51 protein-coding genes (2 of these 51 cut by a window edge) are annotated in these 57313 nt (G+C 67.3%); 28 read left to right on the forward strand and 23 right to left on the reverse strand.

The features are described 5' to 3' along the window. The 8 genes from ACWF5H_RS07395 to ACWF5H_RS07430 form a co-directional block, all read left to right on the forward strand. Window positions 1–267 carry the 3' portion of a hypothetical protein gene (locus ACWF5H_RS07395; protein WP_452035874.1) on the forward strand. Its footprint begins 237 nt before the window's first position, so only the last 267 of its 504 coding nucleotides appear in the window; its start codon lies off the left edge, out of view; the stop codon is at window positions 265–267. A gap of 14 nt (window positions 268–281) precedes the next feature. Further along, window positions 282–722 (forward strand): peptide-methionine (R)-S-oxide reductase MsrB, encoded by a 441-nt coding sequence (gene msrB, locus ACWF5H_RS07400; RefSeq protein WP_452035876.1) that lies wholly within the window; start codon window positions 282–284, stop codon window positions 720–722. A 233-nt stretch (window positions 723–955) separates the two neighbouring features. Continuing rightward, a complete protein-coding gene (locus tag ACWF5H_RS07405) occupies window positions 956–2335 on the forward strand; it encodes a DUF6421 family protein (protein WP_452035878.1) in 1380 nt (459 codons plus the stop codon). Further along, window positions 2322–3140 carry an SDR family NAD(P)-dependent oxidoreductase gene (locus ACWF5H_RS07410; RefSeq protein ID WP_452035880.1) on the forward strand — a complete coding sequence of 273 codons (819 nt, stop codon included), beginning with the start codon at window positions 2322–2324 and terminating at the stop codon, window positions 3138–3140. Before ACWF5H_RS07405 ends, ACWF5H_RS07410 begins: the two co-directional genes overlap by 14 nt. A gap of 46 nt (window positions 3141–3186) precedes the next feature. Then, window positions 3187–4254 carry a threonine aldolase family protein gene (locus ACWF5H_RS07415; protein WP_452035881.1) on the forward strand — a complete coding sequence of 356 codons (1068 nt, stop codon included), beginning with the start codon at window positions 3187–3189 and terminating at the stop codon, window positions 4252–4254. 84 nt (window positions 4255–4338) lie between these two features. Then, window positions 4339–4968 carry a DUF3000 domain-containing protein gene (locus ACWF5H_RS07420; protein ID WP_452035883.1) on the forward strand — a complete coding sequence of 210 codons (630 nt, stop codon included), beginning with the start codon at window positions 4339–4341 and terminating at the stop codon, window positions 4966–4968. A gap of 693 nt (window positions 4969–5661) precedes the next feature. Beyond that, window positions 5662–7152, forward strand: coding sequence for a M23 family metallopeptidase (locus ACWF5H_RS07425; protein WP_452035884.1), 1491 nt, complete (start codon window positions 5662–5664; stop codon window positions 7150–7152). A 414-nt stretch (window positions 7153–7566) separates the two neighbouring features. Beyond that, entirely contained in the window at window positions 7567–9048 is a 1482-nt protein-coding gene (locus tag ACWF5H_RS07430) for an HRDC domain-containing protein (RefSeq protein WP_452035885.1), read from the forward strand. On the opposite strand, the gene ACWF5H_RS07435 is transcribed toward ACWF5H_RS07430, so the two are convergent. After that, complete coding sequence (locus ACWF5H_RS07435; RefSeq protein ID WP_452035886.1) at window positions 8959–10062, reverse strand: EamA family transporter; 1104 nt, start codon at window positions 10060–10062, stop codon at window positions 8959–8961. The genes ACWF5H_RS07430 and ACWF5H_RS07435 overlap by 90 nt on opposite strands. A gap of 69 nt (window positions 10063–10131) precedes the next feature. Between ACWF5H_RS07435 and ACWF5H_RS07440 the strand changes: the two genes are divergently transcribed. After that, the gene (locus ACWF5H_RS07440; protein ID WP_452035888.1) at window positions 10132–10992 is read left to right on the forward strand and encodes a LysR family transcriptional regulator; all 861 of its coding nucleotides are present in this window, start codon (window positions 10132–10134) and stop codon (window positions 10990–10992) included. Between the two features lie 13 nt (window positions 10993–11005). Here ACWF5H_RS07440 and ACWF5H_RS07445 read toward each other — a convergent pair whose 3' ends face one another. Continuing rightward, on the reverse strand, window positions 11006–11647 hold the full coding sequence (locus tag ACWF5H_RS07445) for an SRPBCC family protein (RefSeq protein ID WP_452035889.1): 642 nt from the start codon (window positions 11645–11647) through the stop codon (window positions 11006–11008). Then, complete coding sequence (locus ACWF5H_RS07450; protein WP_452035890.1) at window positions 11644–12018, reverse strand: ArsR/SmtB family transcription factor; 375 nt, start codon at window positions 12016–12018, stop codon at window positions 11644–11646. Before ACWF5H_RS07450 ends, ACWF5H_RS07445 begins: the two co-directional genes overlap by 4 nt. A gap of 112 nt (window positions 12019–12130) precedes the next feature. Between ACWF5H_RS07450 and ACWF5H_RS07455 the strand changes: the two genes are divergently transcribed. Both ACWF5H_RS07455 and ACWF5H_RS07460 read left to right on the forward strand, forming a co-directional pair. After that, complete coding sequence (locus tag ACWF5H_RS07455) at window positions 12131–13408, forward strand: thiolase family protein (RefSeq protein WP_452035891.1); 1278 nt, start codon at window positions 12131–12133, stop codon at window positions 13406–13408. Next, window positions 13405–15513, forward strand: coding sequence for a 3-hydroxyacyl-CoA dehydrogenase NAD-binding domain-containing protein (locus ACWF5H_RS07460; RefSeq protein ID WP_452035893.1), 2109 nt, complete (start codon window positions 13405–13407; stop codon window positions 15511–15513). The genes ACWF5H_RS07455 and ACWF5H_RS07460 overlap by 4 nt, the downstream gene beginning before the upstream one ends. A 61-nt stretch (window positions 15514–15574) precedes the next feature. On the opposite strand, the gene ACWF5H_RS07465 is transcribed toward ACWF5H_RS07460, so the two are convergent. Together ACWF5H_RS07465 and ACWF5H_RS07470 are read right to left on the reverse strand one after the other, a co-directional pair. Beyond that, entirely contained in the window at window positions 15575–16777 is a 1203-nt protein-coding gene (locus tag ACWF5H_RS07465) for an MFS transporter (RefSeq protein ID WP_452035894.1), read from the reverse strand. Window positions 16778–16876: 99 nt separating this feature from the next. After that, complete coding sequence (locus ACWF5H_RS07470) at window positions 16877–18529, reverse strand: amidohydrolase (RefSeq protein WP_452036070.1); 1653 nt, start codon at window positions 18527–18529, stop codon at window positions 16877–16879. A 358-nt stretch (window positions 18530–18887) separates the two neighbouring features. Between ACWF5H_RS07470 and ACWF5H_RS07475 the strand changes: the two genes are divergently transcribed. Continuing rightward, window positions 18888–19355 (forward strand): QcrA and Rieske domain-containing protein, encoded by a 468-nt coding sequence (locus ACWF5H_RS07475; RefSeq protein WP_452035896.1) that lies wholly within the window; start codon window positions 18888–18890, stop codon window positions 19353–19355. A 72-nt stretch (window positions 19356–19427) separates the two neighbouring features. Next, window positions 19428–19868, forward strand: a complete 441-nt coding sequence (locus ACWF5H_RS07480; protein ID WP_452035898.1) for a QcrA and Rieske domain-containing protein — start codon at window positions 19428–19430, stop codon at window positions 19866–19868. Window positions 19869–19873: 5 nt separating this feature from the next. Here the strand turns inward: ACWF5H_RS07480 and ACWF5H_RS07485 are convergent, their stop codons facing one another. From ACWF5H_RS07485 to ACWF5H_RS07495, 3 genes are all read right to left on the reverse strand, one after another. Next, the gene (locus ACWF5H_RS07485; protein WP_452035899.1) at window positions 19874–21556 is read right to left on the reverse strand and encodes a thiamine pyrophosphate-binding protein; all 1683 of its coding nucleotides are present in this window, start codon (window positions 21554–21556) and stop codon (window positions 19874–19876) included. An 89-nt stretch (window positions 21557–21645) separates the two neighbouring features. Beyond that, window positions 21646–22419 carry a cyclase family protein gene (locus ACWF5H_RS07490; RefSeq protein WP_452035901.1) on the reverse strand — a complete coding sequence of 258 codons (774 nt, stop codon included), beginning with the start codon at window positions 22417–22419 and terminating at the stop codon, window positions 21646–21648. 245 nt (window positions 22420–22664) lie between these two features. Then, entirely contained in the window at window positions 22665–23639 is a 975-nt protein-coding gene (locus ACWF5H_RS07495; RefSeq protein ID WP_452035903.1) for an aldo/keto reductase, read from the reverse strand. A 146-nt stretch (window positions 23640–23785) separates the two neighbouring features. On the opposite strand from ACWF5H_RS07495, the gene argG reads away from it, so the two are divergent. The 3 genes from argG (at window position 23786) to ACWF5H_RS07510 (ending at window position 26386) form a co-directional block, all read left to right on the forward strand. Next, window positions 23786–25213, forward strand: coding sequence for an argininosuccinate synthase (gene argG, locus ACWF5H_RS07500; RefSeq protein ID WP_452035904.1), 1428 nt, complete (start codon window positions 23786–23788; stop codon window positions 25211–25213). Window positions 25214–25311: 98 nt separating this feature from the next. Then, window positions 25312–25731 carry a GNAT family N-acetyltransferase gene (locus ACWF5H_RS07505; RefSeq protein ID WP_452035905.1) on the forward strand — a complete coding sequence of 140 codons (420 nt, stop codon included), beginning with the start codon at window positions 25312–25314 and terminating at the stop codon, window positions 25729–25731. Window positions 25732–25807: 76 nt separating this feature from the next. Then, complete coding sequence (locus tag ACWF5H_RS07510; RefSeq protein WP_452035907.1) at window positions 25808–26386, forward strand: mismatch-specific DNA-glycosylase; 579 nt, start codon at window positions 25808–25810, stop codon at window positions 26384–26386. Window positions 26387–26472: 86 nt separating this feature from the next. Here ACWF5H_RS07510 and ACWF5H_RS07515 read toward each other — a convergent pair whose 3' ends face one another. The 3 genes from ACWF5H_RS07515 to dxs are packed head-to-tail and all read right to left on the reverse strand — an operon-like array spanning window position 26473 to window position 29563. Further along, window positions 26473–27033 (reverse strand): hypothetical protein, encoded by a 561-nt coding sequence (locus ACWF5H_RS07515; protein WP_452035909.1) that lies wholly within the window; start codon window positions 27031–27033, stop codon window positions 26473–26475. Next, on the reverse strand, window positions 27030–27581 hold the full coding sequence (locus tag ACWF5H_RS07520; RefSeq protein WP_452035910.1) for a DUF402 domain-containing protein: 552 nt from the start codon (window positions 27579–27581) through the stop codon (window positions 27030–27032). The genes ACWF5H_RS07515 and ACWF5H_RS07520 overlap by 4 nt, the downstream gene beginning before the upstream one ends. Next, window positions 27578–29563, reverse strand: a complete 1986-nt coding sequence (gene dxs / locus ACWF5H_RS07525; RefSeq protein ID WP_364649850.1) for a 1-deoxy-D-xylulose-5-phosphate synthase — start codon at window positions 29561–29563, stop codon at window positions 27578–27580. Before dxs ends, ACWF5H_RS07520 begins: the two co-directional genes overlap by 4 nt. Window positions 29564–29952: 389 nt before the next feature. On the opposite strand from dxs, the gene ACWF5H_RS07530 reads away from it, so the two are divergent. Beyond that, complete coding sequence (locus ACWF5H_RS07530; RefSeq protein ID WP_452035911.1) at window positions 29953–30798, forward strand: hypothetical protein; 846 nt, start codon at window positions 29953–29955, stop codon at window positions 30796–30798. Between the two features lie 393 nt (window positions 30799–31191). On the opposite strand, the gene ACWF5H_RS07535 is transcribed toward ACWF5H_RS07530, so the two are convergent. The 3 genes from ACWF5H_RS07535 to ACWF5H_RS07545 form a co-directional block, all read right to left on the reverse strand. Then, window positions 31192–34053: an aconitate hydratase gene (locus tag ACWF5H_RS07535; RefSeq protein WP_452035913.1), complete on the reverse strand. Its 2862-nt coding sequence runs from the start codon at window positions 34051–34053 to the stop codon at window positions 31192–31194. Between the two features lie 276 nt (window positions 34054–34329). After that, window positions 34330–35646 (reverse strand): class I SAM-dependent RNA methyltransferase, encoded by a 1317-nt coding sequence (locus ACWF5H_RS07540; RefSeq protein ID WP_452035914.1) that lies wholly within the window; start codon window positions 35644–35646, stop codon window positions 34330–34332. Continuing rightward, window positions 35643–37616 carry an APC family permease gene (locus ACWF5H_RS07545; protein ID WP_452035915.1) on the reverse strand — a complete coding sequence of 658 codons (1974 nt, stop codon included), beginning with the start codon at window positions 37614–37616 and terminating at the stop codon, window positions 35643–35645. The genes ACWF5H_RS07540 and ACWF5H_RS07545 overlap by 4 nt, the downstream gene beginning before the upstream one ends. Before the next feature lie 377 nt (window positions 37617–37993). Here ACWF5H_RS07545 and ACWF5H_RS07550 point away from each other — a divergent pair, with 377 nt between their 5' ends. The 9 genes from ACWF5H_RS07550 to ACWF5H_RS07590 all read left to right on the forward strand — a co-directional run bounded on the left by ACWF5H_RS07550 (window position 37994) and on the right by ACWF5H_RS07590 (window position 47416). Next, window positions 37994–39004: an NAD(P)-dependent alcohol dehydrogenase gene (locus ACWF5H_RS07550; protein ID WP_452035916.1), complete on the forward strand. Its 1011-nt coding sequence runs from the start codon at window positions 37994–37996 to the stop codon at window positions 39002–39004. Window positions 39005–39066: 62 nt separating this feature from the next. After that, a complete protein-coding gene (locus ACWF5H_RS07555; protein ID WP_452035918.1) occupies window positions 39067–40158 on the forward strand; it encodes an ABC transporter substrate-binding protein in 1092 nt (363 codons plus the stop codon). 63 nt (window positions 40159–40221) lie between these two features. Beyond that, the gene (locus ACWF5H_RS07560; protein WP_452035919.1) at window positions 40222–41187 is read left to right on the forward strand and encodes an ATP-binding cassette domain-containing protein; all 966 of its coding nucleotides are present in this window, start codon (window positions 40222–40224) and stop codon (window positions 41185–41187) included. Then, window positions 41184–42440 (forward strand): sugar ABC transporter permease, encoded by a 1257-nt coding sequence (locus ACWF5H_RS07565; protein WP_452035920.1) that lies wholly within the window; start codon window positions 41184–41186, stop codon window positions 42438–42440. The genes ACWF5H_RS07560 and ACWF5H_RS07565 overlap by 4 nt, the downstream gene beginning before the upstream one ends. Window positions 42441–42460: 20 nt before the next feature. Beyond that, a complete protein-coding gene (locus ACWF5H_RS07570) occupies window positions 42461–43945 on the forward strand; it encodes an FGGY-family carbohydrate kinase (protein WP_452036072.1) in 1485 nt (494 codons plus the stop codon). A 14-nt stretch (window positions 43946–43959) separates the two neighbouring features. After that, window positions 43960–44682: an SDR family NAD(P)-dependent oxidoreductase gene (locus ACWF5H_RS07575; protein ID WP_452035922.1), complete on the forward strand. Its 723-nt coding sequence runs from the start codon at window positions 43960–43962 to the stop codon at window positions 44680–44682. A 134-nt stretch (window positions 44683–44816) separates the two neighbouring features. Continuing rightward, window positions 44817–45839 (forward strand): DUF808 domain-containing protein, encoded by a 1023-nt coding sequence (locus ACWF5H_RS07580; RefSeq protein ID WP_452035923.1) that lies wholly within the window; start codon window positions 44817–44819, stop codon window positions 45837–45839. Between the two features lie 231 nt (window positions 45840–46070). Continuing rightward, a complete protein-coding gene (locus tag ACWF5H_RS07585) occupies window positions 46071–46745 on the forward strand; it encodes a potassium channel family protein (protein ID WP_364649812.1) in 675 nt (224 codons plus the stop codon). Continuing rightward, window positions 46742–47416: a potassium channel family protein gene (locus ACWF5H_RS07590; RefSeq protein ID WP_452035924.1), complete on the forward strand. Its 675-nt coding sequence runs from the start codon at window positions 46742–46744 to the stop codon at window positions 47414–47416. The genes ACWF5H_RS07585 and ACWF5H_RS07590 overlap by 4 nt, the downstream gene beginning before the upstream one ends. Before the next feature lies 1 nt (window position 47417). Here ACWF5H_RS07590 and ACWF5H_RS07595 read toward each other — a convergent pair whose 3' ends face one another. From ACWF5H_RS07595 to dut, 4 genes are all read right to left on the reverse strand, one after another. Further along, the gene (locus ACWF5H_RS07595; RefSeq protein ID WP_452035926.1) at window positions 47418–48200 is read right to left on the reverse strand and encodes a DUF3159 domain-containing protein; all 783 of its coding nucleotides are present in this window, start codon (window positions 48198–48200) and stop codon (window positions 47418–47420) included. Window positions 48201–48203: 3 nt separating this feature from the next. Continuing rightward, a complete protein-coding gene (locus ACWF5H_RS07600; protein WP_452035927.1) occupies window positions 48204–48542 on the reverse strand; it encodes a hypothetical protein in 339 nt (112 codons plus the stop codon). Between the two features lies 1 nt (window position 48543). Then, on the reverse strand, window positions 48544–49269 hold the full coding sequence (locus ACWF5H_RS07605) for a DUF3710 domain-containing protein (protein ID WP_452035929.1): 726 nt from the start codon (window positions 49267–49269) through the stop codon (window positions 48544–48546). Between the two features lie 125 nt (window positions 49270–49394). Beyond that, window positions 49395–49859, reverse strand: a complete 465-nt coding sequence (dut, locus tag ACWF5H_RS07610) for a dUTP diphosphatase (RefSeq protein WP_364649797.1) — start codon at window positions 49857–49859, stop codon at window positions 49395–49397. Window positions 49860–50049: 190 nt separating this feature from the next. Between dut and ACWF5H_RS07615 the strand changes: the two genes are divergently transcribed. After that, entirely contained in the window at window positions 50050–50556 is a 507-nt protein-coding gene (locus ACWF5H_RS07615; RefSeq protein WP_364649794.1) for a DUF3093 domain-containing protein, read from the forward strand. A gap of 87 nt (window positions 50557–50643) precedes the next feature. On the opposite strand, the gene ACWF5H_RS07620 is transcribed toward ACWF5H_RS07615, so the two are convergent. Beyond that, window positions 50644–50946, reverse strand: a complete 303-nt coding sequence (locus tag ACWF5H_RS07620) for a DUF4193 domain-containing protein (protein ID WP_127515375.1) — start codon at window positions 50944–50946, stop codon at window positions 50644–50646. 324 nt (window positions 50947–51270) lie between these two features. Here ACWF5H_RS07620 and sepH point away from each other — a divergent pair, with 324 nt between their 5' ends. Continuing rightward, on the forward strand, window positions 51271–52722 hold the full coding sequence (gene sepH / locus ACWF5H_RS07625; protein ID WP_452035932.1) for a septation protein SepH: 1452 nt from the start codon (window positions 51271–51273) through the stop codon (window positions 52720–52722). Window positions 52723–52821: 99 nt separating this feature from the next. Here sepH and ACWF5H_RS07630 read toward each other — a convergent pair whose 3' ends face one another. The 4 genes from ACWF5H_RS07630 to ACWF5H_RS07645 form a co-directional block, all read right to left on the reverse strand. Further along, a complete protein-coding gene (locus tag ACWF5H_RS07630; RefSeq protein ID WP_452035933.1) occupies window positions 52822–54753 on the reverse strand; it encodes a DUF222 domain-containing protein in 1932 nt (643 codons plus the stop codon). A gap of 405 nt (window positions 54754–55158) precedes the next feature. Continuing rightward, window positions 55159–56325 carry an alkaline phosphatase family protein gene (locus tag ACWF5H_RS07635; protein ID WP_452035935.1) on the reverse strand — a complete coding sequence of 389 codons (1167 nt, stop codon included), beginning with the start codon at window positions 56323–56325 and terminating at the stop codon, window positions 55159–55161. A 19-nt stretch (window positions 56326–56344) separates the two neighbouring features. Further along, window positions 56345–57010 carry a DUF5998 family protein gene (locus ACWF5H_RS07640; RefSeq protein WP_452035937.1) on the reverse strand — a complete coding sequence of 222 codons (666 nt, stop codon included), beginning with the start codon at window positions 57008–57010 and terminating at the stop codon, window positions 56345–56347. Between the two features lie 46 nt (window positions 57011–57056). After that, window positions 57057–57313: the end of a bifunctional acetate--CoA ligase family protein/GNAT family N-acetyltransferase gene (locus tag ACWF5H_RS07645; RefSeq protein ID WP_452035938.1), read on the reverse strand. 2470 nt of this gene lie beyond the right edge of the window; 257 of the gene's 2727 nt are visible here — the last part of the coding sequence; the start codon falls outside the window, past its right edge; it ends in the stop codon at window positions 57057–57059.

Below are 57313 nucleotides of genomic sequence, written 5' to 3' on the forward strand. Positions count from 1 at the left end.
CTTGAGGCGGCCGAGGCCAAGCGTCTCTCGGTGAAGCTGCTGGAGGATGCCGGTTTCAAGGCCACGGTGGACATTGTTGAGGACGACGGCGTGTCCGCCTTGGTGGCTTACGTCGCCGAGCATCCGGCGGACCGGGCGGTGGTCATCACCCGGCCGCACGCCATTTCCGATACCTTCCACACCGACTGGGCCAACCGTGCGCAGGAGAAGCTGGGCATTCCCGTACTCCATCTGTACACGGGCTCGGGATACATTGGCGACTCGTGAGCGTTGGAGAGAATATGAGCAACACTGAAACCGGCCAGTTCCCCGTGACCAAGAGCGACGACGAGTGGCGGCGCGAACTGAGTCCGGAGGAATACCATGTGCTCCGCGAGGCTGGCACCGAACGTCCCTACACCGGAAAGTACTGGGACAGCCACACCGAAGGCACCTACAGCTGCCGCGCCTGCGGAGCGGAACTGTTCACCAGCAAGGAAAAGTTCGACTCGCATTGCGGCTGGCCGTCCTTCTGGGCACCGCTGGCCGAGGGAACCGTCCGCTATCTGCGGGACGGGACGCTGGGCATGGAGCGGATTGAGGTCCGCTGCGCCAACTGCGATTCGCACCTGGGCCATGTGTTCGAGGGCGAAGGCTACGAGACTCCTACGGACCAGCGCTACTGCATCAATTCGGTCTCCCTGACCCTGAAGGACACCGAAGAGCCGAAGGGCGCCGAATAGCACCTGACCGCCCGCCCCTCCTGCAGCCCGGACCCGACTCGTGGTCCCGGACGTGACCAAGCCCGGCCAGCGCGAGCCGGGCTTCGTCATTCCCGGCGTTCCGTGGCACCGAGCATTACAGTTGCTTACCTGTCGGCCGTTTTGAAATAAGATCGGCTGTTGCGTTGCTACGCTCGCTACATACTTCAGCAGATTGCCGGGACCTGCCCGGCCGACGGAAAGGCGAGGCAACGATGACCATCACCCCCACGCGCTCCAATTCCCGCAGCACGCTGCACGGCAACCCGGCACAGCACCCCGCCTGGCTCCGGCTCAAGGCAGCTGCCACCGAACTGCGCGGCCTCCAAATCCACGACGGCTCCGTTCCGGAGGACGCCAACAAGCCGGCGGCGGCCCGGCACACCGACGCCATCATCGAAGCCATCGGCCAGCTGGCGCCGCTGTTTGAACACGACGCCAACTATCTGGACAAGCTGGCCGCCGACTTCCGCACTTGGCGCGACGGCGGGTTCGGCGTTCCCGACTTCCTGGACTCGCTGTTGGCGTTCCAGCCGCAGCTGCACCGGGTCAACGGGCTGCAGCACCTGGTGGTATTCCCGATGTACACCCAGAACGGCAGCAGCGACCGTCTGGTCGAGGCAGTGCTGATCGAAGTCATCTGGCCCGACTTCATCGGCGAACTGGAGGCCGGCGCATACTCGAACAAGCTGTTTGTGCCCATCCGCTTCCTGGACTTCACCGCCGGCTATGACACGAACTCAGCCGTGCTCTTCCCGGAGACCGTTGCAGTGCGCGAGACTCCGGCCTTCACCTGGGGGGCCATTTTCGCCGACCGCGAGGCGGCCCGTTTCCGCACCGTGGTACGCGCCGCCGCCGAGATCACCTCGCTGCAGCTGCCGGACGAGGCCGCGGCGCTGCTGGATGACCAGCAGCTGACGCAGGAAACTTTCGTGATGTGGGACCTGATCCACGACCGCACGCATATGCGCGGCGACCTGCCCTTCGACCCGTTCATGATCAAGCAGCGGATGCCGTACTTCCTGTACTCACTGGAGGAACTGCGCTGCGACCTGACGGCGTTCCGGGAATCCGTGCGGTTGTCCCACGACGTCAAAGCCTCCGACGAGGTCCGCAAGCACGCCCAGCTGGTGCAGTACGCGGTGATCTTTGACCGGATCTTCCGCTTCGCCATCACCGGCAACCGGGTGCGCAACTACGACGGTCTGGGCGGTCAGCTGCTGTTCGCCTGGCTCCACCAGCACCGGGTGCTGCACTGGACAGATGGCAAGCTCTCCATCGACTGGGACAACGTGGCGGACGCCGTGGTGGCCCTGGGCCACGAGATCGAGGAACTCTACTGGCGCTCCATCGACCGGCCGAAGGTGGCCCACTGGCTGGCTGCATACGAGATGCTGACCAAAACGCTGACCCCGCATCCTGCCTCGGTATGGGCCAAGGGTCCTGACGCGCTGCCGCTGACCGGGCTGCCGCGCGAAATGACCGACCAGGTGATGGACGACGAGTTCCCGCTGTCCATGTTCTACGAAGCGCTGTCCCGGAAGATGAAGCCGGTGATCGAGTCCACCTCAGGAATTACCGGTGAGGCGGCCTGAGATGGCCGGCGGCCCGCGCTCCGGCACCGGAGAGGCGCCGGTCAGCTCCGACCAACTGCTGGGCGCCGCGCCCGGCCCCGGCGGGCTTGTCGGCCTGAAAGTGGTGGTGGCCGGTGCCTCCGGCACCTCCGGCCAGGCCGTCACCGCCGCCCTGACCGGCGCGGGTGCCACGGTGCTGGCGGTGGGCAGTAACAGCGACCGGCTTGCCGCCGCCTACGGGAGGAACGACGCCGTTGCCTCCTTCGAATGTGACCTCGCCGACCGCTCAGCGGTCGAAGGGCTGGCCGGCTCGATTGCCGCTCAGCACGGCGGCGCCGACGGCCTGGTCCATCTGGTCGGCGGCTGGCGCGGCGGCAAAGGCCTGACCGGCCAGTCGGACGAGGACTGGGACTTCCTGCACCGGCAGCTGATCACCACGCTGCGCAACACCACCCGTGCCTTTTACTCACAGCTGGAAGCGTCCGGGACCGGCCGGGTGGCGATTGTCTCGGCCACCGCAACCGAATCCCCCACCGCCTCCGGCGCCAATTACGCCGCAGCCAAGGCGGCCGCGGAGAGCTGGATGCTCTCGGTGGCCGATGGCTTCCGCCGGAGCCAAGCCGGGCGTAAGGAGGATCCGGCGCCGCAGCGCTCCGCCGCCGTCGTACTGGCTGTCAAAGCGTTGGTGGATGATTCGATGCGCCGCGCGGACCCGGCGAAGTCGTTCCCCGGCTTCACCGACGTGGCGGACCTGGGCCAGGCGGCCGCCGCGCTGTTCGTCCTGGACGCGCCCCAACTCAATGGAGCACACATCCGGCTGGCCTGATGCGCCCGCTGTGACGGCAACCACTGATTAAGGAATACTGAAACACGTGACTGATTCCCCCTTGCTTTCCGGCTCCCTGCACGACACCGACCTGCGCGGCTTTGCCTCCGACAACTACTCCGGCGTCCACCCGGAGATCCTGACGGCACTGGCCCATGCCAACACCGGGCATCAGGTCGCCTATGGCGAGGACGCGTACACCGCCCGCCTGCAACAAGTGATTGCCGGCCACTTCGGCGAGGCCGCCCAAGCGTTCCCGGTGTTCAACGGCACCGGAGCCAACGTCTTGTCGCTCCAGTCGCTGCTGCCGCGGTGGGGGGCCGTTATCTGCGCCGCCACCGCCCACATCAACGTGGATGAGAACGGCGCGCCCGAACGCGTCGGCGGGATCAAGCTTTTGTCCGTGCCGGCCGAGGATGGCAAGCTCACCACCGAGCTGATCGACCGCGAGGCCTGGGGCTGGGGCGACGAACACCGCGCACAGCCGCTGGCCGTGTCCATCACGCAGAGCACCGAGCTCGGCACGCTGTACAGCATCGAGGAAATCCGGGCGATCGCCGACCATGTGCACGAACGCGGCATGAAGCTGCACATGGACGGGGCGCGGCTTTCCAACGCGGCCGCCGCGCTGGGCACCGACCTGCGCAGCTTTACCACCGACGCCGGGGTGGACATCCTCTCGCTCGGCGGCACCAAGAACGGCCTGCTTTACGGCGAATGCGTGGTGGTGCTGAATCCTGATGCGGCCCACGGCCTGACCTACCTGCGCAAGATGAACATGCAGCTGGCCTCAAAGATGCGGTTCATCTCTGCCCAGCTCATCGCCCTGTACGACGGCGACCTCTGGCTGCGCTCGGCCTCCCACGCCAACGCCATGGCCGCCCGGCTGCGCGCCGCCGTCGAGGGCACCACCGGGCTCTCGCTGACCCAGCCCACCCAGTCCAACGCGGTGTTTGCCGCGCTGCCGCCGGGCGTGGCCGACCGGTTGCGGCAGAAGTTCCGCTTCTACGACTGGGATGAATCCCGCGGCGAGGTCCGCTGGATGTGCTCGTTCGACACCACCGAGGCGGACATCGATGCCTTCGCGGCGGCCATCCGGAGCGAGCTCTCCTAGCCCGGTTCCGGTTGTGCCCCCGTTCCCCCGGCTTTTCCGGCGCGCCTGCCTGACGTCACGCGGCGTCAGGCCTAATCTGGCACTGTGAGTGCGATTGATCTCTCAGCAGTGCCGCCTGAGTTCCTGCGGGCACTGTCGGCCCTGCGCCAAGCGCAGTGCCGGAACGAACTGAAGCTGGAGGAAATCCCGGCTCCCTCCCGGTTGGCCCCGTTTGCGGTGGCCCTCGGCGCCGAGGTGATCGCCCAGCCCGGTCCCCGACCGCTGCACGAACCCGCGGTTACTCCCTTGCAGGCCGCCGACGCACAGGAACTGGCCACCGGGCGGTTCATCCTGCTGTACGACCCGGAGGGCTCGCCGGTCTGGGACGGCACGTTCCGGATTGTCACCTATATCCGGGCCGAGCTGGACGCGGACATGGGCAATGACACCATGCTCGGCTCGGTCGCCTGGGACTGGCTGGTGGAGGCCTTGGAGAACCACGGCGCCCCGTATCGCAACGCCGGTGGGACCGCCACCCGGATCCTGTCCGAGAGCTACGGCACGCTCAGCGGCCGGCAGGACTCGATCGACATTGAACTGCGGGCTTCCTGGACGCCGGCCTCCGCCGACATCCGTTCCCATCTGGAGGCTTGGAGCGACATGGTCTGCACCTACGCCGGCCTGCCGCCGCTGCCGGACGGAGTGACCGCCCTGCCGAACCGCCGTCGGAATTAGGGAACCGCCTGATTGCCAATGAAGCCCCGTAGCCGCCGTACCGGAGCGTGAACCCCAGTTCCTTCCACCCGGCCACGACCGGGACGCTCAAGCTCCGCAATGTCATCGGCGTGCCTACCGGCGGCAAGGGAGAGCTGCTCCCGGGCCTCGGCGGCTGCGGCGGCATTCCCGCGGGCTGCCTGGTGCTTTCCTCTACCTGGGCTTTTAATTCCTTGATGGTTTCCTGGTGGGTGTGGTTGCCGTGTCGAGGTCGGTGGCCAGCTCGTTGATTTCGCGGTCCATGTGCGCTTTTTCCTCCCGCCATGCGTTCTGAACAACGGCGTGTTCGGCGGTAGCGGTGCGGACGACTTCTTCTCAGACGGTGCCGGCGAGGCGTAAGGCTTGTTCGGGTGATGGCGGTTGGGGTGGCGGCGATCTTGGATCCGGCGCTGTCGCGTTCGGCACGCCATTCCTTCATGTACCGGCCGGAGTCCGCGTTGGACACGCCGGCCCTTTTGTACCTTCTCTTCTCTTCTCTGGGGGCCCCGCCCTCTGACTCTGGCATCCTCTCCCGGAATCTTGGGCAAGGCATGGCAGGAACCGCTCACCCGACCTACCGGGGAAGGGTCTTGGCACCCGGGGTGGTGTTACGACCTCTCCGCGCCACATGGCCAACATGGGAGCGCCGCCTCTGCACGGGAGCGGCGGCAGGAAGTGGGGATCTGGGCCTATGGCCCTCATCCGGGGCCCGCCGTAGACTTGGCCGAAGGGTTGATTCCGGTGGAAAATTGGACGGATGGCAGCGCTGTGGATCAGTTCAGGCGCGTGCGGATAATCCGCAGGCAACCAGTTCGCCAGGAGCAACGGACCATGCAAATCACACACCGAACGATTGCATTTATCGCCGTTACACTTCTACTGGCGGGCTGCACCTCCGGATCTACCACTGCTGACCAGACCGCAACAGCCGAAAAGACCGGGACCGCTGTCGCCACGACGGACGTCAGCGGTGGGCCCGGGACAGGAACTGCCGTGGCGCTGCCGCCGGACTACACGGCTGTGGCCATTGTGCAGCTCGGGGAAGCCACCATGCCCTTCAAGGGAACAGACGGCAAGTTTCACGTCGTATACGACCTGCTGCTGACGAACGCCAGCGTGGCCCCGGCAACCCTGGAGCGGATCGACGTCGTCGATGAGGCCAGCCGGGCCACCGTTATTCAGTCGTTCTCGGGAAAGCAATTGGTTGATCCGGACTGTGACTACGGGGACTGCAACAGACTGCGGACCCTGCCTTCCAGCCCGGCACCAGATACCAAGATCGCGGCGCAGGAATCCCGGGCATTGTTGGTCCACCTGTCCTTCGACAGCCTGGCCGACGCCCCGAAAATGGTCCTGCACCACGTGTACCTGCGGGCGGCCGCCAATCCAGGCACCATGGAGCCCTCGGACGTCGATTACCTGGTGACGCCCGTGAACATCTCGGCCGGAACTGCCCGGGTGATTTCCCCGCCGGTCAGGGGCACCAACTGGGTGGCTCAAAACGGTTGCTGTGACGTCGGATTCCCCCACGTCCCGTCCCTCTCGCCCCTGAACGGCAAGCTTTCCAACAGCCAACGCCTGGCCATCGACTGGATGCGGACCAACGACGACGGCGAGTTCGTCTCCGGAGACAAAACAAAGAACGAAAGCTACCTTAGCTATGGTCAGGAAATCCATGCCGTGGCAGATGGCACCATCTCATCAACGCTTGACACGCTTGAAGCCAACACACCCGGTGTCCTGCCAGCCAGTGACCCTGAATTGCGCAAGCAGATCACCGTGGAAACCGTTGATGGAAACCACATTGTGCAGGATCTTGGCGGCGGTGTCTGGGCCATGTATGCCCACCTGCAGAAAGGGTCGCTGCTGGTCAAACCCGGTGACCAAGTCAAGGCAGGGCAGGTCATCGCCAAGCTGGGCAACACAGGGAATTCCAACGCGGCCCATCTGCATTTTCAGCTCATGAACGATCCCAGCCTGATTGGGGCCGACGCCGTTCCCTACGTCCTTGACAGCTTCTCCTATGCAGGTTTTCTCAATCCGGAGTTGATGCTGGCCGCTGATGACTACATCACCGGAAAGTTCTTCGCCGACCATCTGGCTACCGTGCAACCACGCACCGACGAACTGCCCATGAGCGGAAACATCATCAACTTCGCTGAATGAGTGATTCAAGGTGCGCTGCGTGTCGTAGGGACCAGCCACTGCTGCATATAAACGCTCCGATAACAGGTCGGCAGCTGGCGGAGTCAGCTTCGAAGCCCTAACCCCCGCCCCGGACTCCTTCCGGTCCCTAGCCGAGCCGACGCCGACGACTCAATAGCCGGCAAGCTCGTGGAGTAGCCCGGACCGGCCGTCAAAGCCGCAGACCCCAGATGATCAACAAGCACCCCCTCGGCCATCTCTCCGCAGCAATAACGAGAGGAACGTCTTTCCTAGAGACCGCACCGGAGGAGCTGGATTTCGAGCACTATCCGGAACCGCCGAACCCGGCGAAACCGCCGCCGGGCGGGCAACACGAATGTTCCCGGTCTCATATATTCGGCCCTGCGCATACTGCTGGCCTAAACTGAACGGATCATGAGCTCCTTGACTTCGGACGCGTCCGGGCACAACGGCCCAGACCAGAGCACTTCCAACGACGCCGCAGAACCCCAGGAGCAGGCTCCCGAGCTGATCCACCTCGATGCGCCGCGCGAAGGCGTCCCCTTGGTCATCGCCACCGAATCAGGACTGCAACGTGCTGCCGACGCGCTGGCGGCGGGGACCGGACCGGTCGCCATCGATGCCGAGCGGGCCTCCGGCTTCCGCTATGGACAGCGGGCGTTCCTGGTCCAGTTGCGGCGCGAGGGAGCCGGCACCTGGCTGATCGACCCCGAGCCGTTCAGCGACCTCAAGCTGCTCAACGATTCGCTGCGCGGCGTCGAATGGATCCTGCACGCCGCCACCCAAGACCTGCCGTGCCTGTCCGAACTGGGCATGTGGCCGGACAAACTCTTCGACACCGAACTGGCCGCCCGGCTCGCCGGGATGCCCCGAGTGGGACTGGCCGCTGTGATCGAATCGCTGCTCGGCTTCACCCTGGCCAAGGAGCATTCCGCCGCCGACTGGTCCACGCGCCCCTTGCCCGAGCCTTGGCTTCGGTATGCGGCCCTCGACGTCGAGGTGCTGGTCGAGCTCCGCGAGGCCTTGATCGCCAAGCTGCAGGACGCCGGCAAGCTCGACTACGCGTTGGAGGAGTTTGAGGCCGTCCGCACCGCACCGCCGTCGCCGCCGCGCGTAGATCCGTGGCGGCGCACCTCCGGCCTGCACCAGATCCGCGACCGTCGGCAGCTGGCCGCCGTGCGCGAACTCTGGACCGAACGTGAAGCCCTGGCCGCCAAGCGCGACGTTGCCCCGGGAAGGCTGATTCCGGACTCCGCCGTCGTCGCCGCTGCCAAGGCCATGCCGGCCACCGTCCCGCAACTGCTGGAGACCCACGGCTTCCACGGGCGGGCGGCCCAGCGTGAAGCACCGCGCTGGCTGCGCTGCATTGCGATTGCCCGGAACCAGATGGAACTGCCTCCGCTGCACCTGCCCACCAACGCTCCCCCGCCGCCGCGCTCCTGGGCGGACAAGGACCCGGCCGCCGCGGCCCGGCTGCAAACCGTCCGGCCCCGCTTGGCCACCCTCGCCGAGCAGTTGGACATGCCGGTGGAAAACCTGCTCACCCCCGACTACCTGCGCCGCACCGCGTGGCGTCCACCGGAGCCCATCACGGAACAGACCGTGGACGCCGCCCTGGAAGAGCTCGGCGCCCGGTCCTGGCAGCGCCGGCTCACCGCCGGCCTGCTGGCCGAAGCCTACGCCAACCCGGAGCCGCTGGCGGTGAAGGAACGCGAGGAGCAGCCGAAAGACACCAGCGACGACGGTGCCCGCACCTCGGTGCGGCGGCGGTCTTCCTCCGGCGCTGTGGCCGGTGCAGCCGCGCCGTCAGCCCCCGCCGCGGCGACCGCCACGTCCGTCGGCGCCGCTTCCGGCACCATCCGCCGGCGCCGGCGCGAACGGCGCTCCCCCGCCTGACCGCTCCGCGGGCGGCACTGTCCGTGTTTTCCGGCCGTGTCCCTCCCGGCATGGTCGCTCCTGTGCTGGTCCCGCGCTGTCCTGGGGCCGGTCTGCGGACACCGCCAAACCGCGCGCGGAAGCCACCACGTTGCTGACCACGATCAGGCCGATGCCAGCCCATTCGTTCAGACGGAGCGCCTGGTGGAGCACGAGCCATCCGGCCAGGGCCGCCCAGACCGGATTGATGCTGGTGAAGGTGCCGAACAACGGCGTAGGCACCCGGCGCAGGGCGAGCAAGTCCGTGGCATAGGGCACGATCGAGGACATCAGCCCGCAAACGGCCGCGAGGGCCAGGGCTCCAGCCGTGGGGACGTGCACGGCGAACCAGAACGCGGCGATCGGCGTCCAGGCGGCGGCGGTCAACAGGCTGGCCGCCGCGGTTCCTTGGAGCCCGGGAAGCCGCTGGCCGAGCGTGCGGTTGAGCAGGATGTAGCAGCCCCAGGCCGCCGCGGCCAGCAGGGCCAGCCCCATGCCGATGAGGTCGCTGTTGCCGGAGCCGGGATCAGTCAATACCACCACGCCGACACCGGCCAGGACGGCACAGGCAATGTCGAGCACGCGCCGTGAGCTGGCGATCGCCACGGTGAGCGGGCCGAGAAACTCGAGGGTAACGGCCAGGCCAATGCCGATGCGGTCGATAGCCGCATACAGGCTAAGGTTCATCACGCTGAACACCAGCATCAGGCCGAGGAGCGGCCACCACTGTGCCTTGCCCAAGCCGCGGAATTTTGGCCGCACGATCGGCGCCAGGACCAGTGCGGTGACGATCTGGCGGACCGCAACCACGCCGACCGGGCCGATCGCCGGGAACGCCAAGGCACCCAGCGCGGCCCCCGTCTGGTTCGACGCCGAACTAGCCAGCATCATGGCGATCCCGGCGTTGCGCTGAGGTGCGGTTGCGGTCTCGGCATTGAGCTGCTGGCCCGCTCCTGCAGCGTTGCGGCCGGGGGCGGCCGTTCCGATCTTGTCCATACGCCCACAGTAGGTATCCGCGACCGCATGAGCCTAGTGCATGTTTCGGCATTGCCATACGCTTGGGTCATGGACTGGAACCTGCGGGAACTGCGGTTTTTCCTGACAGCCGCCGAGGCTGGTTCGTTCACTGAGGCAGCGGCTCAACTGCACGTCTCGCAGGCGGCTGTCTCGCGCACCATCGCGGCCTTGGAGAAGACCGCCGGAGACACGCTCTTGCGGCGAGTCCCTCGCGGGTGCGAGCTGACCAGCACCGGACAACAACTCCTACCGCAGGCACGCCGGGTACTGTCCGAGGCGGACCGGTTCACCCAGTTCCTCACCTCGCGCCACGGGATCTTGCGGCTGGGATATGCCTGGGCGGCCTTGGGGCGGCACACCACGCGCCTGCAGCGGGACTGGGCCAGGCAGCACGAATCCATCGACCTGGACCTGGTCCGGCACAACTCGCCCACCGCCGGCCTGGCCGAGGGCCTGTGCGACGTGGCGATCGTGCGGCAGCCGGTCGATGAGAAGCGCTTCGACTCCCTGGTGGTGGGACTGGAACGCCGGCTGGTGGCCTTCGCCTCAGACGACCCGCACTGGTCGCGGCGGCGGCAGCTGAGCATGGCCGAGATAGCCGACCGGACCGTGATCATCGATCCGCGGGTCGGCACTACCAGCAGCCGGCTCTGGATTGGCGCCGACCATCCGCCCCGGTTCCTCGAATCCTCCGACGTGGACAACTGGCTCGACGCCGTTGCCGCCGGGCGCGGCGTGGGAACCACCGCGGAGGCTACCGCGCACCATCACGTTCGCCCCGGCGTCTCCTACCGGCCCATCAAGGACGGTCCCCGCATCGCCGTCAGGCTCGCCTGGCGGCACAATGAGCGGCCCAACGGCCTGGACGACTTGGTGGATGCGGTCACCCGGCTGTACGCGACCGCCTAGCTGCGGAACCCGATCAGCTGCCGGTGTAGAACCGTGTGGTGCGCTCGGCGGCTGCGAGCGCGGCCTCGCGGGGTGTGCCCACGGCCATGCTGGTTTCGCCCCAAGCTGCGCTGGCGGCCTTGATGAACGCCCGGCCCTCCGCAGAGCCCGCCCACGCTTCTTCGTCCTCGATGGACCGCTGTGCCTCCGGCTTCTCCAGGTGCAAGGCCAGCCCGAGCATCCCGAGGTCCCAGCCCACGCCGGTTGCGCCCGGCCCGTAGGTGTCCCAAAACTCCGTGCTCCCCTCCGTGGCGTGTGCGGTGTGCTCAAGCGTGAATTTCGCCCCACCCTCCGCCTCATCGACGCGGACCGCGATCCAGGAGATCCCGCCGCCGAACTCCCACGTGGCGGCGAAGGAGCGCGGGGCGTCGCAGGCCGTCACCTCGCCCGAGGCGTTGCCCTCGAGCTGGTAGCGTCCACCCAGGCGCAGGTCTCCGGTCACCGGGGTGAACCAGCGGCGGATCCGCTCGGGCGTCGTCACCGCGTCCCACAGGTCCACGGTGGTGGTCGGGTAGGTGCGGGAGATGGTGGCAATGTACGCCCGCGTCCCGTCGCGGTCTTCGATGGCCAGGTGCCGGTCGGTGGCCGCGGCGGTGGTCTCGTCGATGGTGCTCATGGTGTCTCCTCGTGCTCAGTCTCTTGCTCGGTACGTCGAGCCCGCTTGCCGCGGGCAATCTCGGTGGCAAGGGCGTCAAGCCGCGGCTGCCAGGTGTGGCGGAACCTCTCCAGCCAGTCGTCCACTCCGCGCAGGGGCTCGGCGGAGACGGCGTAGATGCGGCGGGTCCCTTCGGCCCGCACGCGTGCGAACCCGCTCTCCCGCAGCACCCGCAGGTGCTGGGAGACGGCGGGCTGGCTGATGCCGAACTCGTCGGCAACCATCGCCGTCACCGCCCCGGAGGTTTGCTCCCCGTCGGCGAGCAGTTCCAGAATGCGGCGGCGGACCGGATCGCCGAGGACATCAAACGCGTGCACAGGGCGAGAATACAAGCCCCTACTTATATAAGTCAACGCTTATGAAGCAGCAGCTTCCACTTGCTGGCTAAGTTACCCGCGGGTAACATGTGGCTTGTACTGTGTCGCACTTCTCATGGAGGTTCCAGTGAGCCCTACGTCCGCGCCCCGTGCCCTGCGTGACGTCGTCTTCGTCGACGGCGTCCGCACTCCGTTCGGCAAAGCGGGTGAGAAGGGCATCCACGCCGGCACCCGGGCCGACGACCTGGTGGTCAAATGCGTCCGTGAACTGCTTCGCCGCAACCCGTCGCTGCCGCCCGAGCGCATCGATGACGTGGCCATCGCCGCCACAACGCAGACCGGCGACCAGGGCCTGACCATCGGCCGTACCGCGGCGCTGCTTGCCGGGCTGCCCCGTTCGGTGCCCGGCTTCGCGATCGACCGGATGTGCGCCGGAGCGATGACGGCGGTGACGACGACGGCCGGCGGCATCGCCTTCGGCGCCTACGACGTGGTGGTGGCCGGCGGCGTGGAACACATGGGGAACCATCCGATGGGCCAGGGCGTGGATCCGAACCCGCGGTTTGCCAGCGAGCGCTTGGTGGACCCCGCCGCGCTGAATATGGGCAACACTGCGGAAAACCTGCACGACCGCTTTCCCGCCATCACCAAGGACCGCGCCGATGCCTACGCCGCGGCCAGCCAGGCCAAGCTCGCCGCCGCCTACCAGGACGGCAAGATCCAACCCGACCTGGTGCCGGTGGCCGGCCGGAAGCCGGGCGAGGGGTGGTCGCTGCACAGCGCCGACGAGCCGCCGCGTCCGGGCACCACCCGCGAGGACCTGGCCGGGCTGCGCACCCCGTTCCGTCCGCACGGCAGGGTCACCGCCGGCAATGCCGCCGGCCTGAACGACGGCGCCACGGCCTCGCTGCTGGCCTCCGCGGAAGCCGCCGCGGAGCTGGGCCTTCCCGTGAAGATGCGGCTGGTCTCCTACGCCTTCGCCGGAGTGGAGCCCGAGGTGATGGGCATCGGGCCCGTCCCTGCCACCGAGAAGGCCCTGAAGATGGCCGGCCTGGACATCGCGGATATCGGCCTGTTCGAGATCAACGAGGCCTTCGCGGTACAGGTCCTCTCGTTCTTGGATCACTACGGCATTGCCGACGACGATCCCCGGGTCAACCGCTTCGGCGGAGCCATCGCCGTCGGGCATCCGCTGGCCGCCTCCGGAGTGCGGCTGATGACCCAGTTGGCCCGCCAGTTCCACGACGACCCGTCGGTTCGGTACGGGCTGACTACCATGTGCATCGGGCTGGGCATGGGCGGGACCGTAATCTGGGAGAACCCGCACCACGCAAACTACTCGGGCCGCAACCACCAGACCGCTGCCGCGACCGCCGCCGTTTCCGCAGGAGAGGACCTCGCATGACCGCCGCCGATTTCACCGCCTTGGCCGCCAAGTTCGCGGACGAGACAGTCACCCACTCCTATGTCCGGGACGTGGAGCTGCCAGGGGCCGGGACTTTGGCACTGCTGACCCTGGACAACGACCTGGACCACCGCAAGCCCACCACGCTGGGACCGAACACCCTGGTGGAGCTGGGCACCGCGCTCGAAGGGCTCAAGGCCCGGGCCGCTGCCGGCGGGATCTGCGCCGTCGCCGTCACCGGCAAGCCGTACTACCTCGTGGCCGGTGCAGACCTGGGCAGCGTGGGGAAGCTCGCCGACCCCGAAGACGGGCGGGCCATGGCCCGGCTAGGCCATGACGCCTACGCCACGCTCGCGTCTATGGGGGTGCCGACCTTCGCCTTCATCAACGGTGCGGCGATGGGCGGCGGGCTGGAAATCGCGTTGGCCGCCGACTACCGCACGGTCTCCGACGGCGCCAACGGCATCTCGCTGCCGGAAGCCTTCCTCGGCCTGATCCCCGGCTGGGGCGGCGTCTACCGCCTGCCGCGGCTGATCGGCCCGGCCAACGCGGTCAAGGTGATGATCGAGAACCCGCTGAGCAACAACAAGACGCTCAACGGCACAGCCGCCCACCAACTCGGCATCGCCGACGCCTTATTCGAGCCGGCGGACTTCCTGGAGCAGTCGCTGGCATGGGCCGCCCGGATCCTGAACGACGACGACGCCCGCCGGCAGGTGGCAATCCGCCGCGCCGAGCAGTCCGCCGCCACGGAAACGGACTGGGACCAGGCCATCGCCACCGGGCGCGCCTTCATTGAAGCGAAGACCGCCAACGCCGCGCCCGCACCGGCCAAGGTGCTGGACGTGATGGAAGCCGGCCGCGGCAAGAGCCAGCAGGAATCCGCCGACCTGGAAGTCGAAGCGCTCGCGGAGCTGATGCAGACCCCGCACTTCCGGGACACCGTCTACGCCTTCCTTGAGCTGGTGCAAAAGCGCTCCAAGCGCCCCGCCGGCGCGCCGGACCCGCAGCTGGCCCGGCCTGTCACCAAGGTGGGCGTGGTCGGCGCCGGCCTGATGGCCAGCCAACTGGCCCTGCTGTTCGCCCGCCAGCTGAAGGTACCGGTGGTCATGACGGACATCGACCAGGCCCGGGTGGACAAGGGCGTGGGCTACGTCCATGCCGAAGTGGACAAGCTGCTGGCCAAAAAACGCATCTCCGCCGATGCGGCCAACCGCACCAAAGCCCTGGTCACCGGCTCGGTCTCCAAGGAAGCCTTCGCGGACGCCGACTTCGTGATCGAGGCCGTCTTCGAGGAACTCTCTGTCAAGAAGCAGGTCTTCGCCGAGGTGGAAGCGGTGGTCTCCGAGGACTGCATCCTTGCCACCAACACCTCCTCGCTCTCCGTCACCGAGATGGCGGCGGACCTGCTGCACCCGGAACGCGTGGTCGGTTTCCACTTCTTCAACCCGGTGGCCGTCATGCCGCTGCTGGAAATTGTGCGCGCCCCGAAGACCAGCGACGAGGTCCTCTCCACCGCGTTCGTGCTGGGCAAGGCGCTCAAGAAGACCACCGTGCTGGTCCAGGACGCCGCAGCCTTCGTGGTGAACCGCGTGCTGCTGCGGATGATGGGCGAGGTGGCGAACGCGTTCGACGAAGGCACCCCCGCCGACGTAGCCGACAACGCGCTCAAGCCGATGGGCCTGCCGATGACGCCGTTCACCCTGTTGGCCATGGTCGGCATCCCGGTGGCCCAGCATGCCGCGTTTGGCGAACGGTTCCGGGTCTCGGCCAATCAGCAGCGGCTCATCGACAACGGCATCAAGTCCCTCTGGGTGGCGGACGAGGACGGCCGGCAGGTCATCCCGGAGGCCACCCTCGCGCTGCTGGAATTCGGCGACTCCCCCAGCAGCTCCGAGCAGCTGCTCCGCCGCACCCAGGACGCACTGGCCGAGGAAATCGGGCTCATGCTGGACGAAGGCGTAGTCGCCGCGCCCCAGGACATCGACCTGTGCATGATCATGGGCGCCGGCTGGCCGCTGCACCTGGGCGGCATCACCCCCTACTTGGACCGCGCCGGTGCCTCCGAACGGGTCAACGGCCGGAAGTTCCACGCCGACAGCTAGCGCGTGCGGAACGCCTCGCCGCCGGCAACTGCCAGCGGCGAGGTGTGCCGGCGTGTTTCGGTCAGGAGCGGGCCGGGCGCTGGATGGCCATGGCGCATCCCATCGAAACCAGCACCGCGATGACCGCCAGCAGCAGCATGCCGCCAAAGCCGCCGCCGGAGGACTCGATCAGCATGCCGCTGACCACGGGCCCGATGGCGAAGCCTGTACCGATCATCAGGTTGGTCGAGTTCATCACGTGGCTGCCGCCGATGTCAGACAGGGATGCGAGCAGATACGGCAGGATGAAGGTCCAGGCGAACTTGAAGATCAGCGCGGCAAGCGCGAACCGAATGAGTCCCGGGGCCCCGAACAGCAGCGCCACGCTGCCGCCCAGCGCGAGGTAGCCAGTCAGCAGGAACCACTTGCGCTTCGGGCTGTCGCCCAGGAAGGTTGCCACCAGCGGCGCCGCGATGCCCGGAATCGTGGCGATGGCCAGGACCAGGCTGGAGGTGGAGAGATCGATGCCCGCGCCGCCCGAAATCTGCGCCATGAAGGACCACACTCCGCTGAGGCCGATGTAGAACAGCAGCACGGCCGCCAGGCCGATCACGAACTTCAGCTTGGAGCCTGCGCGCGCGGGTTCCTTGTCCGCAGCCGCTGAATCCGCCGCCGCATGGATACTCGCTGCCGCTGCGGGACGGCGCAGCATGTCGCCGTCGATCATCCGCACCACGGGCAGGCAGCAGGCGGTGAGGGCGGCCATGGTCCAGTAGATGGCGGAGACGTTCGCGTCGGCATACAAAACCGGGAACGCGAACAGAATCACGGCCCCCGTCAACAGTTGGAACACCACAAAGACGCCGAAACCGCGGCTGGGGTTGGCAGTCTTACCGCTGAGGGTGAGGATGATGACCGTGATGGATCCGGCCGCCAGCGATGTAATCACACGAGCGACCACCAGCAGCGCGAAGCTGTCCAGGAAGCCGGACGCCAGGTTGCCCGCAATGGCGACGGCGGCGCAAACGTAGGTGACGGTCCTCAGGTTCAACCGGTTCAGCCACAGGTAGGCCGGCACCGTGGCGAGACTGAAGGCGCCCAGCTCGAGCGAGAACAGCATGCCCAGCTCAGTGGGCGTCAGACCGAACTGCGCGATCAGCTTGCCCGCGATCACCGGGGCGATCAGCAGCACCATGTACAAGACGGCGCTGAAAACGGCTATGTAGGTGTAGATTCCGCGGTCCGTGCCAGCGGCAGGGCGCGCGGAAGTCAGGGTTACGGACATGAGTGTCCTTTCGGATTGGGTGGAAGAGCTGATGGCTTCGGCCCGCAGGCCCGGCCGAAGCCATCAGGGTGGTCCATGCGGATGAGCGGAACGCAGGGGTCAGGCGTTAGCCTTTTCGGCTTCCGTCGGAGCGGAATCGGATGCAGCGGCGTCGTAGACCTTGCGTCCGGCAAACCAGGTCTGCCGTGCGCTGATGTGGCGCACCTCGTCCACGGGTACGTCGTAGGGGTTGTTCGTCAGCACAATGAAGTCGGCGGACTTACCCGGCACCAGCGAGCCGGTGACATCATCGAGGCCCATCGCTCCGGCACTGGCCGTCGTGTAGATGCGGACGGCCTCATCCAAGGTGATGGCTTGCTCTTTCCACAGCGTTCCCGGAAATTGGCCGGTGGGGTCTTGCCTGGTTACCAGACCGTAGATGCCTTCCCACGCGTTCGGCGAGACGCTGACCGGCCAGTCCGAACCGCCGGCGATCCGGGCACCTGCGTCAAGCAGGCTCCGATTCGGCTGCATCTGCGACGCGCGCTCCGCGGGCAGCACCGCGGCGATCGCCTCGGAGATCACCCCGGGGAACCACAGCGATGGTGAGATATCGGCGGTAACGTCCAGCTGCGCAAAGCGGCCAATATCGTCCGGATGCACGAACTGTCCGTGCGCGATGTGGTATTTTGGCTCGGTGTAGCCCGCGGCCCGCACCTTTTCGACGGTGTCCAGGACCAGCCGGACCGAGGCATCGCCGGTGCAGTGGATCTTGGCGGAGATTCCCCGGGCGGCCGTACTCATCAGCCATTCTTCCAACTCCGCCGGATCCATCGTGGTCCCGCCGCAGTGGCACTCCGGAAATCCGGCCACCGGCAGATAGGGCTCGATGAAGGCTGCCGTGCCTGCCGGGGGAACGCCGTCGAGGAAAATCTTGATGAAGTCCGGCCGGTGATGGCGCGAACGGGTCTCTTCGCGGTGGGCGATGATCCCCTCGCCCAATGGCTGGGTGCCGAAAATGAAGTCGTTGGCTTGCATGGAGGACACCACCCAGGCGTGCAGCTGGCCGTCCTCATCAAGCTGTTTGAGCGCACGCATCAGCGGGAGCGAGGCAGCCGCGTCCTGGAACCCCGTGACCCCGTAGGAATGCAGGATCTCTATACCGCGCGCGGCCGCCTGCGCCAACTGCTCTGTGCTCACCGGCTGCAGGCGGGCCAGCGTCTGCTCCACGATCACACCGCCGGCCTCGATCAATACCCCGGTGGCCGCCCCGGACTCATTACGGAGAATCTGCCCACCCTCGGGGTCGGGCGTGGCGGCCTCAATGCCGGCCAGCTCCAAGGCCCGCGAATTTGCCCACCGGTTGTGCTTCGAATCGTCTTTGAGCAGGGCAGGACGGCCGCCCGTTGCCGCATCCAGCCGTGCCAGCGCGTCCGCCGAGTTCATTTCGTTCATCAAGCCGGATCCCCAGCTGCCGCCGACCACCCATTCGTCCGGTTCAAGTCCGGCCGCGTAGGAGGCAATCGCTGCCAGGAAGCCGTCCAGGTCAAGCGTAGGAGGCGCGTCCAATTCAAACAGGTCCATCTGACCGGCGATCATATGGTGGTTGTGGACATCCATCAGGCCGGGCATCACGAAGGCGCCGTCTAGATCGACGATGAGGGTCTCCGGCCCGCGCAGTTCCTCGGCCCGCTCACCTATTGCCTGGATGACGCCGCCCCGGACCGCCATGGCCGTGGCGCGAGGCGTGTCCGCATCGAGGGTCTCAATCATGCCGTTGACCAGCACCACATCAGCAAACTCTGCGGCCACGTATTGCTCCTCGCTGTTGAATCGTTTAGTTGATGAGCATCAGAGTATGGGGGACCGGCGCCTTTCGACTTGACTCTCAGAGCATGAGACTTGATTTCTACGGCAGGAGAATTACGGCTCCTGGGTATCTTCGGCTGGATGACGGGCCGGGCAATGAACCTCCCGGCCGACTCACACGTCTTTATGGATGACGGCGGGGTACGCCGGGGCCGAGGCGCCTCCACACACTGCCCTGTTTTCGGGCACAGCCCGCTCTCCACGGAACATCCCGCCGTCACCAATCGGTATCCGGCACGTTGCGTTGGGGAAGGTCCAGCCCATGAGTCTCGATGTCAGTCCCACCAGGCGCTCACTGCTCGGTGTTTCCGCGGCGGCCTGCTCTGCCTGTGTCCTGGCCGCTTGCGCCCCGTCGACAGGCGGCAGCGGCCAGTCCGCGACCGGGGACAGCGGACAATCCGGCGGACCTCCGGTGCCGGAAGCTTCCGGCGGCACACCGGTACAGGTCCTGAAGCTCGCGGATGTTGCCGTCGGGGACAGCGCCAGCGGCGAGGCCAACGGACAGAAAGTGCTGGTCTACCGTCCGGCGGAGGAAACGGTGGAGGCCTTTAGCGCCATCTGCACGCACCAGGGCTGCACGGTGGCGCCAGCGGGTGCCGAGTTCCATTGTCCCTGCCATGGCTCTGTTTACAGCGCCCAGGATGGCACGGTGCTGGACGGACCCGCACCGAAACCGCTGCAACGCTTTGCCGCCGCCATCGACGGCGATTGGATCACGGTCAGTGTGTGATTGCGGCGCTGCGTCATCTGCTTCGGCGGTTCGGTTAGAAACTTCCAAGGAACATCCTGAACAATAATGGACATGACCTCCTCCCCGCCGTCACGCCGAGCCCTACTCACCGTCACTACCGCCGCGGGTACCGTGGGCGCGCTGACGGCCTGCTCTCCGTTCCAGGACTTCACCGGCGCGCAAGGCGCTCCCGCTGCGCCCGTCGCCACCGATGGAACGCCGACCCGCGTGGGTAAGCTCAGCGACGTGCCGGTAGGCGGCAGCGCCAGCGGTGAAGCCGAGGGGCAGAAGATCCTCATCTACCGTCCCGATGAAACGACGGTGCTCGCCTACAGCGCGGTGTGCACGCATCAAGGCTGCGCCGTGACCGCCACGGACAGCGATTTCTCCTGTCCGTGCCATAACTCCACCTTCGCGCTCGACGACGGCACGGTGACCGGTGGCCCCGCGCCGGCTCCGCTCCCCCGCTACGCCGCCGCCATCGACGGCGACTGGATCACCGTCACCGTCTGATTCCCTCAGTGCCCTTTGAACGCCTCGGCCAGCCACCAGGAGCCGCCGTCGGAGGCGATCTTGGCGTCGATGACCAAGGGCCGGGCGGGCGAGGACGCCAGCCACGCGGACACGCCGGCGAGGTCATCCAGTGTCCGCACGGTGATTCCGTCCGCGCCGAAGCCGCGGGCGATCGCGGCGATGTCCGTGTCCGGGAAGGTGACCGTTGACAGGTCGACGGGAGCACCGCCGTCGTTGTTGCCGAAGTGGTGCACTTCGGCACTGTAGGCGGCGTCGTTGTAGACGATCACCACCAGCGGCAGGCCGAGCCGCACGGCGGTCTCCAGCTCCGTGATCGACATCAGGAAGCCGCCGTCGCCGGTGCCAAGGACGGGCAGCCGGTCCGTCCGCGCCAGAGCGGCGCCGATCGAGGTGGCCAGTCCCAGGCCGATCGATTGGAACGCCTGGGTGAAGCAGAAGCCGAACTCGTCGGGAACCTCCAGGTACTGGCTGGGATAACCCATGAAGTTGCCGGAATCGACGGAAACGATGCGGTCGGGGGGCAGCAGTTGGTCCAGCCGGGCGGTCAGCAGCCGCGGGTCGATTCGGTCCTCAGTGGACAGGTCATCGAGGGGAACGTCCTGCCAGCGGACGCGGCCGCTGATGCGCTCCCGGACCGGCCCGGTCCGGTACTTGGCGGCTGCCGGGCCACGTCCGCGGAGGATGTCCAGCACCGCGTCGGCCGTCTGCCCGCTGTCCCCCATGATGCCGAGATCCACCGGCCGGTTGGCGCCGAGGGCGGAGTCCTCCACGTCCACCTGCGCCACCTTGGCGCCGGGGCCGATCAACGCCCCCTGGCGCATGGTCCACATGTTCAGCGTGCAGCCGAAACCAACAATCAGGTCAGCTTCCGAGATCAGTTCCGCGGCCACCGGGGAGGAGAAGCCGCCGGAGATGCCCAGCGAGAAGGGCTCGCCGTTGAAGAGCCCCTTGGCCACGGCCGACGTGGCCAGCAAGGCGCCGGCGTGGGCAGCCAGGGCCCGCAGCTGGTGGCCTGCCTCGCGCGCGCCGCGGCCGGCCACAAAGACCGGACGTTCCGCTGCGGCGATCAGGTCGGCGAGGGCTTCGGCGGCGGCAGGCGCCGGCCGGACCGGTTGCGCTGCGGAGACCGTGCCGGCCGGGCCGACCGCCGTGGACGCGGGCGCGGGCGCCGGCTGGGCCTGCACGTCCAGCGGCAGGTTCAGCACCACGGTGCGGCGTTCGTTCACGGCCGTGCGGTAAGCCCGGACGGTGTCCGCGACGGCGCTGTCCGCCGAATGCACCCGCTCGGACACTGCGCCCACGCTGCGGGCAAAACCCGGCTGGTCCATGGCGAAGTTGGAGCGGACCGCCGCACCGGCGGTTTCGGCGGCCAGCACCAGCATTGGCGTCCGGGACTTGGCCGCCTCGCCGATGCCGGTGGCGGCGTTGGTCAGTCCGCAGCCTTGGTGTACGGAGACTATGCCGAGCCTGCCGGACATCCTGGAGTACGCGTCCGCCATGGTGGCCGCCCCGCCTTCATGCCGGCTGGCGGTGAACGGCACGCCGGCGGCCTTCAGCGCGTTAGTGACCGCGAAATTGCCGCTCCCCACCACACCGAAGGCGTGTCCGGGGCCGAGCCCGGCCAAGGTCTGGCCGACTAGTTCGGCGATGCTGCGGGGCGCGTGCATGCGGGCACTCTCTTTCAGGATGCGTGAAGCTGAAGACCAAACGTGGGCTGGCCGACGCAGGGCTGGCCGGATCGGGGAACCGCCGGCCCTTACCGCTCGACCATGGCGAAGATCCGGGCGGGGCTGCCCGTGCCGCCGACGATCGGCAGCGGCGCCACCACGATCACGGCGCCGGTGGTGGGCAGCTGGGCCAGGTTCTGCAGCGAGGTGATGCCGTATTTGTTGTTGCCCATCAGGTAGTGGTGCATCGGGAAGATCGGATCCAGCGCACCCGCGTTGCCGGCATCGATCCCAACCGTCTCCACACCCACGCCGGAAATCTTCGTCTCCTCGGCCAGCCACCGCGCGCACTCAACGGTGAACCCCGGAGTGTGGGAACCGGCGTCGTCCGCGTTGAGGAACTTCTCCTGGTCCTGGGCGTAGGCATCCCAGCCGGTGCGGAAGAGCACCCACGCGTTGTCCGGAATGGGCCCGTGCTGATCCTCCCACGCCCGGACGTGGTGGACATCCAGCAGGAAGTCCGGGTCCCCGGCTGCTTCGGCGGAGAAATCAAGCACGACGGCGGGGCCCACCAGCCGCGGCAACGGCAACTGGGCGACGTCGTCGCCTTCCCGCCCGGTGGCCCAGTGGATGGGCGCATCGATGTGCGTGCCGATGTGCTCGCCGGTGTGGATGTTCTGGTGCTTCCACATGGGGCCGCGGTCGTCATACGCCGCGATTTCCTCGAGGCTGAAGTCGATCAGGTTCGCGAACGGGTCCGGCAGCCGCAGCGTGGGCGTCTGGGCGGACAGCTTGTTGGTCAAGTCGATCAGCTCGATCCGTCCGGTGGACAGGGAGGCGAGCAGGTCGGTCAGTTGGCTCATGGACTTCACTTTCGTCACGGCAGACGACCTTCGGACAACGCACAGCGCTGCTGGGTGCGCGGTTCGGCAGGTCATGCAACGGGAGATCGGCGCCCGCGACTTTGCGGCCGCCGTTGCACCCATCTTGCCCTCCCCGGGCAAGCGTTGCTTGTGTTACGCCCGCGATCCCGCGGCCGGCGTAACACAAGCAGCCATCAGAAAGCCTGGCACCCCGCCCGCTCAGGCGGCTCAAGCCACCGCGCCGTTTAGAACAGCGCGGCCTTGGGCACGGTGGGGAAGATCCCGTCCAGCTCGGCGAGGTCTTCGTCCGTGGGCTGCCAGCCTGCCGATTCGGCGTTCTGGCGGATCTGCTCCGGTTTGGTGGCACCGGCGATCACCGACGCCACGGAGGGCCGGGAGGCCAGCCAGGAGAACGCCACCTCGATCTCCTTCAGCCCGCGGTCGGCGGCAAAGCGGGAGAACGCGCCCAGTTGCTCCCAGTCGGCGTCCTTGAGCAGGTTGGTGCGCGAGTGAGTCAGCCGGCTGCCCTCCGGCGCCTTCCCATCCTTGTATTTGCCCGTCAGCAGTCCGTTGGCCAGCGGGAAGTACGGCAGCACCCCTAGCCCATATGCTTCGGCGGGGGGCGTGACTTCGAGTTCCGCCCGACGGTCCAGCAGGTTGTAGTGGTTCTGGCTGGAGATGAACGGCGTGTAGCCGCCCATGCGCGCCGCGAACTCGGCTTCGGCGATCTGCCAGCCGGCCCGGTTGGAATGGCCGATGTAGCGTACCTTGCCGGCCCGGACCAGATCATCCAGCGCAGCGAGCGTTTCTTCGATCGGCGTCATCGGGTCAGGAGTGTGGAACTGATAGAGGTCGATCCAGTCCGTTCCCAGCCGGCGCAGGGACGCCTCTGCGGCCCTGACGATGTAGCGCCGTGAGCCGCGTGCGCCGAAGTCCTCGCCATTGGCGCCGTGCATGTCCATGCCGAACTTGGTGGCCACCACTACGTCGTCGCGGCGGGCGCCGAGCGCCTTGCCTAGGAACTCCTCGCTCAGGCCGGGGGTCTTCCCGTAGGTGTCGGCGACATCGAAAAGGGTCACACCGGCGTCGAGCGCGGCCTGCACCACGGTGTTCGTGCCCTCTTGGGTCTCCGTGGGAGTATTCGAGCGGCCCAGGTTGTTGCAGCCGAGCCCCACGGCGGAGACAGTCAGTCCGGACTTGCCCAGGCGGCGGTATTCCATCGATACATCCTTCTTCCTTGAGGTGTGTGGCCCGCCTCAAATCCTACCCGGGGAGGCTGTGGGCCAGTGATTTTCGGCACGTCACGCAGTCGCTGTCGGCGTTGCCGCTTCTGCCTTTAGGTACCGCTGCACATATGATCGAAACCATGGCCAAAGTTCTGACTTCCCTTCCCGTCGGCGAACGCGTCGGCATCGCCTTCTCTGGTGGACTTGATACGTCCGTTGCGGTTGCGTGGATGCGCGACGGCGGAGCCGTGCCCTGCACCTACACGGCCGACCTCGGCCAGTACGACGAGCCCGACATTGACGCGGTGCCCGGCCGCGCCGCCGAGTACGGCGCCGACATCTCCCGCCTGGTGGACTGCAAGCCGGCATTGGTGGAGGAAGGCTTGGCCGCGCTGGCCTGCGGCGCCTTCCACATCCGCAGCGGTGGACGCTCCTACTTCAACACCACCCCGCTGGGCCGCGCCGTGACCGGCACGCTGCTGGTGCGCGCGATGCGCGAAGACGGGGTGGACATCTGGGGCGACGGCTCCACCTACAAGGGCAACGACATCGAGCGTTTCTACCGCTACGGCCTGCTGGCCCACCCGCGGCTGCGCATCTACAAGCCGTGGCTGGACCCGCACTTCGTCTCCGAACTGGGTGGCCGCCAGGAGATGTCCGAATGGCTGACCGCGCACAACTTCCCGTACCGCGACTCCGCCGAAAAGGCGTACAGCACCGACGCCAACATCTGGGGTGCCACGCACGAGGCCAAGACCTTGGAGCACCTGGGCACCAGCCTGGAAGCCGTCGAGCCGATCATGGGCGTGGCCTTCTGGCGCGAAGACGTCGAGATCGCCACTGAAGACGTTTCCATTCGCTTCGAGGCCGGCCGCCCGGTGGCCATCAACGGCACCGAGTTCGCCGACGCCGTCGCACTGGTCAACGAGGCCAACGTCATCGGCGGCCGGCACGGCCTGGGCATGTCCGACCAGATCGAGAACCGGATCATCGAGGCCAAGTCGCGCGGCATCTACGAAGCACCGGGCATGGCGCTGCTGCACATCGCCTACGAGCGGCTGCTCAACGCCATCCACAACGAAGACACCGTGGCGAACTACCACGCGGAAGGCCGCCGACTGGGCCGCCTGATGTACGAAGGCCGCTGGCTGGACCCGCAGTCGCTGATGCTGCGCGAGTCGCTGCAGAAGTGGGTCGGCTCCGCGGTCACCGGCGAGGTCACCCTGCGCCTGCGCCGCGGCGAGGACTACACCATCCTGGACACCACCGGGCCGGCGCTGAGCTACCACCCGGACAAGCTGTCCATGGAGCGCGTTGGCGACGCCGCCTTCGGCCCGCTGGACCGCATCGGCCAGCTGACCATGCGCAACCTGGACATCGCCGACTCCCGCTCCCGGCTGGAGCAGTACGCCGCGCTGGGCCTGGTGGGCGGCCCGACCGCCGAACTGGTCGGCGCGCTGGAAGCCGGCGGGGCCACCGAGATCGCGGACACCGCAGCGCTGGACGCGGCCGACCGTGCAGCCGACGAGGCGCTGGACCGCGCCGCGTTCGACGCCGGAACCGACTGACCCAGCAGTCCTGCCCGCAGGATCGCAGCTAGAGGCCCGGCACCCCCGCTTCACGGGTGCCGGGCCTCTAGCTTACGCAAAGCCACTAAACTTGTAGGGTGCCGCTTCGCTCTCCGTATCAGCTTGTTACTGCCGCTCCCTCCGTCGATGACTACATCCGGCTCAGAACAGGCAGCGGGCTCTCGCTCAGGACGCCGGAACAGGCAGAGGCCGCGATCGCGGGGTCATGGTCGTTCAGGTATGTGGTCGGTCCCGGCGGCGAACCGGTCGGGATGGGTCGCGTCATCGGAGACGGAGGTTGGTACTTCCTCATCGCCGACATGGCTACCCCGCCGGACCATCAACGGCGCGGCATTGGCGCCGCTGTGCTCGACAGCCTGCTCGACGATATCCGCACCCGCGCGCCCCGCGGCGCTTACGTCAGCCTCACAGCCGATCCGCCCGGCCGCAGGCTCTACGAATCACGCGGCTTCACCGACCTCGGTGCCGCCGCGGACGCCATGCTCCTCTACACCTGAAGAGGCAGCGCAACGAGCCCGGTTGCCGACCGGCAGGACCGGGCGCTTGACCCGACCGTGTGAATAGAGTGATGGGGTGGCCTTCACCAGAACTGAACTGCTCGCGTTCCAGGACGCACTCGTCCCCGACCTCCTGGGCCCGGGCCTTCGCCTGCTGTTCGTGGGCATCAATCCCGGGCTGTGGTCGGCAGCCACCGGCTCGCATTTCGCCCGCCCCGGCAACCGGTTCTATCCTGCCCTCGCTGCAGCCGGCATCACCGATCATTTAATCCGCGCCGGCGAGGGAATGGCTGAGGAGGACCGCGACCATCTGATATCCCGCGGCGTCGGCATCACCAACATTGTCCCGCGGGCAACGGCCCGGGCGGACGAATTGGGGCCCGACGAGCTGCGCGCTGGCGCCCGGCGGCTCGAGGAGATGATCGAAGCGCTCAATCCGCGGGTGGTGGCGGTGGCGGGAATCAGCGCCTACCGGGTGGGCTTTGGGCGGCCCAAGGCACAGCTGGGCCGCCAGCCGGAAAGGATGGGAGGCGCCGAGCTCTGGGCGGTGCCGAATCCGAGCGGCCTCAATGCCCACCACAACGTGGCCAGCCTGGCCGCGGTCTACCGCCAGGCGGCCCTGGCTGCAGGCATAATTCCGACGGAGCCGCGGTAGCGCGGCGCGGCAAGGCGCCGGCGCCAACCCGGTAAGCCAGCGCCGACGTAAGCCCGGCTGAGCCAACTCCGACGCCAGTGCCCGTATCAGCCCAAGCTGAAGGCCGTCTTGGCCGGCAGCGGATGCTTTTGCTTCACGGCCGCCAGGTTGTCGTGGGGCGCGACGCCGATGCTGAGCTTGGTGTAGTCCAGCTTGGCTTCGCGGAGGCAGACTTTGAGACCGGTCACGGCTTTGGCCGCGTCAGGAGCCATCACATAGATGTTGAGCTTGTGCGGGACAAACTCGGTCTTCTCCACGGTGCCAAGCCCGCGCCAGGCGAAGTACTCCGTGATGGTGCGTTTGGCCTTGTCCTCCAGATAGCGGTCGCGGTCGCCGCCGGCAGCCGTCTTCAAGGCATACTGGGCCACCACCCAGGACTGCTCCCCCGGCACAAGCTCGGCGTAACCGTCTTCCGCGCACTGCGCGGCGAAGGCGTCCATCAGTGACTCGGCGGCCTCCGCCGTGACATTCTTGCTCTCCTGTGTGGTGCTCTGGTGCCCGACGGTTCCGTGGTTGACCACGAACTGGCCGTAGTCTTCGTCGATCCATGCCTCCCGGAAGATCAGCCCACCGTCGTCGTTCTTTTTGTAGACCCGAAGAAAACTCATGTCCGTCCTTTGTTTAACCACGTCAGGGCCGTTCCGTCGAACGGCGCGGCCTGTGCCAATACTTGCCCGTAGAGCGCGCGGCAGCTGGCCTGGATTTGTTCGGCCAGCGCTGCCGGATAGTCCATCGTGACGCGGTGTTCGGCGAACTCGTCCTCGTCGTCGATGTAGACACGGCCGGCTGCAGTCCGGATCACATCAAGGTCCATGTCAGTGACCTGGACTTCCCAGCCGGCCGGTAGCAGCGGGTCCACCCGGATGCCGGTGGCCAGGTCTATGTAGATGCGGAAGTCGCCGGGATAAGCGTCGTCGTAGAACGTCGCCACGAAGTTGCCCTCGCGGGGCAGGAACTGCACGGCGTCGGATGCGGCGTAGAAGGCGACGCCGGGCCGGGCCACCAAAGAGCCGGCGGGCTGGAAGATCCAGTCGCCGAACGAGTCGGCACCCAGATAGGTGCCCGGCACCAGCCAGTGGGCGCCGCCGTCGTACTTCCAATTGCGGAACACCACCATGTCGCCGGGCTGGGCCTGGGCGGGGATGCGCCCGGTCACTGGATCTTGGGAATCTGGCCGGTCGGCAGTTCTTGGCCCGGCAGCGGGCGGGCGAACGGCACCTTGGTGCCCAGCACCTGCGCGACGGTGTCCTGGGCCACCTGCTGCGCGGTCAGGCCGACGCGTTCCAGCACCTCGCCGCGGGTGCCGTGGGCCAGGAACTCGACCGGCAGCCCCACTTCGTTCAGCGCCGTGTCCACGCCGGCCGCCCGCATTTCCTGGCGGATTCGGGACCCTACGCCGCCGGCGCGAACGCCGTCTTCAATCACGACCACGATCCGGTGCCGGGCGGCGAGTCCAATCAGCGACGGCGCCACCGGCAGCACCCAGCGGGGGTCCACCACGGTGGAGCTGATGCCCTGCGCGCCCAGACGGTTGGAGACATCCAGCGCCAGTTCGCTCATGGCGCCCACGCTGACGATCAGCACGTCGTTATCCATCGGCATGGTCCCGTTGGATGGCCTGCGGGCCAGGACGTCCACACCGTCCTTGAGCCGCTCGATGGCCTCCACGTCCGGTCCCACGGATCCCTTGGAGAAGCGGACCACGGTAGGCGCGTCGCTGACGGCCACCGCCTCGCGCAGTTCTTCCTTCAGCCGGGCGGCGTCCCGCGGCGCGGCCAGGTGCAGGCCCGGCACAATCTGCAGCAGCGCCATGTCCCACATGCCGTGGTGGCTCGGTCCGTCCGGCCCGGTGACCCCGGCGCGGTCCAGCACCACGGTGACGCCGGCCTTGTGCAGCGCCACGTCCATCAGCAGCTGGTCGAAGGCGCGGTTCAGGAAGGTGGCGTAGAGGGCCACCACCGGATGCAGCCCGCCGTAGGCCATTCCGGCGGCGCTGGTCAGCGCGTGCTGCTCCGCAATTCCGACGTCGAAAACGCGCTCCGGATGCTTGGACGCGAACTTCTGCAGGCCCACCGGAATCAGCATGGCTCCGGTGATGCCGACAATGTCCCGGCGTTCGTCGGCAATGTCGGCGATCTCGTCCGCGAAGACGGAGGTCCACGACTTCCGGCCGCCGGATTCAACCGGCTCGCCGGTCTCCGGATCAATCACGCCCACGGCATGGAACTGGTCCGCCTCGTGGGCGCGGGCCGGCGCATAGCCGCGGCCCTTCTCAGTCATCGCGTGAACAATCACCGGTCCGCTGTAGTTCTTGGCCTGGGACAGTGCCGCCTCGACGGCCTCCAGATCGTGCCCGTCGATCGGGCCGATGTACTTCATGCCGAGGTCTTCGAAGAGGCCCTGTGGCGCCCACCAGTCCTTGATGCCCTTCTTGGTGGCGTGCAGGCTCTTGTACGCGAACTGGCCCACCGGCCCGCCCGACTGCAGCTTCTGTTTCCACCAGTTAAGCGTGCCTTCGTAGGCGCGGTGGGTGCGGACCCTGTCGATGGTGGTCCGGCGTAGGGCGGCCAGCTGGTCGGCCAGGCCGCCGATGGTCGGCGCGTAGGAGCGCCCGTTGTCATTGACCACGATCACCACGCGCCGGTCCCGGTCCGCGGCGATGTTGTTCACGGCTTCCCATGCCATGCCGCCGGTGAGGGCGCCGTCGCCCACCACGGCGACGACGTAGCGGTCGCCTTCGCCCGTCAGCTGGCGGGCCCGGGAAATTCCGTCGGCCCAGGACAACGACGACGACGCGTGCGAGCTTTCCACGATGTCATGAGCCGATTCGGCGCGGTCCGGGTAGCCGGCGAGGCCGTCCTGCTGCCGCAGCGTCCCGAAGTCCTGCCGTCCGGTGACCAGCTTGTGCACATAGGACTGGTGGCCGGTGTCGAAAACGATGCTGTCGTGCGGGGAGTCAAACACCCGGTGGATGCCCAGGGTCAGCTCCACCACGCCAAGGTTGGGGCCCAGATGCCCGCCGGTCTGTGCGACGTTGGTGATCAGAAACTGGCGGATCTCCTGGGCCAGGTCCTGCAACTGGACCATGTCGATCCGGCGGAGGTCGCGCGGCTCGCGGATGGTCTCGAGCAATCCCACAGAGCAGGTCCTTTCCTTCACAAAGCGTCGGTTAATCCTACCGCCATCCATCCTGCACCTTGCGTTCCGCCGATGCGAGGGTGCACACACGTCTGCAGGACCATGCCAAGGGCGGAGTGTCCGCTCGCCGGCAGACGAGTTGCGGCGCCCTAGCGGTGGTTCTTTCCATGCCAGCCCGCCGCCCCTCATGCCCGTCGGAAGCCGGCGCCACATCGGATGCCTACAACCCAGCATCGCTGATGCTAGGCATTCCGGCACGGCCTCGGAACCGGGCCGCGCAAAGGTCCCACCGTGACTGACCTTCAACCTCAGTCTTCGATGTGGCGCCGGCTTTTCCACAGATTTGATTGCAGGCTCCCAAGTCCACGCCCGGCGGGCAGGATACAAATGTGGACGCGGAATCGGCTTTGGAGTTGATGGGTGGAATCGCGCGATGGAAGGCGTTGCACGACGTGGGTGTACGCGCCGGAGAACTGGCACGCGCTGTGGCGGCGGGCAGCGTTTTTCGGCCCGGTCACGGCATCTATGCATTGCAGGGAATCGCGCTGGAGGTCACCGCCGCCGTGCGGGCCGGTGCATCCCTTGGTTGTGTGAGCGCCGCACAGTCCCACGGATTATGGGTGCACCGGCAGCATGGCCTGCACCTCAGCGCCCCTAGGTCTGTGCTCGACGTCCGCTACGGCAGAGTACATAGGCTACGCCAGGCGTACGGTCCGGTAGTGCCGCTGGAAGTCTGCCTTCGCCAAGTGATGGCTTGCCTGCCATTGTCAGAGGCCCTGGTGATCGCCGAATCGGCCGTGGTCAAGAGTTTAGTGACGGTCGAGGACCTCCACCGGCTCAGCGCAGGCAGGGGCAGCAGACGAGCGGGGCTGGTCATCGAGGCCATCAACCCGGGTTCCGAGTCCGCCCCGGAAACTTTGGCGCGGCATGCTCTCCAGGAGGCTGGATATACCGTGGTAAGCCAGCGAAGGATCGACGGCGTGGGCCGTGTGGATCTGGAGGTAGAGGGTCGATTACTCCTGGAAATTGATGGCCGGGCGCACCACTCCGATGAGCAGTCTTTTACCGAGGACCGCCGCCGCTGGAACGAGCTGACCATCAAGGGACTCGATCTGCTGGTCGTACCGGCCAAACAGGTCCTCGCCTATCCCCGGTCAATACTCGTGCCTGTACGCCGCTACTTCGCCGAACGCGGGGATTGCCATGCCGCGACCAGTGCGGCCTTGGCCGCCTGAGCGGCCCTCTGCAAGATGGAGCCCAGCAGCCGGCGCCACATTCGGCCCGGGGCGTAGATGGGCGGGCAAGGTTGGTTCACCACATGACCCCGAAACGTCAGCGATTACGAGGTGCAGCCTTGAAGCGGGGGCGAACCAGCAGAACCAATGTGGCGTCGGCTGTTCTTGAAGGCCGGATCCCGATGCTTCGCAGGGACAGGTGGGCTGACCCCGTCTCCACCTGCCACGCCCGGCCTGTTATGGAACCAGGCTCGGTGGGCGGAGCCAGGCCCGGTGGGCGGAGCCAGGCCCGGTGGGCGGAACCAGGCTCGGTGGGCGGAACCAGGCTCGGACGCCAAAGGCGGGCGTCCGGTTGCCCGGACGCCCGCCTTTAGTTGACGTGCTATGCAGTGACTAGCTGGCCGAGATCTGGCGCAGCACGTACTGCAGGATGCCGCCGTTGCGGTAGTAGTCGGCTTCACCTGGCGTGTCGATGCGCACTACGGCGTCGAAGTTCTTGGTGGAGCCGTCCTCGGCGGTGGCGGTGACCTTCAGCGTCTTCGGCGTGGTGCCCTCGTTCAGAGCGGTCACACCCGAGATGGCGAAGGTCTCCGTGCCGGTGAGGCCCAGCGATGCAGCGGACTCGCCGGCCGGGAACTGCAGCGGGAGCACGCCCATGCCGATCAGGTTCGAGCGGTGGATGCGCTCGAAGCTTTCGGCGATGACCGCCTTGACACCCAGCAGCGCGGTGCCCTTGGCAGCCCAGTCGCGGGACGAGCCGGAGCCGTATTCCTTGCCGGCCAGCACCACCAGCGGAGTGCCGGCAGCCTGGTAGTTCATCGCCGCATCGTAGATGTACGCCTGCGGGCCACCGGTCTGGCTGAAGTCGCGGGTGAAGCCGCCCTCCACGTTGTCCAGCAGCTGGTTGCGCAGCCGGATGTTGGCGAAGGTGCCGCGGATCATCACTTCGTGGTTGCCACGACGGGAACCGTAGGAGTTGAAGTCCTTGCGCTCCACGCCGTTCTCCAGCAGGTAGCGGCCTGCCGGGCTGTCCGACTTGAAGGAACCGGCCGGGGAGATGTGGTCGGTGGTGACCGAGTCGCCCAGCTTGGCCAGCACGCGGGCGCCGCTGATGTCCTTGACCGGCTCCGGCTGCGCGCTCATGCCCTCGAAGTACGGTGGCTTCCGCACGTAGGTGGAGTTCGGATCCCAGGCGAAGGTGTCGCCCTCGGGGGTCTGCAGCGCCTTCCAGCGGTCATCGCCCTCAAACACACCTTCGTAGCCCTTGGCGAACATCTCCTTGTTGATCGAGGAGTCGATCACCTGCTGGACCTCGACCGGGTTCGGCCAGATGTCCTTCAGGAACACGTCGTTGCCGTCTGTGTCCTGGCCCAGCGGCTGCTTCTCGAAGTCGAAGTCCATGGTGCCGGCCAGGGCGTAAGCGACCACCAGGGGCGGGGACGCCAGGTAGTTCATCTTGACGTCCGGGTTGATCCGGCCTTCGAAGTTACGGTTGCCGGACAGGACCGAGGTGATGGAGAGGTCGTTGTCCTGGATGGCCTGCGAGATTTCGGGCTCCAGCGGGCCGGAGTTGCCGATGCAGGTGGCGCAGCCGTAGCCCACCACGAAGAAGCCGAGCTTCTCCAGGTACGGAATCAGGCCGGACTGCTCGTAGTAGTCGGTGACGACCTTGGACCCGGGGGCAATGGACGTCTTGACCCACGGCTTGGACGCCAGGCCCTTTTCCACCGCGTTGCGGGCCAGCACGGCCGCAGCCAGCATCACCGAGGGGTTGGAGGTATTCGTGCAGGAGGTGATCGATGCGATCGAGACCGCGCCGTGGTCCAGCTCGAACTCACGTCCGTCTTCCATGCTGACGTGCACGCGCTTGGAAGGGCGGCCGTCGCTGGGCAGTGCAACGTGGCGTCCCTGGGCGGCCGCCCCGCCGGCGGGGCGCTCCTGCGCCTGCGCCCCGGCAGCAAGGGCTGCAGCGGAGTGGCGCACGGTGGAAGTCATGGCCGGGACGTCCGACGCCGGGAAGGACTCCTCGAGTGCCTCGTCCAGGGCGTCTTCGTTGTCCGAAACCACGTAGTTCTGCAGGTCCTTGCGGAACTGGTTCTTGGCCGTGGTCAGCTCGATCCGGTCCTGCGGGCGCTTCGGTCCGGCGATGGACGGCACCACGGTGGACAGGTCCAGTTCGAGGTACTCGGAGAACTTCAGTTCGCGGGACGGGTCGTGCCAGAGGCCCTGTTCCTTGGTGTAGGCCTCGACCAGGGCGATGTTCTCCTCGGACCGGCCGGTCAGGCGCAGGTAATCGAGGGTCACGTCGTCGATCGGGAACATGGCGGCGGTGGAACCGAATTCCGGGCTCATGTTGCCGATGGTGGCGCGGTTGGCCAGCGGCACAGCGGCCACGCCTTCGCCGTAGAACTCAACGAACTTGCCCACCACGCCGTGCTTGCGCAGCATCTCGGTGATGGTCAGCACCACGTCCGTGGCGGTGGCGCCGGCCGGGATGGAGCCGGTCAGCTTGAACCCGACGACGCGCGGAATCAGCATGGAGACGGGCTGGCCCAGCATAGCTGCCTCGGCCTCGATGCCGCCGACGCCCCAGCCGAGCACGCCCAGGCCGTTGACCATGGTGGTGTGCGAGTCGGTACCCACCAGGGTGTCCGGGTAGGCGCGGACCTTGCCATCGACCTCGCGGGTCATGATGGTGCGGGCCAGGTACTCGATGTTGACCTGGTGCACAATGCCGGTTCCCGGCGGGACAACCTTGAAGTCCTCAAACGCGGTCTGGCCCCAGCGCAGGAACTGGTAGCGCTCACCGTTGCGCTGGTATTCGATCTCCATGTTGCGTTCCAGGGCGCCGGCGTTGCCGAACACGTCGATCTGCACCGAGTGGTCGATGACCAGTTCGGCCGGAGCCAGAGGGTTCACGCGCTTCGGATCGCCGCCGAGGTCCTTGACGGCCTCGCGCATGGTAGCTAGGTCCACGACGCAGGGAACACCGGTGAAGTCCTGCATGATCACGCGGGCGGGGGTGAACTGGATTTCGGTGTCCGGCTGCGCGTCGGGGTTCCAACCGGCCAGGGCGCGGACGTGGTCCGCGGTGATGTTCGCACCATCTTCGGTGCGGAGCAGGTTCTCCAGCAGGACCTTGAGGCTGAACGGAAGGCTCTCGGCACCTTCTACTGAACTCAGCCGGAAAATTTCGTATTCGGCACCGGCGACGTTCAAGACGCCTTTGGAACCGAAGCTGTCCACATTACTCATAACAGGACTCCTCTCGCCACACTTTATCTTTGTCCGGGCAGCAACCACCCGCTAGTTAGGCATCCCTAAGTGTGAAGGGACCGCTGCGGGTTCGGCCTCTGGGCCGTTTGCACGCCGAAGCCCGCAGAATCGACAGGACAGAGGCAGGATGCTTCGCCCGGAACCGCTGCCTCCATCCTAGCTGCTAGCCGGTTGGCGGGCAGCGGAACGCCACCTGAGGCCTGGCTCACACCCGGAATCGGCGGTTCGGCCTCGTCAGGCACCGACCGGCAGGGGTCAGTTGTTGCCGGGCGTGAGCACGGCGAACGACTCCATGTGATGCGTGTGGGGGTACAGGTCGAAGACCCGCAGCGAATCGAGGTTCCAGCCCAGCTGCAGGAAGTAGCCAAGGTCGCGGGCGAAGGACGCCGGATCGCACGCGACGTAGCCGACCACGCGGGGACTCCGGGAGGCCACTGCCTGCACCACCGCCTTGCCGGCGCCGGCGCGGGGCGGATCAAGTACGACGGCGTCCAGCACCTGGGCCTGCGAGCGCAGCACCCGCTCCACCTTGCCTTGGACAATCTCGATCTGGCCGAAGCCGTGCAGGTTTTTCCGCGCATCCTTGCTGGCCGCCGGCGAGCCCTCCACGGAGAGCACGTTGCCCGTGACACCGACGGCCTCGGCCAGCGGCGCCGTGAACAGTCCGGCCCCGGCGTACAGATCTGCCACCCGCTCCCCCGCCCGCGGCGCCACGCCGTGCATCACGGCCGACGAGAGGGTGGCCGGTGCCAGCCGGTGGATCTGCCAGAAGCCTTCGCCGGTCACCCGGTACTGGTGGGAACCGTTGGTTTCGGCCACCCAGGTACGTCCCCGCAGCCGGGTGAGCCGGCCCGGCTCCGGCTCCCAAGCCGCCACCGATACCCCGGGCTCGATCCGCTCGGCGATCTTCGCCAGCCGCCTCGGCGTGGCCCGGGCGGCTGGTACCAGCAGCACCAGCGGGGTGCCGCCATCGGCCGGGGCCGCCACTTCCACCCGCTCCAGCCCGCTCAGGTCCAGGTCCCACAGCCGCAGGTCATTGATGGCATCTACGGCCAGCGGCATGTCCTGGACCGGAATCAGTTCGTCGGACCGGTGCGCATGCATGGCCAGGCGCCCGTCCGGCCCCACGCCAAAGGCGGCCCGCGTGCGCCAGCCGAGGCCGTCGTCGTACTCCCCCTCCGGAGCTTCCACGGTCACCTCCCGGTCCAGCTTGGCCAGCCGCTGCAGCTGTTCCGCGAAAATCGCGCCTTTCAGCCGGCGCTGCGCGGCCAGCGCAATGTGGCCGAATTCGGCGCCGCCTACCGGCTGCCGTCCGGCCTTCGCGGCAGCAAGCGCATCGGCCGGCGCCCACGGATGCGCCACCCGGTCGGCGGACGCCTCCAGCACCTCCACCGTGTCCGCGCGCCAGAAGCCTGCGTCCGCTCCGCCGTCGGTCACCCGTGCGAGCACGCGTTCACCCGGAAGCGCGTGCCGGACGAAAACCACGCGGCCCTCGTGCCGGGCGACGAAGTGCCCTCCGTGCGCGGGCGCACCGATGGTCAGTTCAATCAACTGCGGCGCGGGTTTGGTCATGGAAGCTCCTGGTATCGGCGGGCGGAATCGGAGGATGCCAGCTGCCACGGCACGCTGGCCACCATGACCCCCGGCTCAAAGTGCAGGCGGGTCTTGATCCTCAGCGCGGTCTGGTTGTGCACAAGCTGTTCCCACCAGCGTCCCACGACGTACTCCGGGATGTAGACCACCACCAGTTCACGCGGGGAATCCCTGCGGATGCTTTTGATGTAGTCGATGATCGGCGTGGTGGTCTCGCGGTACGGGGAGGCCAGCACCGTGATCGGCACCGGGACGTTGAGTTTCTCCCAGTCGCTCACGGTTCGTTCGGTCTGCTCAGGGTCCAGATCCACCACCACCGCATCGAGCCGCGACGGCCGCGACGCCCGGGCGAAGGCGAGCGCCCGGAGCACCGGCTTGCGCACATGCGAGACCAGAATCACGGCGTGCACCCGCGACGGCAGCGCGGTGGTCGGCTGGTCAGGGTCGACTGCGAGCTCGCGGGCCACCTGGACGTAGTGGCGGTTAATGCTGTGCATGATTAGCCAGAGCACCACGATGCCCAGCACGGCCAGCCAGGCCCCGAAGATGAACTTGCTGACCAGCACCACCACCAGCACCGTGACGGTCAGGATGAAGCCCACCAGGTTGATCATTCGGGAACGCACCATGCGGCGGCGCACCGGCCGGTGCGGCGTGGCCCGGATTTCGCGCGACCAGTGCCGGATCATGCCCAGCTGGCTGCAGGTGAAGGAAACGATGACGCCAATCACGTAGAGCGGGATCAGCCGGGTAACGTCCGCGTTGAAGATCAGCACCAGCACCACGGCCGCGGCCGCCAACGCCAGCACGCCGTTGCTGTAGCTGAGCCGGTCGCCGCGGGTGCGCAGCTGGCGGGGCAGGAAGCCGTCGGTGGCGAGGATCGAGGCCAACTGCGGGAAGGCGTTGAACGCCGAGTGGCTGGCCAACACCAGGATGGCCGCTGTGGCCGCCACCATCAGGTAAAAAAGCAAGGCACCGCCGCCGAAGACCGTTTCCGCCAATTGGCTCAGCACCGGCGACTGGAAGTAGCCGGCCGGCAGTGGCTCCCCGTTCAAGCGCAGCTGCTCGGCGGGAACCTGCACCACCCGTACCTGCGTGGCGCGGGCCAGGTACATCACCGCCATGGTGATCACCGTCGCGGAGATGCCCAGCATCAGCAGCGCAAAACCGGCATTTTTGGCCCGCGGTTTCTCGAAGGCGGGCACGTTGCTGGCCGGCGTCTCCACACCCGTCAGCGCGGCGGCACCGGTGGAAAACGCGCGCAGCACCAGCAGTGCGCCGGCCAAACCCATCAGGCCGGCCTCCATGCCGGGTTCCGGTACGACGTCGAACGCGGCGCTGGGTGCCTCACCGAGACTTCCGGTGAGGTCGCGGACAAACCCCACCAGGCACATCAGCAGCACTGTGCCCCCAAAGACATAGGTGGCAATCGCCACGGCCCGCCGCCCGCGGGCCAAGCCACGCAGATGCAGCAGGGCCAGCACCGCGATGCCGGCCACGGCCGCCCCGGGCTGCCAACCGTTCAGCACCGGGATGGCGGACACCAGATAGTGGGCCGCGGAGGACATAGACACTGCCACGGTGAGCACATAGTCCAGCATCAGGGCGGAGCCCACGGTGATGCCCGCCGATCTGCCCAGGTTCCTGGTGGCTATCTCATAGTCGCCGCCCACCGGGTACGCATGGATGCTCTGGCGGTAGGAGGCCACCAGCACCAGCAGCACCATCATGACGGCCAGGCCCACCCACGGGGCGATCGCTATGGCGGCTACTCCGGCCAGGGCCAGCGTGAGCAGGATTTCGTCCGGGGCATAGGCCACCGAGGAGAGCGCATTCGCGGAGAAGACCGGCACCGCGAACCGGCGCGGCAGCGCTTCCTGTTTCAGCCGGTCGGTGCGGAATGGCTTGCCCACCAACACCCGCTTGAGGGCGTCGAAAAATGTCAGCACGTTTCGCTCGATGCGACAGGCAATAACATGAGCCAATTCTTCACGGCTCCGAGTCTATGCCAGCTAATCGACGCCAGCTGTCGCGGCGGGACAGACCGCCGGTCCGGTGTCCCGGCGCCCCGAGAATCAAACATCGGAACGCCCCCGGCCACGGCGGGCGGCTGGAGCACCGGAGCTGGCCACCCTTGGGCGCGGTAGCTGGCCAACCTCCCCGCTTGAACCTGCCCGGCCGGAATCTGACGAGGCTGGAGAAACTCCGCTCTGCGATTTCATAGCCACGGCACCTCTGCCGGGGTTAGCATGTGCGTGTCAATGTGCGCTGACTCACACCAGCGTCCGGGGCCGTTCGACGCCGGACTGGTTGAAAAGGAGTCTTGATGGGCAACGCAGCCGCCGTGATGACCGGCCTGAACCGCATCGAGATTCAGGAGCGCCCGATGCCCGAGCCCGGCCCGGGCCAGGCCGTGATCCGGGTGGAAGCGGTGGGGGTCTGCGGCTCGGACGTCGCCTATTACCGCTACGGGAAGATCGGCCCTTTCGTGGTTGACGGCCCGTTCATCCTGGGCCACGAAGTCTCCGGCGAAGTGGTCGCCGTCGGCGAAGCGGTGGACAACGTCCACGTCGGAGACCGGGTGGCCGTCGAGCCGGGCACACCGGACCGCAGCTGCGACGAATGCCGGGCGGGCCGCTACCATCTGTGTCCCAACCTGGAGTTCCTGGCCACCCCGCCCTACGACGGCGCGCTGCTGCAGTACCTGGCCATGGACGCCCGCTGCTACTTCCCGATACCGGATTCGATGAGCTACGAGGACGGTGCGCTGCTCGAGCCGCTGTCCGTGGGGCTGTGGGGTTGCCAGCGGGCGAACCTTCAGGCCGGCGACGACGTGCTGATCACCGGTGCCGGGCCGGTTGGCCTGCTGGCCGCCGAAGCGGCCCGGGCCCTCGGTGCCGGGAGCGTCACGCTCACGGACATTTCCGACTACCGGCTCGGCGTCGCCCGCGACCACGGATTTGCCGTGGAGAAAAGCGATGCACCGACCTCGCGGACCTTTGACGTGCTGCTTGAATGTTCCGGCGCCCCCGGCGTCCTCGCCTCCGGGCTCGGCCGGTTGCAGGAGGCAGGGCGGGCCGCCGTCATCGGGTTGGCCAAAACCGAAGAAGTGCCGCTGCCGCTGTCCACGCTCAACTGGAAAGAGATCACCATCTCGATGGTGAACCGGTACAAGGACACCTGGCCGTTGGGCATCGCCTTGGTCTCCTCCGGCCGGATCAACCTGGAGGGACTGGTGACGCACAGCTTTTCGCTGCCGCAGACCGCGGCCGCACTGGAAAACACTTCCACCGAACCCGAATCGCTCAAGGCGATGATCTACCCCCAGCGACTCTGACCGCGGCTGCCCGAAACGCAAAGAATGGCAATGCGGCACACCACCAGTACAGAGGAGTTCCGATGAAGAAGTACACACAAGGAATCCTGGGCCTGACCACTGCCCTCTTTCTGGCAGCCGGCATGACCGCTTGCGGAGGCGGCGGAGGCGGCGGCGGTGCCAGCGGAGGCAGCACCGGCGGCCAGACCGAGGGCAAGATTGCGTTCCTGATGCCGGACCGGGCCTCGACCCGCTACGAGCAGCAGGACAGCCCGTTGTTCAAGGCCAAGGTCATGGAGCTGTGCCCCGGCTGTGAAGTGCTCTACCAGAACGCCGACGGCGACGCGAACAAGCAACAGCAGCAGGCCAACGCCATGATCACCCAGGGCGTCAAGGTGCTGGTCCTGGACGCGGTGGACAGCACCGCCGCCGCCTCGCTGGTCAGCACCGCAAAGGGCCAGGGCATCAAGGTGGTCACCTACGACCGGCCGGTCCCGGACACCCCGGCGGACTTCTACGTTTCCTTCGACAACAAGAAGATCGGCAACCTCATTGCCACGGACCTGGTCGAAAAACTCGATTCCGACGGCGACAAGACCGGCGGCGTGCTGATGGTCAACGGCTCCCCCACCGACCGGGCCGCGCAGCTGATCAAGGAAGGCGCGAAGGAAGCCGTCGATGCCAGCGACCACAAGGTGCTGGCCTCCTATGACACCCCGGAGTGGCAGCCATCGAAGGCCCAGGACTGGGTCGCCGGCCAGATCACCCAGTTTGGTGAAGAGATCACCGGCATTGTGGCCGCCAATGACGGCACCGCCGGCGGTTCGATCGCCGCCCTGAAGGCCGCAGGTGTGACGCCCATGCCGCCGGTCACCGGCAACGACGCCGAGGTCGCCGCGATCCAGCGGATCATCAGCGGCGACCAGTACAACACGATCTCCAAGCCCATCAAGATCGTTGCCGAGAAGTCGGCCGAGGTGGCAGTCCAGCTGCTCAACGGCGAGACCCCGGAACCCGACGCGACGCTCTTCGAAACTCCCGCGGCGCTGTTCGTGCCGACGGTGGTCACGAAAGACAACGTCAAGGAAGTGATTTTCGACGGCGGCATCTACAAGCCTGAAGAAGTCTGCACCGGTGAATACAAGAAGGGCTGCGACGACCTCGGCATCAAGTAGCTCAGCGGCCGACGGCGGTGCCGCGACCCGGCAGCGCCGCCGTCGTAAGGAAAGGGGAAGGCAGTGTCCACTGTGTCAGCGGAACGGACGGAGGCAGCCGCTCCGGTGCTGTCCATGCGAGGCGTGAGCAAGCATTTCGGTGCCGTTGCAGCCTTGTCGGATATCGCCTTGGACGTCCATGCCGGCGAAGTTGTTGCCTTGGTCGGCGACAACGGCGCCGGGAAGTCCACCTTGGTCAAGATCCTCGCGGGCGTGCATCCGCAGGACACCGGCACCGTGAACTTTGACGGTAAGGACGTGACCATCCATACGCCGGTCGATTCTATTCAGCTGGGCATCGCCACGGTCTTCCAGGACCTCGCCCTCTGCGACAACCTCACCGTCGTCGACAACCTTTTCCTCGGCCGCGAGCTGGGGCCTTGGCGGCTGAACGAAGTGGAGATGGAGGTCCAGTCTTGGAAGCTCCTGCGGCAGCTGTCGGCAAAGATCCCCTCCGTCCGCATCGCCGTCGCCTCCCTCTCCGGCGGCCAGCGGCAGACCGTTGCCATTGCCCGGTCGCTGCTGGGCAGCCCCAAGCTCATCATCCTCGACGAGCCCACGGCCGCCCTCGGCGTGGCGCAGACGGCCGAGGTGCTGAACCTGGTGGAGCGGCTGCGCGAAAACGGCCTCGCGGTGATCATGATCAGTCACAACATGCAGGACGTCCAAGCCGTCGCCGACCGTGTTGCGGTGCTGCGGTTGGGGAAGAACAACGGCACGTTCCGGATGAAGGACGTCTCAACCGACGACCTGATCGCCGCCATCACCGGCGCCACCGACAACGTGGTGACCCAGCGCGCCGCACAGACCGGTGCCGCGGCCTCGGCGAGCGCGGGAGGACCGGCAACTGAGGACGACGGGTCGGCCGGACCTGGCGGGCCGGGCGGGCTAGACGGACCAGGTGGCGGCTCGCTGCCGCCCGGTCAGGCGGCCGGCAGCACGGGGCAACCGGGATCCGGGGCAGAACCGGAAGAAGGGACCGTACCATGACAACGAATCCAGCCACCCCAGTAGCCCCGATGGCCACCGACCTGCAGGATGAACGGCTGATCCGGACCGAGGGCTTCAAGGGCGCCGTCAAGGTCGGGGTCAACCGGGTCCGCGGCGGCGATCTGGGTGTGCTGCCCATCATCGTGGGACTGCTGATCATCTGGACCATTTTCCAGGCCCTCAACCCGTTCTTCCTCTCCAGCGCCAACCTGGTCAACCTGCTGCTGGAAAGCGCCGCCGTCGGCGTCATTGCGCTGGGCATCGTCTGCGTCCTGCTGGTCGGCGAGATCGACCTGTCCGTGGGCTCGGTCAGCGGCCTGTCGGCGGCGATCGTGGGCGTCACATTCATCAAGCTGGACTGGCCGATCTGGCTGGCGGTCCTGACTGCGCTGGCGGCCGGCGCCGTCATCGGGCTGGTCTATTCGCTGGTGTACACCAAGTTCGGGGTGCCGTCCTTCGTGATCACGCTGGCCGGCCTGCTCGGTTTCCTCGGCGTGCAGCTGTTCGTGCTCGGCGTCGAGGGGACCATCAACCTGCCGTTCGATTCCTTCCTGGTCTGGTTTGGCCAGACGGCGTTCGTGCCGGCCTGGCTGTCCTACGTGCTGGCCATCCTCGGCGTGCTCGGCTTCTTCTTCAGCCAGCTCACGCTCTCCCGCCAGCGGGTGAAGGCTGGCCTCTCCGGGCGGCCGATGCGTCTGGTCCTGGTTCAGACAGTCGTGCTGGCCGTGATCCTGATATTCGCGGTGTGGTACCTGAACCAGGCCCGCGGGGTCGGCTGGATGTTCGTCTTCTTCGCCGCCCTGGTCCTGGTCATGCACTACGCCTTCACCCGGACCCAGTGGGGCCGCTCCGTCTACGCCGTCGGCGGCAACCGGGAAGCGGCGCGGCGGGCCGGCATCAGCGTTAACCGCATCTATGTGTCCATCTTCGTCCTGTGCTCGACGTTCGCGGCCGTCGGCGGCATGCTGGCCGCCGGCCGGCTGGCCGCTTCGGCGCAGAGCAGCGGCACCGGCGACGTGAACCTGAACGCCATCGCCGCCGCGGTGATCGGCGGGACCAGCCTGTTCGGCGGCCGCGGTTCGGCGTTCTCCGCGCTGCTGGGCATCCTGGTCATCCAGTCCATCTCCAGCGGCCTGACACTGCTTAACCTTGAGTCGTCGTTCCGTTACATGATCACCGGTCTGGTGCTGCTGCTGGCCGTGATCCTCGACGCCGTATCGCGCAAGTCCCGCACCTCGCACGGCCGCGCCTAGTGGCGGGCCGTTTGAGCGATATGTTCCTCGGCGTCGATATCGGCACCGGCAGCAGCAAGGCGGTGCTGACGGACGCCGAGGGCACGGTCCTGGACAGCGCAACGGTGATGCACGACGTTTCCTACCCGCGGCCGGGCTGGGCGGAGTTCGACGCCGAGGGCGGGGCGTGGGCGGAGGTGGTCCGGCTCTGCCGGGAACTTTTCTCCCGGAACGACGCCGGTGCGCTCGCCGGCGTGTGCGTCAGCGCGATGGGTCCCTGCCTGGTCGTCACGGATGAGAACCTGACCCCGCTGCGTCCGGCGATCCTCTACGGAATCGACGCGCGCGCCGTCGTCGAGATCCGCGAGCTCACCGAGGAGTTCGGCGCCGAGGCGATCTTTCTCGATTCAGGGAAGGTACTCTCGTCCCAGGCCGTGGGACCGAAGCTCCGCTGGCTGCGCAACCGGGAACCGGAGGTCTTTGCCCGCGCCCGGAACTGGCACAGCCTGAACTCCTTCCTCCTGGCCAAGCTGACTGGCGAGCTGGTGGTGGACCACCACACTGCCAGCCAATGCGATCCGCTCTACGACCTCCGTGGCAACCGGTGGCATCCGGAACGGTACAACGCCGTCGCCGCCCACCTGCCGCAGCCCCTGCTGGCGTGGCCGGCCGAAGTGTGCGGCCGCATCCATCGCCAAGCGGCCGAGGCAACCGGGCTGCCGGAAGGCGTGCCGGTCTGCGCAGGTACCGTGGACGCCTGGGCCGAGGCGTTCAGCGCCGGCGTCCGGCAGCCGGGCGACCTGATGCTGATGTACGGCTCCACCATGTTCTTCGTCCAGGTCCTCGGGGAGTTCCGCGCCGAACCCAAGCTCTGGACCACGGCCGGGGTGGACCCGGGATCGCTGACGCTGGCCGCGGGGATGTCCACGTCCGGCAGCTTGACCACCTGGCTGCAGCGGCTGTTCGGCGATGTCCCCTTCGAGCAGTTGGTGGCCGAGGCCGCCGCTACTCCCCCGGGATCCGACGGGCTGCTGCTGCTGCCCTACTTTGCCGGCGAACGGACGCCGGTCTTCGATCCCGACGCCCGCGGACTGATCACCGGGCTGTCGCTGCGCCACGGCCGCGGCCACCTGTTTCGGGCCGCGTACGAGGGCATCGGCTTCGGCATCCGGCAGATTCTCGAGTACCTGGAGAACTCCGGCGAATCGATCCGGCGGGTTGCAGCCGTCGGCGGCGGCACCAAGGCCAGGCTGTGGACAGAGATTGTCAGCAACATCACCGGACGCGATCAGCTGGTTCCGGAACAGACCATCGGTGCCAGCTATGGGGACGCCCTGCTCGCCGCCATCGGAACCGGGGCCGTGCCCGCAGCAACCGACTGGGCCAGGACGGCGACGACAGTAGAGCCCGATCGGGCCACCGCCGTGCTCTACGAAAAGCTCTACGCCACCTACGGGCGCCTGTACCCGTCGAACCGTGAGCACATGCACGTGCTCGCCGCCCTGCAGGAGCCGGCGGACGAGTAAGTGTCACCCAGAGCATGAGAATCCTGGTCACCGGTTCGGCCGACGGCCTCGGCCGGGCCGCAGCTGATGCCTTGCTCTCCGCCGGCCACAACGTCGTCGTGCACGCCCGAAACCGGGACCGGGCGCCGGTCCTGGCCCCACTGGTCGACCGCGGCGCGGACATGGTGGTGGGCGATTTCCGCGAGCGCGAGGCAGTCCGCGGCATAGCGGCGGAACTGAACGACAGGGACCCGCTCGACGCGGTAATCCACAACGCCGGGGTCTGGAGCGGACAGGCGGTGATGCCGGTGAACATCATCGCTCCATACCTCCTCACCGCGCTCCTCAACGGACCGAAACGACACGTGTATGTGAGCAGCGGTTCGCACTTCGCAGGGCACCCATCGCTGGCCGGGGTCGACTGGCAGGGCCGGACACCGGGCTCTTACTCGGACAGCAAGCTGTTTGTCACCACGCTGGCGGCCGCGCTCGCCCGCCTGCGCCCCAATCTGCTCAGCAACGCCGTGGACCCCGGCTGGGTCCCGACCAAGATGGGCGGACGCGGCGCTCCCGACGATCTGGAGCTCGGCCACCAGACCCAGGAATGGCTTGCAACCAGCGATCAACCGGAGGCACTCGGCAGCGGCGGGTACTGGTACCACCGGCAGCGGCAGCAACCACACGGTGCGGTCCACGACCACGCTTTCCAAGACCAACTCATCCAAGCGCTCGCAGAGGAAACCGGCACGCCGCTCTGACGAGCGTCCCTGTCAGATAGCGGCCACACCAGGCAGCGGGCCCTCTGTCCCCGTAGACTTTGGAGTATGCCGATCACGCGCCGCAACCATTGCTTCCACGCCCAGCCCGCCGCCGAGCTGTGCGGAGGCTATCGGTGAGCGGCGGTCTGGTTGCGCTGCTCGACGACGTCGCAGCTCTGGCCCGGATAGCGGCCGCCTCGCTGGACGACGTCGCGGCCGGGGCCGCCAAAGCCGGCACCAAGGCCGCCGGCGTGGTGATCGACGACGCCGCCGTCACCCCGCAGTACGTATCCGGGGCGGACCCGTCCCGCGAACTGCCGATGATCAAGCGGATCTTCTGGGGCTCGCTCCGGAACAAGCTGTTGTTCATCCTGCCGGCGCTGCTGCTCATCAGCGCCTTCATCCCTGCGGTCATCCCGTTCATCCTCATGCTGGGCGGCACCTACCTCTGCTACGAGGGTGCCGAAAAGGTCTGGCACAAGCTCCGCGGCGACCACTCGGCCGAAAAGGCGCCGGCGGTGGAACGCGGCCCGGCGGCCGAGGCCAAGGTCACCAAGGGCGCCATCACCACCGACTTCATCCTCTCCTGCGAGATCATGGTCATCTCGATGAACGAGGTGGCCGACCAGTCCCTGTGGGTCCGCGCGCTCATCCTCGTGGTGGTGGCGATCGCCATCACGGTGCTCGTGTACGGCGCCGTCGCACTCATCGTCAAGATGGACGACATCGGCCTGCACCTGACCACCAAGGACTCCGCGGGCTCGCAGCGCTTCGGCGGACTGCTCGTCAAGGGCATGCCCGCCGTGCTGGCTGCCATCACCTTCGTCGGGACCATCGCCATGCTCTGGGTCGGTGGCCACATTATGCTCCAGGGTGCGCACGACCTCGGCTGGCACGCCCCCTATGACCTGGTCCACGTCCTCGAGACCCCGTTCACCGGCATCGCAGTGGTCGGCGGTTTCCTGGCCTGGCTCGTGAACACCCTGTGCTCGGCCGTCCTCGGACTGGCCTGGGGCCTCGTCATCATGGCCATCCTGCACCCGCTGCTGAAAGTGCTGCCGTTCGGCAAGAAGAAGGCCGGGCACGAAGAGGGCGACGCCCGCGCCGCCGTCGCCGGCCACCAGCCGCCGGAACGCGACGCCGACCCCACCGCCTAGCTCATGCCTACCGGGTAAACGACTCCCCCGGCCGCTTTCCTACCCCGGCCCTGCGCAGACTTTTCGCCCACGGGCGACGAAGTAGTGCCGTGGACGGACATGGGGCCCGACAAGCGAGATGCTTGGCGCTCAGTGCGCGGTGCTTGTCATGGCGGGGACGCGGCCTGTTCGGCGTTATGGTTGCAGTAGATTTGTATCCCGCTGTATCAGGCCGGTGCCGGAAGGATGTTGATGGCGCATTTTGTGATCATGGGTTGCGGACGCGTGGGCGTCACGCTGGCCCACACCCTGGTTGATTCCGGGCACAGCGTAGCCATTATCGACCAGGACGATCGGGCCTTCCGCCGCCTGCGTTCGGGTTTTACCGGACGGAAAGTGACAGGTGTTGGCTTCGACCGGGACACCTTGCGCCAGGCCGACATCGAGAACGCCTATGCTTTCGCAGCCGTCTCCAGCGGCGACAACTCCAACATCCTGGCCACCCGCGTGGCGCGCGAGACCTTCCACGTGCCGCACGTCGTGGCGCGGATCTACGATCCCGGCCGCGCGGAAATCTACCAGCGGCTAGGCATCCCCACGGTGGCCGCGGTGCGCTGGAGCGCTGACCAGGTGCTGCGGCGGATCCTGCCCGAGCAGAGTATCAAGGGCGACTTCCGCGAGGCATCCGGGCGACTTATCTTGGGCGAAGTGCAACTGGACGACGGCTGGGTGGGCCGGGAGCTGGCCGAGATCGAAGCGGCCTCCGGCGCCCGGGTGGCTTACCTGACGCGTTTTGGCGAGGGGATCCTGCCCGGCCCGGGCACCCGATACCAGAAGGGCGACATCGTGCACGCCATGATGAGCGTCGATTCAACGTTCGAGATCGACCGGATCCTGTCCAAGCCCCCGGTGGAGGAGTCCGAATGAGAGTGGTGATTGCCGGCGCAGGCAGCGTTGGATCGTCTATTGCGCGCGAGTTGCTCTCGAACAACCACGAGATCCTGCTGATTGATCCGAAGCCCGAGGTGATCGGCCGCAGCGGACTGAAGGGTGCACGCTGGCTGATCGGCGACGCCTGCGAAATCACCACGCTGCGCGAAGCCCGGCTCGAGGATGCCGACGTCGTGGTCTCGGCCACCGGCGACGACAAGGTGAACCTGGTGGTCTCGCTGCTGGCCAAGAGCGAGTTCGGCGTGGGCCGCACGGTGGGACGGGTGAACAATCCGAAAAACGACTGGATGTTCGACGATTCCTGGGGCGTGGACGTGGCCGTAAACACCCCGCGCCTGATGACTGCGCTGGTTGAAGAAGCAGTGGAAATTGGTGACTTGGTCCGCCTGCTAACGCTTCAGACCGGCATCGCTTCGATGGTCGAGTTCACTGTCCCCACCGATTCCGCGTTGATCGGACGCAGGCTTGGGTCCATCGATTGGCCGCAGGATGCCACGGTGGTGGCGATCCTGCGCGACGACATTCCGATTACGCCAAGCCCTGACGACGTGGTCGAGGCCAGCGACGAGCTGTTCTTCATCACCACCATCGCCGCGGAGGACGACCTGCGGGCGGTGTTGACCGACCGGCCGGCCGCCGGAGACTGACTCAGTCTGCCCGGCTTGCCTCCACCACTGCCGGGCGGGAAACCAGCCAGGCCAGCCACAGTCCCAGTGCGTACAGCGGGACCCCCATCAGCAGGCGGGTGGTGCCCAGCGCCACCAGCCCGTCATCGCCCATCAGGTAGAGCGGAACCTGCACCGCGAGCCGCAGGACCAACACCGCCGTGAGGATCCAGGTGGCAATGGTGTAAGCCTTGAGCCGCTGCGGCTGCTTGCGCCACGCGGTCCCCTCGTTGCGGATCAACCCGAAGATGAGTCCCAGCGCCGGCCATTTGACCGCAATCGTTATCAGCATGGCCAGAATGTAGGCCGCATTGGTGAAGAAGCCCCAGACGTAGAAGTCCTCGGCACGGCCCGTGGTGTTGGCGACAAAGGCACAGATGGCAACCCCCACCAGGCCGGAGAATGCCTGCGTGACGGTGCCCCGCTGCACCAGACGCAGCACGGTGAATATGGCCGCGGCCGCCAGCGCCCCAATCAGGGCGGGGCCTAGCTCCTGGCCGATGGTGAAGACCACCAGGAAGATCACGCCGGGCAGGATGCTTTCGGCCAGCCCGCGGACACCGCCCACTGTCTTTAGGACGTCGATCTGTCCATCGGCGCTCCGTTGAACCCCGGCGCGCGCGGCGTAGCTGCTGGCGAGGGCTTCGGCAGCGTCCGGCCTCTCCTTGGCCGGCTCTTCGCCGTGGGCGGCGCTGGCCGCAGGCTGCTGCCCGGCGTCGTTCGGGCGCCCGCTGTGCTGGCCGAAGTCCGGCTGCTGATCTGTCATAGGTCAATTCTCCAACGGACTGAGGATCTCGTAACGCGGGTTGTAGATTGTGGCCAACCCGTCCACGCGGAACAGCATGCCCTCGAAGGAGAGCCGGATACCGGCCACGATTCCGGGGACCCGGTGCTGTCCCAGCCAGACCAGCCTGACCCGCGGGTGCCCGCCGTCCCGGGATTTTCCGGGCTGCTGCTGGCCTGCGTCGGTCACGATGGCGGCAAAACGCGGCGGCTGGCCGGGCGGCTCGATGGTTATAGCCTCCACCAGGCCGCTGCCGGCAACATGGCCGCGTTGTGGCAGTTGCGCCATGGGGCTGGCCCCGAAACCGGACGGAAGCTCAGGCAAGTCAGCGAATCTCGGTGATTTCCGGGCCCCGCTCCGGGGCGGACAGTCCGGGTCGCTGCGTCTCGGCGGCCTGCTGCTGCTCGGCGGCGCCCTTCGGCATCTTCAGCTGCAGCAGGTCCTTGGGCGGCAGCGGCTGTGTCCCGCGGACTACCACCGTGGCCCGGAACAATTCTTCCAGGTCGGCAGCTTTGGCCCGGTCCAAGGCGGCCGGGCCGCCGATGACGCCGCGCAGGAACCAGCGCGGTCCGTCCACGCCGAGGAACCGGGCCACCCGGTAGCCCTTCTGGCCGTCGGAACTCTGCGCCGGTAGCTTCGCCACGACTTCGGTACCCATCGGCCCGTCGACTTCCTGGACGGTGCCGCCCTGGGACCCGACGGAGCTGGCGATCTGGGTGCGGATTTCATCCCATAACCCCTCGGACTTGGGCGCGGCAAATGCCTGGAGCTGCAGGTTCGATCCGCCGAAGTCCAGCGTCACGGCCACAACCCGCTGGGATTTTTCCTCGATCTCAAGCCGCAGTTGCAGGCCCTCCCGGGGACGGATCTTCAGGGCGCCCAGATCCAGGTAGTCGGTTCCGGCGTCCTGTTCGGAGTCGTCGAACGGACCGTTGCGGCGCGGACCGCTCTCGGGCGCCTGCCGCGCGGCATCCTCACCAAGTACGGCAGCCTCGGCGGCAAGATCTTCGCCGTCGTTCTGGTTTTTCTTTTTGGAACGCCCAAATGCCATAGCTTGAGTTTCCTCTTCCTCCGGTTGTGCCGGGTTGCTCTAAAGTCTGCGCGGCTTTGCTGCCGCTTGCGGCAGGATGGCCGCCGCCGTTCCGACGGGCCGGGCCGCCACACGAGCCCGCGTCTCTACTGTGCGCCGAACCCTCCGGTGGACCCGAATCCGCCGGCGCCGCGAGCGGAGTCGGGGAGCTCGTCGACGAGCTCGAAGGCAGCCGTTTCCACCTTCTGGATGACCAGTTGAGCGATCCTGTCTCCCCGCTTGAACGTCAGCGTCTCGCTGGCGTCCGTATTGAGCAGGGTGACCGCGATCTCGCCCCGATACCCGGCGTCAACAGTGCCAGGGGCGTTGACGATGGTGAGTCCGTGCTTGGTGGCCAGACCGGACCGAGGATGCACCAAGGCAACGTAACCATGCGGCAGCGCCAGCGCCACGCCCGTCGGCACCAGGATCCGCTCCCCCGGAGCGATCCGGAAATCAATCCGGGTCCGCAGATCTGCGCCGGCGTCTCCCGGATGGGCGTAAGAGGGCGCTTCAAGTCCGTCGTCGAGCATTTTCAGCTGGACGGTCAGCGTTTCTATTGTCTGCTGCACTCGTGATCGTCTGTCCTTGAGAGGGGCGAATTCGCGGGCTGTTTTCCGGCATTCCAAAAGGCTCGCCCGCTGAGATATTCCGCACAACACTCTAGCGCGTTTTCAGCCCTCCCGCCCGCGGACGAGGCTGGTTCCACGGCGGCGGCGGAGGCAAGATGAAATGGCTGCCAAAAGGTGAAAAGCTGAGTTCATGACACAACCCGCGACCCCTGCAGGCAGCTCCGGTCCCGCCGGCGGTCCTTCTTCCGCACCACAGTACGACGAACGGCTCTGGCCCAACTTCTGGGTCTGGCTAATTGCCGCCGGTACCGCGGCCGCCGTCGTCGTGATGCTGGCCCCGATCAGCATGGCCGCCGGCATCATCGGTGCCATCGTCGCCGCCATCCTGCTGGCCGTCCTGCTGATCGCATCCACACCGCGGATCTTGGTCACCGACACCATGCTGCACGTGGGCCGCGCCCAAATCGAGCGCCGCTATGTTGGCCAGGTGGAGGCATTCACCGGCGAGGCTGCCACCGAGCAGCGTGGTCCCAAGCTGAACGGCACCGCTTACATGTGCATGCGCGGCTGGATTGATCCCGTGGTCACCATTCAGATCACCGACGAAACCGACCTGACACCGTACTGGATTGCCTCGACGCGTCGTCCGCAGCAACTGGTCGCAGCCTTGAATGGTCCGGCGCAGGACAAGGACTAGCCCGACGGCCCGTCAGCTGCGCCGGCGGCACCTGCGCGGTTGACGCAAGGCAGCGGGCGCTGCGCAGCTGACCTGCACAGCGCCTAGCTATCCCTCACAGTCCGTGCAGTAGAGCAGCCCGTCCTTCTCCTTGGCCACCTGCGACCGGTGGCGTACCAGGAAACAGGAAGCGCAGGTGAATTCGTCCTGCTGCGCCGGCAGCACGCGCACCAGCAACTCCTCGCCGGACAAGTCGGCGCCGGGCAGTTCGAATCCTTCCGCTGCCTCCGCCTCATCCTCGTCGACAACGGAAGACTGCTTATCGGTCCGCCGGTGCGACTTCAGCTCCTCAATGGACTCCTCGCTGGTCTCTTCGTCCGGCTTCCGAGGGGCATCGTAGTCAGTGGCCATTGTTGTTCGTTCACTCCCTTCCAGTCCCGGTTCATCACGGCAGGATCCCCCCGCCCCGGGACTGGTGTCCCGCGCCTGACGTACCGCTCACAGGTCAACGTATCCGCCGTCGGATTTGTGCCCGTGACGCGAAGATTCTTGCCTATTTACCGTTCGCGTGACAAACTCCCGTGCCGTCCAGGCGCCCGCTGCCGCCTGGAGCCCGCCGACTGGAGACGGCGACCTTGGCCACAAACTCCACGCCACACCCGCAAAAACAATAGGAAAAGCACTGTTTCGGTGGCAGAGTTTCAGGCAGAAAGTGTCGTCTGGCGGAGGGTTTTCATGCAGGATCTACGGCTGGTGGGTGTCCATGAGGATGGCGAACATCTGCTGTTGAGCGCAGGTGGAGACGACTACCGTCTGGCGATAGACGAGGCCCTGCGAACAGCGGTTTTTCGCCCTACAACTACCCGCGCTCCCGGTGCCGGTGAGCCAGCGGAAGCGGGTTTGTCCCCGCGCGAGATCCAAGCGCGCATTCGTGCAGGCGCCACTGCTGAGGAAGTTGCGGCCGAATCCGGCCTCGGCCTGGAACGCATCCGGCGCTACGAAAGCCCGGTGCTGGCAGAGCGGCACTACATCGTTGAGCAAGCCCGCAATATAGAGGTCGCCGGCCCGTTGCCCGGCCATGACGGATATCGTTCGGCCTTTGGCGATGAACCGGCCACCTTGGGCGGGATGGTGGACCACCGAATCCATGCCTTCGGCATCGAGCCGGACTCGATGAACTGGGATTCCTGGCGGCGCAGCGACGGCAGCTGGGAGATCGTGGCCTCGTTCCCCGTCCCGGCAGCGGCGACCACGGAGTCGATCGGGGAAGAACCGCCGGCCAGATGGATCTTCCACGCTGCCCGCCGCACCATCCAAAACGCGAACCGGTGGGCCCAGCAGTTGAGTGAACTCGAGACCGTGGAGGGCCCTGTGCCCGGCCGCCGGTTGAAGGCCGTTACCGACCACGTCTTCGACTTCGAAGCCGACAGCGTGGCTGACCTTGAGCCCGAGGACACGCAGGACGACGAGCAGTCTGCCGAATCGGAAGAGCTGCTGGAAGTGCTGCGCTCGCGCCGCGGACAGCGGCTGGGCGTCGATGAGGACGCCGACGACGCGTTGGCCCTGATGCTCACCCAGGGTCCGGTGCCCGCCGCCCATCCCCGCGACTCGTTTGAGCGCGACGGGTTCGAACGAGACTCGTTTGATGAAACCGATGATCACGACGACGCTGAGCCCGCCGTTCGTCCACGGGCCGGATTCCCCCTGACCCTGGCCCCGGCCTACGACGACGGTCCCATCTCCTCCTTGGAGTTGGACCATGGGATCAGCACGCTCACGCACGAGATCACGCTCTCGGGCGCGCCGGAATTCCTGCGGGATGAACCTGCGGAGCGGGTTGAAGGCGACGACCAAGACCTGTCCGGGCACCGTGCCGAAGAGGACGAGGACGACGACGAAGCCCGCGACGATGCGCAGGCCCCCCGCTCTCCTGCCGACCAGCCGGCAGATGAGCCGCGTCCTTCCACCGCTCCGGTAAGAACGGTGGCTGCGGGCAATGCCTCTGTCTGGGACAAGAACCGGGCGGAAGAGGCTGTCTCCCAGGCGGCCGAATCCGATTCAGCAACCGCCGCGGACGACGCCGATGAAGCGGACTCGGCACCGGAACCGCCCAAGCGGACCATCAAGCCTAAACGGTCCAGCGTTCCCAGCTGGGACGAAATCGTCTTCGGCACCAAGCACGACTAACGGCTGCCCTCCAGGCAACCGGCGGCTTTCCTAACCACCTGTCGATTTACACCCTGGGCTCAAACCAAGGCGGCCACCGCAGGGTACGGGATTTTCTTCCTAGAAGGGCGGCGGGTCCTGCTGTTGGTTTGGTGACGGCCAGTGTTGCAGCCGATCGGTTGCCGGTGGTTCGTTCTGGTGGTCTGCTGCTTGATTCTTATGGACCGGGTGCCAGGGCGGCAACCAACCGTCATCGCTGGAGCTGTCCGCTGGCCCGGATCCCATCGGTGGCTTGGTGGTGAGTGGTTCGATTCGTGGCCGGTGGTCGTTCGGGAGCGCGGCGGCGAGGGCGGGCGGGTAGGCCGGCCGGCCGGGCGGGTCGTTGTCTTCGCCGGGCCGGTCGGTGTAGGTCCGGCCGGCCGGGGTGGTCACTTCAAACACCCCGGGCGCGGGCTGGGCCATCTTCCAGCCGGCCCGGGTTTTCAGCCCGTGGTGGGTCTCGCACGGCGGGCCCAGGTTCCCGGCATCGGTTTCGCCCCTGGCGCCGTCGGCGCGGAAGGCCTGGGTGTGGTCGATCTGGCAGGCCTTGCCGTGTTTGCGGCAGCCGGCAAACGGACACACCTCGTCCCGTTTCCGCACCGTCCGGGCCAGGTCCGCGGGCGGCCGGTACCGGGTGCGGCCGTAGGAGAGCCGGGCCCCGGTCTCCGGGTGCGTCAGGATCCGGTAGAACGACTTCGCATCCGCACACAGTTGCCGGGCCGTGTCCGCCGGGATCGGCCCGAACCCGTCCAGCGTGGCCGGTTCCTCGCTCAACCCCAGCAGCGAGAGCACCGGGACGGTGACCGCCGGTTCGGCATGGATCCCGGCCGCCGGCCCGGTCTCCAGGCCCGCGTGCACGAGCAGGTCGGTGAACACGTCGGCCCGCAACTGCCCCCTGGACCGGGTCTCGCCGGTCTGGCCGCGCAGGTGGTGGGCGGTGCGGGTGAGCCGGTCATCGATCGCGGCGGCCTGCTCGGCCGGCAGGTACGCGTTCAGCCACGCCATCCCGTCCGGGGCCGGTTCCACGCCCACGTTCCGCCGTTCCTCCGCCCTGCGGCGGCGCCTGGTGATGGTCTCCGGGTGCGTGCGCTCGCGCAGCCGCCGGGCCATGTCCCGCAGCGACCGCAGCGACCTGCCCTTCACCCGGCCCAACAGGGCCTGTTCGAACCCGGCCGCCGCGTCCTCGGGCAGGGACCGGCCCTGGCTGACAATAACGGCGGCCTGTTCCCGGTCCAGGTCCCCGGCGGCCATCGCCGCCAGCGTGGCGGGAAACAACCGGTGCAGGTCAGCGGCCTGGTCCAACCGCGCCCGGGCCTGGTGATCGGGCAGGCCGAGCAGGCAGCCCAGTTCCTCGGCCGCGGACGTCGCGGCCAGCAACTGCCGCTGCCGCAACGTGGTGCACCCCGGCCCCGGCGGCGGCAACTGCTTCAACGCCCTGCGGCCCAACTGCGCCTCCAACGCCACCTCCCGGGCATCCAGCCAACACCTGACCCGGTGCACCGCGGCCAGATGCTCCACCGCCTCCTGATACCCCAGCCCGCCGGTCTCCGACCCGGTCAGCGTGGCCAACAACACCGCCGGCTCCGCCCCCGCCACCAGTGTTTCAAGGCGCTCGGCGTAATAGTCGGCGTTCGCTTCCGACTCAAACAACCCCGCCGGCAGCCAACACCCCTCGGGCAGATTCGGCAGCTCCGCGAACTCCGCCGGCACCGCACCCACCCCCGGCGGCCGATCGGTCCCGTCGTCGAGTTCCCAGACCGCGAAGTCCTCCCGGTACGCCCGGTTCCCCTGGTCAAGCTCCTCATCCGCGGCCGGCGGGATCACCAGGCCCGCGTACGGGTCCGGGCCGGGCTCGAACACCGGCTCCGCCCACCGCGCCGGCACCGGCACCGGCACCTTCCGGGCCGGTTTCATCCGCGCCAGAATCGCCGCGATCGCCACCTCACGCTCCTCCTGCGTAGGCAACCGCCGGCCCTCCCCGGCAACCTGCCCCCGCTCCGCGTTCTCCTCCATGACCCAACCCAACCAGCCGGGTACGACAATTTGGCCCGAGCCACTTCTGATGTCGGAGTTCGCGGTGGAAAGCGTTGGTGCGAGATCCGGAGGGCGGAGAGATCCGGCGTCGCCCGGCAAAGCCGCGTCGGAGAGAACCGGAGGGCCGGGACAGCCGAGGCTGGAGTTGAAAGTTGGGCGAGGGAACCTGACGGGCGTATGAAATCTGAAGGTGCGGCGAGAGACACGGAGCCGGGAGCCGAGAGCTGGGCTGAGGGACTTGAAGGGGCGAAGAAGCCCTCAGTGGCGCCATAAGGAGTGCGGAAGGCGACCGGTGATGTGACAGACGGCGCCGAAGGCGACCGTGGTGTGACAGAAGGTGCGGACGACCCCGATGCCGCGACAGAATGTGCGGCTGGCGCGTGCCTAGCGGCGTTTGCTCGGGGCCGCCAAGGTCAGCAGCGGTACTTCACGCTCGGCCTTGGTGAGCGAGCCGTGCTGGCCGACCACCGACATGGCGGTTTCCGGGACCCGGCGGGTGTCATAGAAGGCGACGGGTTCGCGGGCGGCCACCATCAGGTCTCCGATGCGCGGCAGCACGCGGGGATCTACGTCGCCGAAGAAGCCGCGGTTGATGGCTTCTTCCCGGGTGATGATCCAGGCCTGATTCCCGTAGGTCGCCCGCCAGGCGGCGGTCGTCTGTTCGCGGTGCGCGGCCGTTGCATCGGGCTCAAAGTAGAGATGGACCAGCCGGGGCTCCCCCGCTGTGTGCCGGATGCCGGCGACCAGCGCCGGATCTGCCGAGTAGTCAAACCGGAACTCTTCGGCCACGTCCAGCATGCCGTGGTCGGCGGTTAGCAGCAGCAGTGTATCGGCGGGCAGCTGACGGGTCAGACGGCGCATGTCCGAATCCAGTTCTTCCAGCTCACTCCCCCACTGGGCCGAGGCGGCGCCGAACCGGTGGCCGGCCTTGTCCAGTTCGTTGAAGTACAGGTAGACCAGAGCGCGATCGGTGGCGGCCAGGGCCTCGGCCGTCGCGAGGGTGCGGGCGTGGCTGGTTGCCCCCGCCCTGAACGCACTGCCGCGCAGCGCCGCCCTGGTCATCCCGGATTCGGCGAACCGGGGCAGGCTGACCGTGGTGACCGGCAGGTGTTCCGCCACCTGTTCGAACACCGTGGGATGCGGCTGCCAGAGGCGCGGATCAACCCTGGCGTCCCAGCCGCCGAGCTGGTTGACCACTTTGTCCTGGTCCGGGTCCAGCACGTCGTAGCCGACCATGCCGTGCCGTCCCGGTGCCAATCCGGTCCCCAGGCTGGCGAGGGACGCCGCCGTCGTCGATGGAAAGGCGCTGCCGAGGGTGCGGGAGTTTTCCATGGCCTGGCGCAGGAACGGGGCGTGTCCGCCGCGCTGCTTGAGCAGCGCCTTACCGAGCCCGTCCACCATGACCACGCAGACGCGCCTGGCCGGCGGCAGTTGCAGGACATTCTTAAAGCCGTTGGCGCCCACGGCCGCGGCGGCACTGGTCATCACCTCGGCAAGGGAGTTGCGGCCGTAGCCGGGGGCGGCCGGGAGCGGTTCAGGTGTCAGAGTCATGCAGCGTCAGTTCCGCAGATCAGCGGCCGTGGTGACCGCGGACCAAACGGTTGCCGATGCGCGGGCGCGGCTGCACCGGTCCCGGCACAGCGGCGGGTTCGGGGTTGCTGGTGCTCACCTTGCGCAGTGCCCGGGCAAAATCCTTGGCGTTCTGCACGGCCTGCAGCCCGTCCGCCTCGGCGCTGACGCGGAGCACAATGTCCTCCTGCACGATGTTGCCGGTGTAGCCATGGTCGGCATCGCACTGCGGATCGCCGCAGCCGGCCGGGCCCATGTCCAGGCGCTGGCCGCCGGACCAGGCAATGGCCAGGGTCAACTCGCGGGCCTGGTCGGCGGAGGTGTAGTTCTGCGGCTGGGCATAGACATAGCTGAGCACCACCGAACGGATCTGGCTGACCGGAACGGACTCGGTGGAAATCTGCGCCACCATCTGCTCGCCCTCGTCGTCGAGCTGCTGGTCGTCCACGTGGGTGATGACCAGCATGTCCTCGGTGAGGACCAGCACGGTGATGTGCCGGTGCACCTCGTTGCGGTCGAAGTGTGTCTCCAAGTGGACCAAGTGGGAGAGCGGTTCGCGCTGGTCCAGGGCGTCGTGGACCACGTCGGAAACCAGCAGCGGGTAGAAGCCTGCCCGGTTGAGGGCGTCGTCAAGACTGCGGCGTTCTGCCGTCGAAAGGTGGCTCATATCTTCCATATTCCCCTACCCTGCTGCCCGATGGCTAACCCGGGGGTCAGTCCCGCATGGCGCGCCGCGCGCTATCCGTACGGTGCGCGTGGTTGCCGAGCCTGACTTCGGCGTTCAGCACGGCGAGCCCGCGGTCGGAGAGCTGGACCGGATTGAGCTCCAGCAGCGCCACCTCGGGATGTTCGTCCTTCAGCTGCGCGACCCGGGCAATCAGGTCCTCCAGCGCCGGCACATCCACGGCGGGCAGCCCTTGGTAGCCGAAGAGCTTGCCGGCGGCGCGCGGCCCGCGGACCAAGTCCGCCA

The sequence above is a fragment of the Arthrobacter sp. NPDC055138 genome (assembly GCF_053607305.1).

What these genes read in the sequence shown, in the direction of transcription:
- msrB (WP_452035876.1), top strand. Translation starts at nt 282, where the DNA reads ATGAGCAACACTGAAACCGGCCAGTTCCCCGTGACCAAGAGCGACGAC.
- ACWF5H_RS07405 (WP_452035878.1), top strand. Translation starts at nt 956, where the DNA reads ATGACCATCACCCCCACGCGCTCCAATTCCCGCAGCACGCTGCACGGC.
- ACWF5H_RS07430 (WP_452035885.1), top strand. Translation starts at nt 7,567, where the DNA reads ATGAGCTCCTTGACTTCGGACGCGTCCGGGCACAACGGCCCAGACCAG.
- ACWF5H_RS07435 (WP_452035886.1), bottom strand. Translation starts at nt 10,062, where the DNA reads ATGGACAAGATCGGAACGGCCGCCCCCGGCCGCAACGCTGCAGGAGCG.
- ACWF5H_RS07440 (WP_452035888.1), top strand. Translation starts at nt 10,132, where the DNA reads ATGGACTGGAACCTGCGGGAACTGCGGTTTTTCCTGACAGCCGCCGAG.
- ACWF5H_RS07445 (WP_452035889.1), bottom strand. Translation starts at nt 11,647, where the DNA reads ATGAGCACCATCGACGAGACCACCGCCGCGGCCACCGACCGGCACCTG.
- ACWF5H_RS07460 (WP_452035893.1), top strand. Translation starts at nt 13,405, where the DNA reads ATGACCGCCGCCGATTTCACCGCCTTGGCCGCCAAGTTCGCGGACGAG.
- ACWF5H_RS07465 (WP_452035894.1), bottom strand. Translation starts at nt 16,777, where the DNA reads ATGTCCGTAACCCTGACTTCCGCGCGCCCTGCCGCTGGCACGGACCGC.
- ACWF5H_RS07470 (WP_452036070.1), bottom strand. Translation starts at nt 18,529, where the DNA reads ATGATTGAGACCCTCGATGCGGACACGCCTCGCGCCACGGCCATGGCG.
- ACWF5H_RS07475 (WP_452035896.1), top strand. Translation starts at nt 18,888, where the DNA reads ATGAGTCTCGATGTCAGTCCCACCAGGCGCTCACTGCTCGGTGTTTCC.
- ACWF5H_RS07480 (WP_452035898.1), top strand. Translation starts at nt 19,428, where the DNA reads ATGACCTCCTCCCCGCCGTCACGCCGAGCCCTACTCACCGTCACTACC.
- ACWF5H_RS07485 (WP_452035899.1), bottom strand. Translation starts at nt 21,556, where the DNA reads ATGCACGCGCCCCGCAGCATCGCCGAACTAGTCGGCCAGACCTTGGCC.
- ACWF5H_RS07490 (WP_452035901.1), bottom strand. Translation starts at nt 22,419, where the DNA reads ATGAGCCAACTGACCGACCTGCTCGCCTCCCTGTCCACCGGACGGATC.
- ACWF5H_RS07495 (WP_452035903.1), bottom strand. Translation starts at nt 23,639, where the DNA reads ATGGAATACCGCCGCCTGGGCAAGTCCGGACTGACTGTCTCCGCCGTG.
- argG (WP_452035904.1), top strand. Translation starts at nt 23,786, where the DNA reads ATGGCCAAAGTTCTGACTTCCCTTCCCGTCGGCGAACGCGTCGGCATC.
- ACWF5H_RS07515 (WP_452035909.1), bottom strand. Translation starts at nt 27,033, where the DNA reads ATGAGTTTTCTTCGGGTCTACAAAAAGAACGACGACGGTGGGCTGATC.
- ACWF5H_RS07535 (WP_452035913.1), bottom strand. Translation starts at nt 34,053, where the DNA reads ATGAGTAATGTGGACAGCTTCGGTTCCAAAGGCGTCTTGAACGTCGCC.
- ACWF5H_RS07540 (WP_452035914.1), bottom strand. Translation starts at nt 35,646, where the DNA reads ATGACCAAACCCGCGCCGCAGTTGATTGAACTGACCATCGGTGCGCCC.
- ACWF5H_RS07550 (WP_452035916.1), top strand. Translation starts at nt 37,994, where the DNA reads ATGGGCAACGCAGCCGCCGTGATGACCGGCCTGAACCGCATCGAGATT.
- ACWF5H_RS07555 (WP_452035918.1), top strand. Translation starts at nt 39,067, where the DNA reads ATGAAGAAGTACACACAAGGAATCCTGGGCCTGACCACTGCCCTCTTT.
- ACWF5H_RS07565 (WP_452035920.1), top strand. Translation starts at nt 41,184, where the DNA reads ATGACAACGAATCCAGCCACCCCAGTAGCCCCGATGGCCACCGACCTG.
- ACWF5H_RS07570 (WP_452036072.1), top strand. Translation starts at nt 42,461, where the DNA reads ATGTTCCTCGGCGTCGATATCGGCACCGGCAGCAGCAAGGCGGTGCTG.
- ACWF5H_RS07575 (WP_452035922.1), top strand. Translation starts at nt 43,960, where the DNA reads ATGAGAATCCTGGTCACCGGTTCGGCCGACGGCCTCGGCCGGGCCGCA.
- ACWF5H_RS07585 (WP_364649812.1), top strand. Translation starts at nt 46,071, where the DNA reads ATGGCGCATTTTGTGATCATGGGTTGCGGACGCGTGGGCGTCACGCTG.
- ACWF5H_RS07590 (WP_452035924.1), top strand. Translation starts at nt 46,742, where the DNA reads ATGAGAGTGGTGATTGCCGGCGCAGGCAGCGTTGGATCGTCTATTGCG.
- ACWF5H_RS07595 (WP_452035926.1), bottom strand. Translation starts at nt 48,200, where the DNA reads ATGACAGATCAGCAGCCGGACTTCGGCCAGCACAGCGGGCGCCCGAAC.
- ACWF5H_RS07605 (WP_452035929.1), bottom strand. Translation starts at nt 49,269, where the DNA reads ATGGCATTTGGGCGTTCCAAAAAGAAAAACCAGAACGACGGCGAAGAT.
- ACWF5H_RS07615 (WP_364649794.1), top strand. Translation starts at nt 50,050, where the DNA reads ATGACACAACCCGCGACCCCTGCAGGCAGCTCCGGTCCCGCCGGCGGT.
- ACWF5H_RS07620 (WP_127515375.1), bottom strand. Translation starts at nt 50,946, where the DNA reads ATGGCCACTGACTACGATGCCCCTCGGAAGCCGGACGAAGAGACCAGC.
- sepH (WP_452035932.1), top strand. Translation starts at nt 51,271, where the DNA reads ATGCAGGATCTACGGCTGGTGGGTGTCCATGAGGATGGCGAACATCTG.
- ACWF5H_RS07630 (WP_452035933.1), bottom strand. Translation starts at nt 54,753, where the DNA reads ATGGAGGAGAACGCGGAGCGGGGGCAGGTTGCCGGGGAGGGCCGGCGG.
- ACWF5H_RS07635 (WP_452035935.1), bottom strand. Translation starts at nt 56,325, where the DNA reads ATGACTCTGACACCTGAACCGCTCCCGGCCGCCCCCGGCTACGGCCGC.
- ACWF5H_RS07640 (WP_452035937.1), bottom strand. Translation starts at nt 57,010, where the DNA reads ATGAGCCACCTTTCGACGGCAGAACGCCGCAGTCTTGACGACGCCCTC.